The following is a 57,671-nucleotide window of genomic DNA, read 5'->3' as shown; positions in this document are numbered from 1 at the left end:
TGGGATTAATCGTCTGACACGAACCTTCGCTTGGTTCACGCGTGCTACTGATTGCACAAGTCGCAGGGCTCAAGGCGGAAACATCGAGGAATCAGGTGAAGACTCTACTCCACCTGATTGAAATCCCACTAACCCATCTCAAAAGATCATTTAGATATAGATATGGTGATCCTTAAACATCATAGAAATAAAAACAAACGCCAACCGGTTTATATGCAGATCCACTGCCTAAGTAGTAGTCGTTCCCAATAAGTGGATCTTTCCATACATCATATTGATATACGTTGTAGACCGGACGAGCTACTATCTTCACTGTTTCTCCTTCCGGAAGTTCAATCGAATATGAATCGGAAACAGAGTAGGTGCTGGTCACAGTGAATCCCAACTCAGCAGAAATGACTTCTGCGCTTACCCCTACACTAGCTTCCCAAGTTGCAGCAATGGATTCAGAAACCGTGATTGTCGCCTCACCGGGTCCCGTATAATATGAACTTCTCAATTCTTTTGCACCACAGATTTCACTTGTCGTAATATTTTTCAAATAGTATCCATAATCGATTTTCTGAAATGGATGACTTATAGGGTTTGTATTTAGATGATTATTGTATGAGATGGCTACACCCAATAATTTACCAGATTCTAGTTGATCATTCTTGAATTTAGCCCATTCTTTTTCATCTGTAACTTCATATACAGCTTGTCCACTCTTTGATTGAATCCTCGTAGAAGGTTTCAGGTCATTTTTGTCTATCATAGGAATCGCACAATCGATGCTTTCCAAAGCTAGTGCTCTGTCGTTTGTTGGAAATAGTACAGCAGAAAATATCATTACACCCACAGTAAAAACCTTTATAAAATTCAGTGAATTCATTTGTTATTCCCCTTTTCGTTTTTCAAAAAATTTGATTTGCTATCAATGCGCTGTTGTGAACCCACCATATGTACATTGCCACACGTCTGGATCCGAAGACTTAGTTATACAAGGTGGGTTAAACTCAGGTCTCTTTAAATATCCTGACCACCATTGGCCACCTCGATATTCTTGATATGCAATCGTAAGCGGCGTATCTGTAGCTACAGGATAAGCTACCTTGGGCCAACCTCTCAAAAGAAGAAAATACAGGTTCCATATTTTTCAACGAGTTAACCGATGCTGCTGAAACCGTAGAATCGTTATACAAGACCATAGTGAGTGCTACCAATAAAAACAGCATAGTTTTCTTAAACTTAATCACCTCTAACTTTTATTTTATAATATTTGTTTTTTTGTGACAATATTTTGTATTGATTTTGGTTCATTATCAGCGAAGTTTCATTCCACTGGTATTTACACTTTTGATGTTCTGTCTATAATCTAATTCACAAAATTGTATTCGCGTGAAAATTATCTCTAATGCTCAATTCACCTTTACTAAGTAGAACAGAGACATCGAGAAGTGGACACTGAAAGTCAGCCCCCTTAATATAAGGAGGCTGACTTTTATTTTACCATCTGTAAATCAATCTTCGTAATATCAGTACCATCACTATTCATCTGCATGAGTTGATATTTGGAAGGGCTCTGCGGCCAATTGAGATCTTCTACAAAGAGCAATTTATCTTGTTGATGAAAGAAAACTGGGTATCCCAGATTCGAATGCAAGTTGGTCAGTTGCTTTTCTTTTTTATGATCCATATTCATCTGAAATAAGTCATATGTGAATGTAGCCGCCTCATTTCGATTACTAACCGAAGCATAAATGATATCTTTATCATTAGGTGCAAGTACCGGACTAACAATATCTACCACTTGGCCAAAATTATCTTGTAAGTGAAAGGTTTCCTCTTTTTGGGGATTTTTGATGGGTAGGACATTAAATTGCGTTCCACCACTTGTAAAATCGGTATAAATCAACTTTTCTCCATCTCCGGTCATGATCAAGTCTGAGACAGAACCTCTTTCCCGCTTTGTAATTGGTATTGCTGGTACAGAGCCATCACTTGGCACCCTATATATATCAAACTTCACATAGCTACTTAATTCATAGTCAAATTGATTCGACTGAAAAAAGTAAATTTGCTTTCCATCTGGTGAGAAAACAGGATTCATCCTTTGCTCCGACCCTGTAGTTAAAGGCTTCGAATTCGAACCATTCATATCCATGATATATAAGTGCGAATCACGCTTCCTGGTTCCCTTCTCTTCAGTTAGGTACACGATTTTTCGACCATCTGGTGAAAAACGAGGTGACAGATGTGATTCGTCTTGAGGAGAGGTCACTTTCTTCACCTCTGTCCCATCTGACTTCGCTATGTAGATCGACGCAATCCCTTTGTCATAGTAAGAAAAAACGATATGCCGATCATCAGGTGATAGATCCACTTTACCTTCTAGTCCGGTATAATCCTCCCTAGGATCCTCTAATGATCCTAGAAAATTCATCGTGACACCAAACATATAAAAGAAAACAGGGGGTAACAAGAAGAAAATGAGCAAAATACTGCTAATAATAATTAATAATTTCTTATCTCCCATGAAATTCCCTCCTCCACTTATTAAGACATAAAATTCTACTATATCATAGTATTAGCTATTCTGCTTATTACAGCTAAAGTCCTGTTCTAAGATCTATTTGCTCAATACCATTCAATTGACACTCGACTTACTCCATTCATACCGTGCATGTAACGTCCCGTAGTAAATAGTGTAGGTGGTAGCAGCTCAGCAACATCGAAACGGGTACTGGTAGGTAAAGGACGCCTAGATGCCGAAGCTTCTAAACCCCCATCCTGGGAAGCGTTTGAGCTGATTAATCATACAGACCTAAGCGGATGTTTAGCAACTGGAAATCAAATCTCTCTAAAAAGTGTCAATGGAAAATATCTAGTAGCTAAAAACTATGGGAGTGTCCATGCCAATCGTTCTTCAATGGGTTCATGGGAAAAATTGACCTTGGAATTACACTAAGCCGGATACCGTGCAGCCCACACTTCCACTTCAACCTGTATATGGGGTTGTGCAAGGGCACTTACGTATGCCAAGGTAGTCGCTGGCGGAGATCCTTGATGAAACTGACGCCATATCTTTTGAAATAATGCACGATCAATTGGAGATGTAAACCAGAGATTCACCTTGATTACATGCTCTACATCTACATTTTCACTGGCTAAGATGGCTACTTGTCCAGCTAACACCAGCAAATCTGCGCCAGTAGGTACAACGGTAAGGTGCGCGTAATCACCGATAGGAGCTGGTACGGAACGGGGATTTGTACGAGAAATCATGATGAACCTCGTCTCTGTGAACTACTCACCACCTACGCTAACGCTAAGAGGTAGGAGTATACTCAGCTATATTGGATAAAATATCCACAATTAATGCTCTGCGATAATGATTGTCATATAAACGTGGATTAGACCACTCATCTTGCTATAAACTAAGCCCATCTCACGCAGTTTTTCTTGTTCGGAAAAGAAGTACTTTGTATTTTCTCGTACAACGCGGTCAGTTTCGTTTCTAGATAGCGGACTAACTGGTAGTCTACTTGTTGAAATTACATTCTACTCCCTTCTTTCTGCACTATGAATAAATGAGATCAAACCCTCCTTTCCGATTTCAGGCATAAAAAAGACAGCGTTATCGACTGATAAGCGCTGCCTGCTATGTGGCGACCTTTCCTTACTAATAGAATAACACCCTTTTCCATACTTTTGATCTCAAGATAGTCTCAAAATAGTCTCATCCCATTCAGCCTCTATTTACTTTAAGTATATTACCCCCATCATCTAAAGGAATCGCACTGTAACATCAATGGCTTCCCCTTTTTCCGTATATCACTTAACCGCCACTCCAAGTAAGCATAATCCCACGATTAAAACAAATTGAATTGATAACAATCTCTTGATCATACCTTTCCCCTTGTTTCCGTTTTTCCCATTCACATAGATGACCCATTTTACTTTATTATTAATTTTAAATAATATAAATAACAATGATAATATGTTTAGTAAGACCTTTCATGTAAATGTAGATGGCATTAAAGGTGATACGACATGGAAGGTTTTAATGAATCCGCCTTACATCCAATCCCTTAAACTGGGAAATGAAGGTGACCTGCTGAAGTTAGATGAAATCGCGCTAGATAACGTTTATGGGAAGGTACGTTTATTTTTGATAATCAACACTGCTGGTTGTCAAGGTGTCCTGCACATTGCGCTAGTCCAGTTCGTTCCTACTTGGTAAGAGATTAAGTGCGACTGCTAATTTTTCGAATGCTGTTTTCTTGTGTCTGTAGAAGGTTGATCTGGAAATGCCGAGCTGATCATAAACAAGACTATCTGATATCCGTTCGGGTTGTAAGTATTTATGATGTATGATCATTTTTTCGTCTTCCACAAGAACTGCAAGAGCGCGTTCCATTTGATGTACCCGTAATTTCTTACTGGCATTTTTGATGCCGTACTTTTCTGTGCTGGATTGGTACTCGGAGTAGGACCGACTTACTTTCTCTTCGTAGCTTGCAGTCATGGACGGATAATGATTTGATAACCCCGCTTTTTCTAGTTCTGCTTCATTATCTAATGATGTTTGAAATAATGTATATTCATAAAGCATCTTTTCCAGCTGTTTGACTACGTACTTCCAAGATTTTTGTTTTATATTGGAATTTATGGTTGCCAGATGCATATGAACCCTCCATTTTCAGACTATATACCCAAGCGTGCTGATTAGCATGATATTTCTATTTAAAACCTCATTTTGGATAATTAACACGACTCATCTATTTCCTTACTTTGAATCTCTATGATCTTCTCATATATATAACCGGTTAAATATATGCTAACACTTGGGTTCCATGGCCACCTTGCATTTTCTACAGTAAATTTCCATAATTTTCATATATATGGTATAAGTTTGTTCATACTGCATTCATTGATAAGTAACCACCTACTGTCTCCCTCTCTTTCTCATTATTTACAATACCTAGAAACGCATGATATACTTAGATTCGATAACGTTTAAGTTGTCTGCATTTTTATGGTAATATTTACAAAAATCCAAATTTAATTGATTTGCAAATAAGAGATGATGTAATCTTGCACGGTATATCTCAATATGTTAGACTGTTATTAGCGTCTTTATGTATTTATACATACGTCGTAAGACGACAAAAAAGTCTACATATGAACCCCATTCTCTCCCAGATAAACTTTATGAATAGACATCTACTGTCGTCTATATTTATATTATATGACGCTAAATGACGTCTGTCAACAAAAAATATGACGTCTTTTGATATATCATCAAATAATGGAGGTAAAAGCCATGGAATTCTCAGAACGATTGAAGCAACTGCGAGAAGAAAAAAATTGGACACAGGGCGATTTAGCCGAACGACTCAATATTGGACGATCAACAATTGGTGACTATGAATATGGTAGAAAATTACCGCGATATGAAAGATTAAAAGAGATTGCAGATGTATTCAACATTTCTGTTGATTATTTACTAAATCGTACGAATGAAAAAAGATCCATTGAAGACCTCAAAAAAGAAATCGAGTCTACAACCCCTGATCTTGAAACCATTATCTTGCGCACTAAACCTCTCTTTCGTGGAAAAGAGATTACGGAAGAGCAGGCTAGAAGAGCCAATAAAGTGTTAGAAGCCTTATTCGACGAAGAAAATAAGCCATCATGACAATAAAGACTCTCTGAGACTTTGTAGAACCTCCTCCATTTCTGGATATTTGCTAATTAGTACTTGTAGCCATAAGTCTAAATCTTCTTCGGGAGAGATACCAGCAAGCTTCGATATATAGGTAAGGGAATTGATCAACTTTTCTTGTTCAGATTGTGTGTGATTAGACGACTGCATCTTTTTTATATACATGTGATCACCTCAGAGATATATTTTACCATAAAATACAGAACATATGTTCGGATTTACTTAAAATAATTTATTCCTAGTCAATAGCACTGATTAACCAAAATACACGACGTTTATATGGAAGTAACATGTCATTCTCCCTGCTTAATTCCTATTTAAAATCATCGATTTAGTTGGGATAACTTTATCCTTTATCAAATAAAAAAATAAACTTAAGGCAATTATGTCATTTCATTAAGATTTCACTTTCTTTAGTCTAATATATCGCTTTCGATAAAAAAGGTAATATTTTCCTGTATAATAAAAACTATAATACTTGGCATTTCACAGATATGCATAGGTATACGACTCTTTTATTTATTCAGCATGAATCTTTATCAAGAAAATACATGGTATATTTGACATATAAAAAAACGCACTCCCTCTCATAAACGATAGCGAGTGCGTTTTTTCTATGCTTAATGTTTGGCATCTTTTAAGTAATATTTATAACTGGCTAGTGCTCCTACAAAACAGACAACAGCTAAACTGAGTAGTACAATGACGGAAGGGATAATATCACCTAACTGAGCACCTCGAGAGAAAATATCCACGTATCCTTTTTGTGCCCAATACTGGGGCACGAAAACCGCTATTTTTTGTACCGTTTCAGGCATGAGATCGATGGGAAACCATAAACCACCTAAGGCCGCTCCGCCCAATGCGATGACTTGGGTAGCCGCGATGGCAATATTTTCGTTTTTGGATAAAAAAGTAATCAATAAGCCTAATGCATTTACGGCAAATGATAAGGCAATGGATAATACAATGATAGCAGGGATATCCCCTAGCTTTAGGTCATACACCAAATAGCCAAATCCAAACAGAACGGCAATTTGCACTAAGACCATTCCAACGAAAGGAATCCACATCCCAATCAAGTACTGCGTTCGCTTCATCGGTGTACTGAGCAAGCGGGACAGCATACCACTTTCATGTTCCTTTAGAAAAACTTGAGCTAATATGATAATCGAGAAAAAGGAAAACATCACGGTATAGCCTGGTATAATAGTTGTGATCGTATTCACTTTTTTTACTTGTATTTCGTTCATTTGCAGTTCTATCGGTGCCGTTAAGACTTGTTTTGCCAGAGCTTCATCCTGTGGGAATTGTGCTTTGACAAACCCTTCAATTTTTTTATCTTGGTAAGTCGCTACGACCGAGTTTAGTACGGCACGTACAGGCTCCACCACCTGTCCAGCATTTTGGGTTCCGTCATAAAAGAAATCAATCTTTATGCTTTTTTCATCTTTTAGATCGCTTTCAAACCCTTGTGGAATCACAAAATAAGTTCTGATTTTACCTGTTTCGATTCGCTCTTTACTATCCTCAATCTCCGTCTCTGCTTTGAGGTCTATACCTTTAATACCCGATACAGATTGGATAAACTGCTTCGATGCTACGGACTGATCCAAATCGGTATAATGTACTTCAAAGGAATAATCACGATCTTGAAAGATCAAACCAAAGATAAATATGAAGAAAATCGGCAATAAAATCAACCAGAAGACCGTTCCTTTGTCTTTTAATAGTCTGATTAGCTCTTTTTTGATCAGTGTTGCGATCACGATTCCCTCTCCTTTTAGTCGCGTAATGTCTTCCCAGTAAGTAGTAAGAAAATATCTTCCAAGCTCATATGGGCGATTTCTAGTCGTAATACTGGATATGATTCTTGTTTGAGCCAGCTAGCTAGCGCATCTACTAATATAAGGACTTGATCAGACTGAATGAGGAAACCTTCCCCTTTTTTCAACACTCCTCCAAACTGTTGTAGCATGCTTTCTTCGATTCCTGGCGCTTCAACGTATACACCTGGTTTAGAGTGTTTTGCAATTATGTCGGTCACCTTACCACTTTCAATCACTTGTCCATTATCTATTAAGCTAATCTCTTCGCATAGATTTTCTACTTCTTCCATATAGTGACTCGAGTATAAAATCGTTTTATTTTCTGCTTTCAATTTATGAATCATTTCAAATATGTAGTTACGAGATTGCGGGTCTACCCCCACAGTCGGTTCATCCATGATGATATATTTCGGGTTATGCATCAATGCACATCCAATATTAATACGTCGTTTCATGCCGCCAGAAAAAGTTTTCACTGCATCCTTTCCTCTTTTCTCCAGCCCTACCAATACGAGAATCTCTTCCACTCTTTCCTTGAGCGCTTTTCCTCTTAAACCATACATTTCACCAAAAAAAGACAAATTGGAGATGGCAGAAAACTTTTCATATAACACGATATCTTGCGGGACATACCCTATATTTTTTTTGAACCAATTGGGATCCTCTTTCACACTCATTTCATCAAATTTCACTTCACCATCGTATTGATCAATAATGCCACATAAGATTTTCATCATAGTCGATTTGCCGGCACCATTTGGACCGATCAAGCCAAAGCAAACCCCTTCAGGGATGGTTAGACGCGTATCTTTAAGCGCATGAATGTCACCATAGTTTTTTGATAAATTTTCGATTGTAATCACACCGCTACCTCCAGTCAGGTTGACACAACTGATAAAAAATGTATATTTTGATTTTAGCATGATTTTTTTATTTTGAGAATAAAAAAAGAGAGGTCTCCCTCTCTTTCCGCTCTTTATTGTAGTGGTTCTTGACCCATTTGTATCCAGCTTTCACGTGTTGGACCGTATATATCTGGTAATGATAAACCGGCTTGACGCGCTAGAACGGTTAATTGACCGCGATGATGAATTTCGTGACTGATCAGCACGCGCAGCGTTAACCCGTTTAGCCATTCTTCTCCATACATCGAAGAGGATTTAGTTAAATCTGCATCAGTCCATTGACTAGAGAGCGCTTCAACTAAGGACTTAGCATTTTGTAGATAGGCATCTCTGATGTCCACTGCCGAAGTGGGCATTTCATCAGTGTCACCATAGCCATCGAAAGTAAGACCTGTATGTGACAAGAGCTCGTGTAGCGTCACGGTCATATGCCAAGCAATTCTGCCCAGTGTACGATGATCATCTGTCACTTGCTGAGTTAATGACGCATCCGTTAGATTCTCAAATAATTGTGCGGTCTTTTGCGTTTCAAATTTCCACTCTTGTAAAAAATCCTCAATTCTGAGAAACATATGTACGCTCCCCCAATGTCACAAATTGATATGATTATTTCTAATCATGTGCTAAGTGTAACATATATTTTAATGGAATCGAACATATATTTGTATTTGCTATCTTGTTTTTTTACAGGTAGGAAAGCCTACACATACTGGCGACAGACCTCTTACAACTACTCCAGAACAAGCAAAAGGACATCGCTTGAGTGCGCAAGCACACCAACACCCGAGCTTAAGGATCTCCCCACCAGTGTTCTCATTCCTTTTTTCAAGCACTAATCGATTTACACAGTAGGAGTTTCTTTTGCCACTCAACATTTAAAGGAACAAATTCTACTATAAGTTGAATGACATTGCTTACTCATTTATATGATCAAAAATAGTTACTCTAAGCATTCTCATTAGGAGATACCGAGCAATCTCGCTTTTATCCGCCTAAAAAAGTGGGGCTTTCCTGTTCGCAAAATCTGGTAATCTTCATCACACCCTAGGAATTTCCGAGTACTCATGAACTTCAAGTTGCTGTTCAAAAGTTTAGTGGTATCATAGGAGAGAAGAAATACGATTCCACTGAATAATCAATCGGAGGCCGATCAGTTTGATTTTAGAGGAGAAACCGACCATGTCTATGGAGACTGAAACTTATATGTTAGAAGCGATCTATGAAGGACGGAAAGCACAAGGGAAAACCGGAACCAACCCACCGGTAGGAGCCATCATTGTAAAAGAAGGAAAAATCATCGGTCGAGGACACACCGCACACTTAGGTGGTCCACATGCCGAAATTAGAGCATTGGAGATGGCAGGTAACGAGGCACGAGGTGCTACATTATACTGCACCTTAGAACCATGTGCACATTATGGTCGTACAGGCCCTTGTTGTGTAGCAGTGGCGAATGCCGGTATAAAGAAAGTGGTAATTGGAATACGTGATCCTTTCCCAAAAGTTGATGGAAAAGGAATTGAATACTTAGAAGAACAGGGTGTAGAAACTGAGGTTGGTTTCTACGAAGAAATGATTAAAGAAGATTTAGCTACATTTCTTAGTCAAGCGAATCAGTGAAAAGAGAAGCCGTTTGCCTAAATGGCTTCTCTTTTCACTTTAACCAAACTTCCTCACTATGCTACTCTTCATTTAAGTCTTTCAAATGCTCCGTATAACTTTGAATTGGAGTCGTTCCACGATCACCAGCGTTTGGACCAATGATATAAGTCTGTTCACCAGCTAGCCCAAAGTCTCGATATGCTTTAATATCTGTAGTTGCATTTCCATAGGCATAATGAATATTTGCTCCATGAGCTGCAATCTCATGTAGATACGCCTCTTTATAATCTGCTGTCTTATCTCCGACTAAAAGTCCTCTATCATCATAAGTATGGATCACACCTCTAGGAAAGCCTAGATCTTTTAGCCATTGTTGACTTTTATGCGTTAACCAATATGGACGAGCGGTTAAATAGACAATGGTATATCCTCTGTCCGCATAATACTGCGCCACTCGGTTGGCATCTTTATGCATTTTAGGTACATAGTCCCCATCACACAGTTCTTCCAAATAAGATCGTACATTTTCAAAATTATCTGTAGTTAATGTGCCATCTATATCAAAAACAACCGTTTTTGCCTCTTCAGCTAGGTTATACACATACATATTGGCACTCGTTCCATCCCCTTCGACCCACAGCTTCACCAAGTGAATACCTGTAGATAATTGTTGATTCTCAGGGATTTCAAAGCGGATACGTCCGTCTAAGTTCGTTTTTGCCCGGCCAATTTTTTGCCAGGAAGCATCAGAATCAAATAATGCGTAGGTATAAATCGATACCCACTCTCTTTCTAGATCCTTACGAAAGTCACCATATTGAAACTTCCCTTTAATCACCTGTGATTGACCTTCTTCTGTGATGAAGTCATAACCATTATGGTGTGGTGTATGATTGCTCAAAAGTTCATTATACCAGTATTTAAAGCCTTTCTTGCTTGGTGCATCAAACTCAGACTCCTTAAAATCGAATGTCGGTCCTGAAGATGCATCTACAAGCGGAACATTTCCCATCATCCCAACTACAAAAGAAATGATTAATATTATCGTACTCCAGCGAAACCATTTGGTTTTCAAACATACCCCTCCTCAAATTCAATAGGATGAACCTGATTTCATACTTTTTTGAATATATAATTATTTAATTGACAGATCATCCCTCATACAACTTTTACCATTCATTTTTCCATACATCTTACCTTACAGGATAAATTTGATCTCCACATGAAATAACGGTTAGCAAACGATTAATAACTCATTAGAAATTTTTTAACGATAGTGCTAAATTGAAAGCGTTTTCATTTCGATCTATAGGTAATACCTAATAATTGAAAATGCATCTCTTAACCAAATTGTATCATAATGGCCTAATTTTTGGGAATCTAGCAAAAAAAGAAAATGCACCCCTTAGGGTGCACATCCGATTCAATTAATAAGTACTTACGTAAAAAGCAACCCACTCGTCGCCGAGGTCTAGTGTAAAGTTTAAGTATAGTACGTGTGGAATTCCAATTGTTCCAGGAGGACGTGTATCAATCTGATTCGGAATAGAACTCATAGTTGGATATTCACTTTTTGCATAAGTATATACTGTATATTCTCCAATTTGCTCTACGTTGCTTTGACTAGCAGCCTCTACAGGTGTTGCAAGTGTTGTCGAGAACAACATGCCAAACGCTAAAGTCGTTACCACTAATAGTTTTTTCATCATGATTATTCCCTCCTTAATTGCTTACAGGGATAGTATAACATGATTTTTTGAATATAAAAGCAACTTCATAAAAAATTAACAATTTTACTATTTCATTAAAGAGTGAATAGTTTAATGTACAACTGCGGAAAAGGCTATAAACAGAGCCTTTTTGTTTGCATTCCAAACTTGAATACCTGAAACTGACAATACATACATTTTTAATTTTTGTATAATTACTCATAAAATTTAATATTTATTTCACTGTATCAGTTTGCATGATTTTTCTATATTAGGGTCGTGTATTTCTATGCTAATTAACACCTCTATTTACAGAATTGGTGTTCGAAATTATTATATTATAAAATTAGTATAGTGTTTGAATCGATTCACAAATGGAGGAATCCTCTATGTTAGGAAATAAAATTAAAGAAATGAGAAAATCGCTCGGCATGTCTCAGTCACAGCTAGGGGGCACTGATATGACAAGAGCTTACATTAGTATGATTGAAAAAGGAAACGCTACCCCATCCCACAAGGCATTAGCCATCATTGCCGAACGTCTTGGAAAGCCGATTCAATATTTTTTAGAAGATAAGCATGATCACCAGATGGAGCGAGCGCTTATCACTCTGAATTCCGCACGCCAAAAAATAGAAAATAACCATATAGACGAAGGCGTTCATTTAGCTAAACAAGCTATTCAGCTCACCACTGATCCCTATCTGATCGGTGAATCTGCACTGTTGATTGGGTATGCTTATTTTGGTACCGATCTTTTTAAAGATGCGCTCCAATATTATAAGCTTGCCTTACCCGAATTCATGAAGTTAGCACATAGCGAAAAAATCGTAAGCGCTTTGGTAGGGTGCGGTTCATCTTCTTTTAAAATGCAAGATTTTAAAGCCGCACGCCATTTTTACGAGAAAGCTTTAACTTATATCAGCCAAAATAAAAAACAAGTACAAAATCGCGTTCAAGTTTTAACTTATTTAGGGACAACCTGTACGCGCTTAGGTGAAGCCGATCAAGCTATTCAAATTTACAAAGAAGCACTTGACGAAGCGCAATACTTAGATGAGCCTCGTACCGTAGGGATGTTACAGAGAGGACTTGGCGGTACATTTTTAAAGATGGGGAAAATGGAAGAAGCAATGAAATATACGCGTGATGCACTTCATACTTTCGAACATATCCATGAGGAAGAATTTTATATGTCCCTACATAACCTGGCGATCATTGAGTCTTCCACTGGTTTTTATCGCCAATCCTATGAAAATCTAGCCAAGTGTTTGCAATACTACCAAAAAACAAAAAATGTTGAACTACAAGCTTATATCATGGAAGAGATGGCTATATATTGGTTTAAGAGAGGAAATGATCAGGAAGCGAAGCAGATGTGTAATAAAACCTTACTACTTTTAGAAAATGATGATAACTATATGATGCGAGCCAATTTATACCGATTAATGGGGAAGATACACCATGCAGAAGGAGAGTATGATACCGCCCATTTCTTTTTACGCATGAGCTATGATTCATACCAAAATCTCCATTTAGCAAACGAAGCAGATAAGACCTATAAACTATTATCAGAAGTAAAAGAACACTTAAAATCAAAAACAAAAAAAATCAAGTAAGCATCTATAGGGGATGCTCACTTGATTTTAATACTTGAAAGCTAGAACTCAGTATGCGTTGGTCCAGGCAATGTAACTTCTTTGTCTGGATCCACTACAGCAAACTCCATGTGATCTGCTTTCATTTGGGCTATAAATGCGAAGGCGCACACTGATAGTACTGCAAATATACCCGTAACGGTGATCATTTTTTTCATATTTATCTTACCTTTCATGGCTATTTTCAACTTATTCATACTGTACATAAAAATGTCTTCTTCTAAATGTTAACTAGTGTTAAATAAAATCTTTTTACTCTTCTTTATCAAGCTTTATCCTATGAATCGCAGTGTATTTCGGATCTGTTTCCATATATCACATGCTTCCATTTTTGATTGAGACTGTAACTTGTAGATCAATCATATACTTGTACTTTTGCATAAGTCGATGTGTTGTGATCTTTTTTTAGATAGAATTCAGCCGTATTGTTTGATCTATCTACAAAGCGATTAATATCTTTAACGTTGTATATTTCACCTTGTTTTAAATCGGTACCGTTCCACCTTTTGCAATATCCATGGCCGGATGAGCACTCCCATTGAAATACTGGGTGATATTACTCGTATTGCAATCACAAGGCCAAGTGAAGTCAGCCGCTGCAGAGACTGTATTTGTACCCATTGTTGCAACAGATGCTGTGAAAAGTAGTGCTGTCGCCATTGACATTCTCATAAATTTAATTATTTTGTATGTTTTTAATTTTTTAATCATATGTAAACTCTCCTTTCGCTTATCTATTATGAGTATAAAAAAAGACAGTTCCGTAAAAATGTGAACAGGTGTTAAAATCGATTAATATATAAAAAAGTGAACAGCACCATCTTGCATGCTGTTCACTTTAAATCAGTTAACCGTGGATGACCATCCCCACTTGTTTATCACCGAGTGAGACCACTTCCATATTTTCACTTGATTTATATGAGACTTGGAGAAGAAGAACATTCTCCCGTAGTACTTGTTCAAACCTTTGTAAGGCTGTTTTCAACTCATCGTCAACATCTAATACAAGATTTATGCGTTTTTCAATCGGCAGATCTAACTTTTTACGATAATCTTGCACCACACGGACTACTTCACGCACCCATCCTTCTTGCTTCAGATCTTCCGTAATTTCTGTGTGAAGGGCTACGGTCATCTGGTTGGCTGTGGTGGCGGCAAAACCTGCCTTAGCCTGTTTTTCAATGAGCAGCTCATCCGTGGTTACTATTAAAGTATCCCCAGCCGGCGTTGTAAAGGTGAACTGACCTTCGTCAATAATCTGCTTCGTTTCGGCAGGTCCCATCTGCCGTAGGGCATTCTGCAACACACCGACATTTTTTCCAAACTTAGGTCCAGCCAATCTGAGATTTAACTTTAATGTAAAATCGATAAAACCACTGTCGCTAGTCTCTACCCGAATCGTTTTTACATTAATTTCATCTTTAATGATGGCTTCGTATGCTTCAAGATCAAACGCTTGATCGAGTGAAACAATCAGTTCAGATAGTGGTTGCCTGGTTTTAATTCCAGTTTCATTCCGTACATTTCGTGCAAGCTCTACAATTTGGCGAGCAGTTTGCATCTCTTGTTCCAATCGTTCATCGATTAAACGCTCATTCACTTCTGGGTAATCCGCTAAGTGAACACTTCCTTTACCCTCCAGATTGCTGTAAATTTCTTCTGCGATGAAAGGCGTGAAAGGCGCCACAATTTTACTTAAGCTAACTAATACCTCATGCAAGGTCTGATAAGCATAAATCTTATCTTGTGACATCCCACTTCCCCAGAAGCGATCACGCGAACGGCGAATATACCAATTACTCATATCATCGATAAACCCTTCAATCGCACGTGCAGGATTTAAGAAGTCATTGTTTCCAAGACCCTTTCTCACATCTGTTAACATACTATTTAGACGTGATAAAATCCAGCGGTCTAGTTGGTTAACGGAGTTCTCTCTCGGATGTTGTTCGGGATCAAATCCATCAATTTTGGCATATAACGTGTAGAAAGCATGTGTATTTTGAAGGGTATCCACTACTTTTGATTTGGCTTCAATGACGATTTGTTTGGAGAAGCGTTTACTATTCCATGGTGCACTATCTGATAACAAAGCCCATCTAAAAGCATCGGCACCAAATTCATCAATAATATCCCACGGCTCAAACACATTCCCTTTACTCTTCGACATTTTTTGGCCATTTTCATCTAAAATATGCCCCGTAGAAATGACTGCTTTATAGGGAGCCTTACCCGTAAATAAAGTAGATACGGTCAGCAAGCTGAAGAACCACCCACGGGTTTGATCAACCCCTTCACAAATCATATCGGCAGGGTATTGCTCAGCGAAAGGTTCCTGATTTTCAAAAGGATAGTGTTGCTGTGCAAACGGCATCGATCCACTATCAAACCATACATCAATAACTTCCGGTGTTCGTTCCATTGTTCCCGAACAACTAGGGCAAGCTAGTTTTACTTCATCTACATATGGTTTGTGTAACTCGAGATCTTCAGCAACAGGATGAATCGCTTTCTCTCTTAAATCAGCATGACTATGCGGTGCATACGCCGCCTCACAGCTGGTACATTCCCACACATTAAGTGGTGTTCCCCAGTAGCGGTTACGGCTGATATTCCAATCGACAAGATCTTCAAGGAATTTACCGAAGCGCCCTTCTCGGATGTGATCTGGATACCAGTTAACGGTGTTATTATTGGAGATCAATTGTTCTTTTACAGCCGTGGTATTAATAAACCAACTCTCCATCGCATAGTAGAGTAGGGGTGATTTACAGCGCCAGCAAAATGGATAGCTGTGTTCATATTTCTCTTTATGGAATAAGAGATTGCGTTGTGCCAAGCTTTTTACGATATCTACATCACACTCTTTTACGAATCGTCCTGCAAACGGCTCCACTTCATCGGTATAATGTCCTGACTTATCCACCACTTGAATCATACTGATATCGTTTTGTCTGGCAGCACGATAATCATCTTCCCCATGCGCAGGAGCCATATGCACAATCCCGGTACCACTGGTATCGCTAACAAAGTCAGCAGCGACGATAAAGTGACCCTTCTCGGGCACGACATAGGCAAATGGCGCTTCATAGCGTACACCTATAAACGCAGATCCTGGATGTGTAGAGATGATTTCATATTCACCTTTCATCACTTTATTCACCAAGCTATGCGCGATGATATAGGTTTCATTCCCTTGCTGAACACGAGCATACGTAAGACTGGGGTTTATAGCCAGCGCTGCATTTGCTGGTAGTGTCCATGGTGTAGTCGTCCATGCCAAGAATGCATCCCCTGATTCTTTACTACGAAACTTCACCGTAGCACTCAGATCTTTTACATCTTCGTAGCCTTGAGCAACCTCATGTGAGCTAAGTGTCGTCTGACAACACGGACAATACGGACTTACACGGTGCCCTTTATAAAGTAGACCCTTTTGATGAATCGTCGATAAGATGTGCCATACACTTTCGATATAGCTGTTCTTTAGTGTGATATAGGGATTATCCATATCCGTCCAGTAACCAATCGCTTCGGTTAACTTACGCCATTCTTTTTCATAGACAAAGACACTATCTTTACATTTTTGTACAAAAGCTTCTACTCCATAGTTTTCAATCTCTTGTTTTCCAGAGATGCCAAGCTGTTTTTCCACGCCAAGCTCTACTGGTAATCCATGGGTATCCCATCCGGCTTTACGAATCACTTTGTGCCCCACCATCGTTTGATAGCGACCGATAAAATCTTTAATCACACGCCCTAGTACATGTCCAATATGAGGTTTACCATTTGCTGTCGGTGGTCCTTCATAAAATACAAAAGGCTTCTGACCTTCACGATTATCAATTGATTTTTGAAATGTATTTTCTGCTTGCCAACGCTTTAAAATACGGAGTTCACGTTCACGCGCTTTTTCTTTTACATCTACACGTTGCAACTTTCATCATCCTTTCAATATAAATAGAAAAAAGCCCCATCCCTAAAGGGACGAGACTTGACTCGCGGTACCACCCTGTTTCCATGATCCTCTCATCACATCGAAAATCATGACTCTCATCAACCCATTAACGCAAGGGGGGACGTCAAAGCTTACTCATAGGTTCAGCTTTGCTTCTCAGAGATGATCTTCTGTTATAACCTGAACATTGGCTTTCAGCATCTACCAACTCTCTGGAGAACAAGGTTATCACATACTCTTCTCTTCATAGAATGTAACCGAAGCATTTAATTCATCTATTTATATCTTAATTGATGAAAAAAGTCAAGGGTCGTAAAAGAAGCATTACCTTTCAATCATTAAAAAGATTTTACCTTGATCTAATCGCTCTTCCAACGATTCTGCTTCTGCCTGTGAAAAGCCCAGCTCATTCAAATTATTGCGTATTTCATCTCCCTTTTTATGAAAGAGATTTTCTGTAGCCGTACTAATCCCAACCTCGCTAAATCCGATTGTACTTACCCCAGCACGCTTCGCTACTCGCTTTGAGCGATCGTCATCATGAGAAAGTACATACATCGCTTCTCCTTCATGCCCCATATTCAACAATTTTTCAGCTTCCACAACAAGTTGATCCTCATTTGTAAATTCTTGTAGTTTCGGCTTTATCATGAATATTCATCTCCTTATTCGTTTTATCGTGGTATGTCCGCCTTTTGATTGTGATACTGCACTGCGTATTGTGCACCTTCACTAATCATTTCGTTTTCTTTAATTTCATCGTGAAGCGGCTTCTCCTCATTACGCCATTTAGATCGAAGTTTTGCATAAAAAGGTTTCACTTTATCCCGATAACGGTATAGAGAGAAGGCGATTGTCGATACACCCACTATTGAAGCTGTCCATTTCACCTTTTGTGTACGCATTTCTATACAACCCCTTTAATTGTTTTTTCGAAATATTTGTATATAAAATGATGTTAACGAACCCTATTCTCATTCAGATAAGATGTACATTCAAGTTCCTAACTTCGGTGTAAGACACATGTACAAGATTCTGTATGCAAATGGTGCGTGCGGACACGTGCCAAGTGAGAAAGTACACTCCGATTAGAATTGTAACGCACTACTGTCCTTCTCCAAATATCATGACCAATTCCACGAGCATGGAGCCGGTCCTTTTCCTGATTCACAACCTTTCGTTCTGATAGATCATAAGACTCAGATTGCGTATGCATGATTAAGATCCCCTCCATGCCGTTTGGAATGATTGATGTTTCATTCTTGTTGCTACATTACTTTCCCAGCCTCAAAAACCCCTAAACACGTTTTTTAGAAAATCTCTTTTAATTTAGCGAATAAAGCAACCGGATTGATTTGTACGATTTCCCCATATTAGTCGGCGTGTGTGGGGAGTTAGCCGACACGATTATTAAGATTTAATTGAATGAAGAGAAGGATGTTTATATGTTTTTGTATAAGGTTATGTAATACCCATACATCTCTTGTTCTTCAAAGGAGCTTTCGGAACATGCAAAAGAGAATTTTAATCCAATCGTCCAAAAAATTGTACAAGGAAATGAACGAAGAAAATGTACGTGATGTAGCTGCTGCTCTTGCATTCTATTTCTTATTTTCTCTGTTTCCTCTCCTCATTTTTACAGTTTCGTTGTTACCCTATCTTTCCATAGAGGTGCATGAAATTCTAGATCTCCTACAGCGATTTGCACCGGATAAAATATACCAAACCCTAAAAGATCCATTAATGGATGTTTTCATGACTTCTAATCAAGGCATTCTGTCACTGGGAATTATTATTACAATCTGGTCCGCTTCTAATGGGATGAATGCTTTGATTCGTGCACTTAATATCGTATATGGTGTTGATGAAGATCGTTCATTCTTTAAACTACGTCTTCTCTCTATACTACTCACCTTTGGTCTGGTACTCGTTATATTTGTCACATTAGCGCTTCCTGTATTTGGCCAGTTGCTCATCGATCTGCTAACGACGCTATTCTTTTTCCCTACTCATGTCTTACAAATTTTTGCATGGATCCGTTGGTTAGTAAGCCCCATTATTATGACGATTGTCATTACTGGTATTTATTATTTCGGTCCCAATATCCAACTCACCATGCGACAAGTTTTGTGGGGGAGTGTAGCTGCATCCCTTAGCTGGCAGATGATTACACTCGGTTTCTCCTATTATATCAAGCACTTTGGGAATTACACCGCAACTTACGGAAGTCTAGGAGGAATTATCATCTTGTTGTTGTGGTTTTATATGATGGGATTCATCTTACTTTTTTGGGGGAAAGTAAATGCACTTAAAAACCGAAAACGATACAGGGCATAAGGAGAGTTATCCTTATGCCCTGTATCGATGTTTCTGATCCTTAATACTTATTCCATGAGGTAACTTCATCTACAGAAAGTCTCACTTTACCAAACCCTGCTTGTGTAGCTTTCCCTATTGCGATAAGCATCACAGGTTCATACTGAGCGGGTACATGAAACAGCTTAACAAATTGTACCGGATCAAAACCCCCCATTGGAACTGTATCATATCCTTTTGCTTTAGCGGCTAGCATCAACTGCATTGAAACTAAACCACCATCTATCATAGCAACTCGTGTCGCTTCTGCAGGGGAAAGGTTCCCATAATGTTGATGGATTTGATTGACATAAAAATCTTTGATTTCCTCAGTCATACGACCTGCTTTTACAATTCCCCCGTAAATATCTTCAGCTTTTTTATATCCTTCTACATCACTTAAAACGGCAATAATCGCTGATGCATCAACAATTTGTTGTTGGTTATTGGCAATAGGCAGTAATTGCTCTTTTAAGCTTTGGTCTTGAATCACAAGAAACCGCCAAGGTTGAATGTTGGATGAGGAAGGTGCTAAAATGGCCGTTTCCAAGATCTCACGAAGTTCACTTTCTGTCATTTTATGTTCTGGATCGTAGTGGCGAATCGAACTGCGTTCCTTTGCCACAGTGAAAAAGTTTTGATCTGTAAGCGGCTCTGGCTTTTCATCACTCACTTTAATTTCTTTTATTTTATCAAAATAGTCTTGTTTACTATCATTTTTGGTAGTCAATTTGACCTCTCCTTTAAACTGTGTTTCCGACAAATACAGTATACAAATAAACTGAGCTAAAGTCAATTACAGTTTTTTTTAAAAAAAAAGCAAATCCCACAGGATTCGCTACGCGGAAGGTATAAGATCGGCAATTGTCTTGCGATTAAGTTCTGTACAAATCACCGTATCAATCTCTCTTCCCAATTGTTCAAAGTTTTGTTTGGTTATCTCTGCTGTCTGGCACTCATCTGAAGTCGACTCCATTAGCCCTTTTGTAAAAGGGTCTTCCACCTTCATCGCATGATACACATCTGCTAATGTGATCTCATCCGCTGGTCGAGCCAGTGAATAGCCCCCTTCCCGTCCTTCTTTTGCCTGAATCAACTCTGCTTTCACAAGGAAGGAGAGAATTTTACGCAAATAAGTGGAGCGAGAGTCTAGCATTCCTGCCATTTCATTGCTTGCACATACTCCTCCGTGACGCGCAAGCAAAACAAGCGCTTGAATAGCGTAACCAAACCAGCGGGTGTTTGTTAATTTCTCCGACATATTTATCACCTCTATTCCGCTTTACATAAGCTCATTTACTGTCTCGATGTCATTTATATACATTTGATTATACCAGAAAACAGTTCTATGAACGAAAGGGTCACATTTAAGATATTCATACTAAATCTACCTGAATTTAGGTATTGACAGTATTCAAATATACGTTTAATCTATAGATCGTTATCTAAAATTGAAAATGATCTTTTCTTCTTATCTAGAGAGGTGTAGGGACTGGCCCGATGAAGCCTCGGCAGCGGACTCGTATTATGGAGTGCTGTGCCAAATCCAGCAAGCATTTTTGCTTGAAAGATAAGAAGAGGCGCTTATAATACCGTGACCTCTTCTTATCTATAGAAGAGGTCATTTTCCTTGATAGCCAATTTATATGAAGAGGTGTTATCTATGGAAAATGGAAAAGGAAGTTTAAGCGCACTTTTCCCATTCGTTGTTTTTTTAATTTTATTTGTAGGATCGGGGATCATCACAGATGATTTTTATCACTTGCCCGTCCTAAGTGCTGTACTTGTAGCGTCGGCAGTCGCACTCCTGATGAATCGCAAGTCCCCCTTCGCCGATAAAGTAGAACGTTTTGCGCAAGGTGCCGGGCAGCGTAGTATCATCATCATGGTATTCATCTTTCTTTTAGCAGGAGCCTTTGGTGCAACGGCTAAAGGAATGGGGGCAGTTGACTCGACTGTCAATCTCGCTTTATCCGTACTTCCTGAACATTTGCTTGTTGTCGGTCTTTTTATCATTGCTGCTTTTATATCATTAGCGATGGGGACTTCAGTTGGAACAATCGCCACCCTAGCGCCGATCGCCGTGGGTATCAGTACGCAAACCGGTATTTCTCCAGCTCTCACACTCGCGACAGTCGTTGGTGGCGCGATGTTTGGAGATAACTTATCAATCATTTCCGATACAACAATTGCCGCGGTACGAACACAACATACAAATATGAAAGATAAATTTAGGACCAATTTTTTCATTGTTTTACCCGCAGCTATCGCTACCCTGATTTTATTATTTTTTCTAACACCATCCGTAGCTACAACGGTAGAAGCAGCAGATTTTAATATTGTTAAAATCTTACCTTATATCGGCGTATTGATCGCAGCGTTATGGGGCGTACATGTGATCACTGTCCTCGCAGGTGGCATCTTCTTTGCCGGAGTGATTGGTTTATGGGAAGGAAATTATACAATTAGTAGTTTAGCTAAAACCATCTCTGAAGGGATCAGCGGTATGTCAGAGCTTATTCTGCTCACCCTTTTAATTGGCGGTCTTGTTGAGATTATAAGAGCAAATGGCGGACTTCAGTATCTTCTCTATATCACCACCAAAAAAATCAAATCTAAAATAGGTGCTGCTTGGAGTATTGCTGGACTCGTTAGTTTAACGAACCTGGCAACAGCCAATAATACCATCGCAATCCTAACAGCAGGTCCACTGGCCAAAGATATAGCAGATCATTATAATATCAATCCCAAACAATCTGCTAGTTTATTAGATATTTTTTCTTGTGCTGTCCAAGGTTTGATCCCTTATGGTGCACAGATTTTAATCGCATCTCAAGCAGGGAATCTAACACCTGTTGCCCTTTTATCCTATTCTTTTTATCCGCTTCTGATTGCACTATGTGGTGTTATCGCCATCTATGTTCGACAAGCTCGCATTCGACCATAACCACATACGCCTCCTGCATCAAGGAGGCGTATTACTCATTGACATTCAGAATTAGCTTCAGTTTGGCAGTTTCTTCTACATTTAATCTACCCCATCCAGCGGAAGGAAATCTTTTAAAATCAGCCTTTCCTCCTTGGTTATACCAGATATAATATACCGCTTGATCTTTTTGCTTCATCTCTTTGCCGCGCATTTCAATACTCACACTCTCAGGTACTGCATAATCAACGATAACACCTTCTTCCCACTCTACTTCGTTCACAATGGATACCACTTGCTTAATCTGGTCTTCATTGGCAATTATATGCTCTTTCTCATTGGCGTCCTGCACAACAATCTCCTCCACTTGACTAGCAAAATGGGCATTTACATGTTCTTGTGAAATGGCATTACAGCCCAATAAACTGATCAAGAGAGAAATAGATAAACCAAATACTACTTTTTTTATCAAGATTCATCCCCTCACTCTCTTAATACCGATTAAGTTAATGATTGTGACAGGTGACTATAATATAACTTGCGTACCTGCTCGGCTCTTTCCTCAATGCTGTCTGGAACTTGTACCAGGGAGAATCCCACATATATGGGAGACATCACATATCGGGGGACGATTTTTACAGCAATCTTACCTTCGCAGTGATAAAAAAATAGATTATAGCTATCGCTCATATGATGCCGTACATAATGTACAATATTTTGGAGATGGTCCGCTAATCGATGAGTGGCAGCCAAATCCGATATGATCACATTAAATTCAATAAAGCCCGCTCGTGGTTTTGTAGAGAGATTAAGTTCTACTTGTGTATCTATATGAATCGGTATTCCTTCAAATTGCGCTATATCTATATTTTCCTGATAGTCTACATCGTAAAGCCCAATGATCTGCATGTGCGGATGGCGCATGGAACCTCCGGAAAGCGGACCATGATTTTTGAAGAAAAGAACAGATTGATATCGTCCACTCTGTTCAAATGATAACCATTGGTTGATTCCAAATCGTACTAAGCGATATAAGTGGTCTTTAGAATAAGTAGATAAATCACCCTCACAGTGATCCGACTCCACTAGTACCGTTTGATCAGCATTCTCGATTACTGGATATTTGTTTTTGAGCAATAAAATAGAATCTTCTTCTGCAATAATGCCTTCTAAACTTTCTCGATCACAAAAAGGACACGCATTCTCAACATTAACAATATTTTCTGGTTTTCGCCTTCCGATTTGTGATCGAAATTTGAGATGTGTCTGTTTTTTGATGTGAATCACCCCCATACGCAGCATTTTTCTCCTCTGCCGAAAGCTTGTATTCACAGTTAAGTATAGAATGTATTCCTTATATTTACAACTTCTAGGACTCCTTTCGCGCAAGAGTAGGGACCAATCGACAGAATATGCAACATAATATTTTTGAAAGTTGTGCAATTCGTTGAAATATGTTGTATAATTTAATTAATCGTCATAATTTATATAATTATAGGAGATTCGACTATGATGAATACTAGCGCAATCAGGAATAGTCTATTTATAAAAAAAGAAATTCTATTTATTCTCATTTCTAGTCTTTTTTCAGGACTAGCTATTTCTATTTATTTGTTTACCGAGCAGTGGTATGTCATTAATTACTTAGGCTTAAAAGCCTCCCTTGGGATCGTCATGATGGCAACTACCATTCCGCGCGTATTTTTTATGGCTATAGGAGGCGTACTTGCTGACCGATTTAAACCCTCTAAAATCATGGCTATATCGGTCTTAACTCGTTCTCTCCTCATTTTGATCATTTTACTTCTGTTGATCCAAGACAAGTTCAATATTTCGATTGTTACGATTACGGCGCTTTTATTTGGTACGCTCGATGCTTTCTTCTGGCCATCTCGGGATACCATATTAGCTCGTATTGTGCCAAAGGAGTCTCTCACTCAAGCAATTTCGATGATGCAATCTGTCACACAATTCACCGTAATCATCGGTCCTTTGGTCGGTGCATTATTACTGAAAGTAGGAGACTACACCTTCGCTTTTGGCATAATCGGCCTCTTATTGATCGCTAGTAGTTTCTTATTGTTCCTTGTGCGAGAATCTTACCAGTCTAATCACGAGAAGGTGAACATCCTCTCCGATTTAAAAGAAGGTATTCAATATGTATGGCAATCTCGGTTTTTAAAACTCATTTTAAGTATATTTTTTGTGGTCAATCTGCTATTTTTTGGCCCTTTCATGATTGGGATGCCACTAATTGCTCATGAAGTATTAAAAGGAGATTCTACCACTTTAGGCTATATCATGAGTTCATACTCTTTAGGTATGGTTTTAAGTGCTCTAACACTCGGCTTTGTAAAAATACGTAAAAAAAGAGCTGTGTTGTCTATCTCTTTTATTATCCTAGAAGGGATCTTACTCATTCTGCTCAGTCAAACGACCAGCTTATGGGAAAGTATGATTTACGTCTTTCTAGTGGGTGTTTCCATGTCAATGGTAAATATTCCACTCTTTAGTTTAATTCAAGAAACGACCGACCCTGCATATGTGGGTAGAGTGATTAGTCTGGATACTACAATTTCACTTGGCCTTGTTCCCGTCTCATACGGACTTGTATCACAGCTCATCTCCAGCGGTATAAGCATTTCTATGATCCAATTGGTGTTTGGTTCTCTGCTGACCGTATGCAGTATATTTACTTTAGTATTTGCACGAACACTTTATACCGTCGATTAAAAATACCAACCAAAAATCATAGAGATCCTTGGTTGGTATTTCCTGCTCTCTAACACCATCATCGCAACCTACGCTTCTTTCTACGTAAATATTCATCCAGCACCCAAAAAATGATAGAAAATGGGAGCGCGAAATAGAGATAAAAATAATAGTCTACAAAGACGACAGCAACAAGAGAACCTGTTGTATGGATCAAAAATGCCATGGACATTCTCCATGTATTAGAAAGTTTAAATGTAAGTAAGTCTGAAATGAAAGAAACCGGAAAACCAATCATAAAAATAAAAATATAACTAAACAGAGGCACACCAAGTAACATAAACTTCACATCTGTGATCCAAGGGTCATAACCCTCAATGAAAATGGCTTTAACCACTTCAAGGCCATAGGTAACAATGGCCAAATACAACGCCCCAAACACCGGAGTCAATAAAGATACGAAGAATTTTCGCAAAAGAGCAGAAGTGATCATACCTTTCATAGATAGCCTCCTTATAATAAATGTGAAATATTTCACATTTATTATACATTCTTTAGCGAAGATCTTCAATGAGCTGAGGTACTCGTTGACTTAATCTTGCCCCTAACGATTCAATCGACCCTCCCAGTATAGAAGCATCCATAAAGAGAAGCAATTGGAAATTAAAAGCCTAATACTTAGTGGACTCATGCATATTTTTTTATTATTTGGCAAGTTTTATTTTTGAATGAATATGAATATTATATATAAGTATAGGGTCAATCATTTACCTCTCCCAAAACCTGAAAAGAAGGTTTAACCGATATAGCGCGTAAGAACGATCTTTTCTTTTACAAGATGAAATTTTATCGAGAGTCTTTCTCTAGACCTAATTAGGGGGATTACAATGTTTGAATGTATCAATCAAAAATGCCAGTCTACTATACATCATCTAAACAAAAGCAAAAACATACCTGTTATATTGATCATATTCAATAATCTTACTTATCTAAAAAATATGTTAGGACAATTGCGCGATTTAAAGGTAAAGAGTGAAGATATATGGATCTGGGATAATCATTCCACCTATCCTCCTCTACTCAAGTTTTATAAAGAAATATCAACCGAGTATAATCTAGTGAAAAACAATAAAAACTATGGTCCACGTTTTTTTGTCAACCCACATGTTTTCAATTTTCTTCCTAATTATTTCGCTGTAAGTGATCCTGACTTGTCTTTTAATAAGAAAATGCCTCGAAATTTCCTGCAATATTTGAAAAAAATTACAAATGAGCTCTCCTTATTTAAAGCTGGTCTCGCTTTGGATATATCGCCTAATCCTCATTTTAACAAGAACTTACGTATAAAATCTGGTTCAATGACCATAAGACAACGGCAAAAACCGTATTGGTCCAAACCCTTGGCAAAATACAATAATCCTAAGATATATAACGCACCAATTGACACAACTTTCGCAGTTTATAATAAAAAACATTTTAAAAAGGGTTTTTTTAACGCCGTAAGAGTGGCGGATCATTTTACATGTAAACATTTACCCTGGTATAAAAACACCCATATTCCAAAAGAAGAGAAAGAACTATTTAATACTTCGTGGTCTCATTGGACCAATTAAATGTATAATATAAATCTTCCGCTAATATGGCATGATTACACGTTATAACGGGAGGATGGTTAATGAGACATATTCTTATGCCGGAATTTGTTAAAGTTATCAATGAACAAGGAATTGAACCGGAAGTCATTATGGATTTAGGATGTCTCGATGCACGCGATGCTTTGTTTTTAAAAAACACTTATCCTCAAGCCGTAACCTATGCGATTGAAGGATCTCCCGCAAGTTATAGCAAGTTTAAAGATAATAAAAATATTGTTCCGATTCATGCAGTTGTAGGATCTTATGATGGACTTTCCAAATATCATATAAAACATCCTAGTGGGATAAATGGTATATATGATAGAGGTAAATCATTTGGCAATACCGTTTTAGAGTTACCGTGCTATAAATTAAAAACGATTATGAACAAATTTGGGATAGCGCACATCGATGTTTTAAAAATAGATGTGGAAGGGGCCACTTTTGACATTTTATTAGGTTTAGAAGATTACATTCATAAAATTAAGATTATGCATATAGAGACGGAAACAAAAGAGTTTTTCAAAGGTCAAAAATTAGAGCCTATGGTATTCGATCATTTAAAGAAGTCAGGCTATGAAATGATTTTAAAAAGATGGGCCTATGGAAATAAGAATGAACAAAACGATAGCATCTGGATTAATAGGCACTACAACAAGGAAACTATCTGTGAAACATCCTCATAAATCTTTGAATACGATCAGTCATGCTCCTCATTTTATGAGAAGTAGTAACTTTAATGGTGTTCGCTCATGTTATAGGTTTGCACCCTATTTGTACCAATTATCTTTTGAATATAATACTTCCTTGGGAAAGAAATAACAAAAAACCCCCGATATCTCGAGGGTTTGATTGGTGGAACATAGCGGGATCGAACCGCTGACCTCTACACTGCCAGTGTAGCGCTCTCCCAGCTGAGCTAATGCCCCGTATATGAAGTTCACACTACAAACTCATTATGCAAAAAAATAACGCTATTGTCAAGCTAAAAAACTCCCCCGTGAGGGGAGTTTTTTAGGGTTGAGTGGTGTAATAAGCGACTTGATCAATGTTGTAACCGTACCCGTTTATGGATTGATCTGTAACAAGATTGGATATAATCGTATCCCCATCTACTTCAACCCAAAAGGCATCTTTTGTACCATGATAGGTCGCTTTTGTTGCACCATTTTTATCTTTAATGTATACCTTATCGTAATCCGCCTCAGTTTCGAATCGACTAAAGTGTAAAGCTACCTTTGTCGCACCTGGCTTTGTGTACTTATGATTGGTACCATTATTATAATCATTTCCATATGGATGTGGGGTAGAAAATGTTTTATCTTCGTAATACCATTTAGCCGTATTTGAATCAGCTCCATAGCTCGCTGTCAGATGATAAGATTGCGATGTACTCATCGCTCCGCCATATCCGTTTACTTTGATATAAAGTGTACCGCTAGCACCTGAATAGGTAATCTTTTCAGAGTTGGTATTCTCGTTTTCAGAACTAGCGAGCTGGTTACCCGATTGATTGTAGAGATATAGATCATAATCCCCTGGCAAGTTAGCCAAGTTCACTGTTAGGTTACTGGTTGTAGACAAACTAATTTTGTACCAGTCTGTATCTGTCTTACTTGAAATCTGACTCTTATAGGTTTCACCTGAGGTTAAAGGCCCGTATGCACTAGACATCACATCATTGTTCTCATATGTATCTCCATTTCCTCCGATCCCTTCTGAGTCAACAGGTACATATGATCCAGCTTTAAATGTTGAAGGATCATACCACTTATAGCCGCTACTCGGCTCAGCCCATGGTTCGGATTTTGGTTCTGTTGATGACGCCGGTGTTTCAAAAGAGAGAAGTGGTGTTGCTTGATCTAATTGAAAGTTGTTAACTTGTTCAAAACTCGTGTAATTTTCTTGATCAGCAAGCCAGTTCACCATATTTACAAGTAGCACAGCATCATCTTGCTCTTTGAAGCCGTCATATGTCTTTTTTGTTCCGCCGGTCTCTTCACGCTTATATTTCGGTGTTGCATCTTCAACAGGAGAGGAATCGCCAATAAAGGCCGCCTTACCTTTTCCACGCTTAGCAATTGCAGCATATGGCCCTTCCTCAACTCCGCCACCTTTGTATACACCTTGATCTACCGCATGTCTCCATTTTTCATTGGTACTAGGTAAGTATACGATTCCTTTTGCTTTCCTAGGATCTGTAATCGCTAAAGTCGAACCTGCATGCATGGCTACTGTAGATACGCCCGTCGTAATGCCAAAGGTTTGACTTGGAGATACAATGTGATTGGCTGTTACATTACCTAAAGCATTATAACGAAAACGAATGCCAAAATTTTGGCCTAACCAATCAGAACTGATTACACCTTGCATTGCCACAGAATTCCGTTCTTCTGAACTCATTCCCTTGGCTGGATCATTGTAAGCACCACGACGATAGCCATTAAAAACTTCTGAAGCGTCCCAACGGTTTTTATTACGGTCCGCATTGTAATGATCTCCAATGAAGAATATACTTCCACCGTTTTCAACATATTGAATCATGGCATTTTGTTCGGATTGTTTATAGGGCACGTTCGCTTCACCGATGACAAACACCTCGTAACTTTGTAAGTCTGCATAAGTGATGGGCGTTGTCTTACGTAATTCACGTACATAGAAGCCATCGCTCGCTAAGCCATTGGCAAAATCTGAAAACCCACCATCTATCACCCAATCAGCCGCTCCAGCAGTTTGACCGTGTGTATTATCAAATAAAACTTTTTTACCTGCGTTATCATTAACAACTGTAGGTCTAATTTCAGGAGTTGAATCTGCCGCTGCTTGTACGACTGATATTCCATCCATATAAACCGTCTGCAATGTAAAGACAAACATCATGCATAACATACCCAAACTTGAAAACCTACTCATCCTTTTCATCATAATCCTCCAAATATAGTGAAATTATTTCAAAAACAGCTAAATCGTGTAAACAAATAATATGTGCTATCTTATATCAATATAATGATATACTAATTGGATTAAATTGCTACTAGAAATATATTACATATACATAATCATTGCAATCGTATCTCACATTTATTAATTCTATTTATAAAGTGTGTCTTATCTATTCACACCACAAAATGAACATTGCGCAATCATAGATAACCCGGTAATATGGTGAAGACATTTTAAACTTCTATTATAAGCAGGTGAAGGATATGAAAAGGATCATTTTGTTTGGATTAGTTTTGGTTTTATTGGCGGGCTGTAGTATGATTGCGGATGGTGTGAACACAGTAGAAATCATGTCTGATATGCAAGTGGAAATAGATCGTGCGAATAAAGGCATTGATACTTACGATAAAATGATTGCACAGTATGAAGAAGTTTTAAATTTAGAAAGTAAGTTGGTTGATCCTACGACTCCCGAAGGAAAAGAATTGGTTGAACAAGTAGCGTCTAAGTTGACAGAAGCACAAAACGAAGCGAATTCTTATGAAGATCAAGTGAAGCAAGTAAAAGCAAGTATACCCCAGCTCGAAGAAGCGGCCAACAAATTTAATGATGAAGAATTAAAGAAACAGGCCAATCAATTTGTAAGTGATTTTAAAGCAAGTGTAGAGACTGAATTGAAATATACGGCTAAATATAAAGAATTATTGGAGCTACATCAAATGCTCAATAAAGAATATAGCACAGGTAAAATCCCAGATGACACGGAATACCAAACACTATTTGCTGAAATTCAGAAATTAGACGAAGAATTGGCTAAGCAAGTGAATCAATACAATGATTCATGGGGAACATTCCACAAAAATGTGACAGAAAACAAATTGAAATAATGCTTTATTTTTTTAATCAAATATGCTAAAGTATGATCAAATCATTTAAAATGAAAAGAGGAATCTGTTCCCATGAAAACTGCCCAGTAATGTTGTAAAGAATAGACTGTTTCTTACCTAGGATACGTCTGTTCTTTTACATCGCTACTGGGGGGGATACAGATTCTTTTTTCTGTCTAAAGCCTCCTACTATTCTATGTAGGGGGCTTTTTCTATTTAAAGAGAGGTGAAATAAATGACTCCACAATTCTTGAAAGACTTAAAGCAAATGGATCGTAATATTTGGATACGTTTTGCAGGCGAATCGCTTAATAGTATTGCGATGATGATGATGTTTCCCTTTTTTGCTCTGTACTTGAAAGACCGGCTTGATTCCTTAACACAAGTTGGGATTGTCATTGCAATCGGGCCAGCAGTAGCAGTAGTCGGATCGATCATCGGGGGACGATGGGCTGATACATATGGTCGTAAGCCCATTATGATTATATCCATGATCGGTAATGGACTCATATTACTCGGATTTATCTATACAGACGGTTTTTTGGCTTATAGCCTTTTGTCAGCAGGTATGGGTTTTTTTAATTCCTTATTTCATCCTGCAGCAACTGCTATGGTAGCCGATGTAACGCCTCCTGAAAAGAGAACTGAAGCTTATGGTCTCTTACGAATGGGTCATAACATCGGAGCCGCATTTGGTCCTTTAATCGGCGCCTCTATTATCCATTTACCAAAAAGTATTATTTTCTTTACGGCCTCCTTTTCTCTTATTCTATACGCAGTCGTAGTATGGATATGGATTAAAGAAACATTACCCGATAAGCATAACCAAGTAAATGAAGTAAACGCTGGATTTAGACAATCCATCTCCGCCTATAAAGCTGTGTTTAAAGATCGACTGCTCATCCTATTCATCCTTACTGGTATTGTCATATCCATGAGCTTTTCCCAGACAGAAGGGATGCTACCGATTCATTTCGATCTTGAAATGAAACACATTTTCGGGCTTCAAAACCCTTTTTTCTATTTACTAGCTTTGAACGGATTTCTAGTCGTTTTATTTCAATTTCCAATCTCTCGGTGGGCAACCCATAAATCGATCGGTTTTATGATGTTCTGGGGAGCTAGTTTATTCGGGTTTGGTATGGTATTTATCGGCTGGCTACCTGTGCTATTTGGGGAGTGGCATACGCAAGCGGTCTATGTCCTAATTGCCTTAGGCATTGCGTTTACCATTTATACCATAGGAGAAATGATGATGTCTCCGGTACAAATGACATTTGTAGCCAATATTGCACCAGAGGATTTACGCGGCACCTATATGGGAGCTGCTTCATGGCAATGGATTGCTGGTGAGACCTTAGGCCCGATCATTGGAGGATATATGTTTGATCTATCGCTTGGAAATCTATTATTCACTTCACTCGGTGTAGGATGTATGATTGCAGGTATCGTTTACGTATTCTTAGATCGATTTGCTTTGCAAAAAAAGCGGATTCAACCCGTTACAGAAGTGAAAGTGTCTGGATAACTTCAGTAATTCAAAAACAGGTCTCAATTATCCTTGATACACATATATATAAGTATCAACAGGAGGCCTTCAAATGAAAAATGTGAAAATCATCTGCGATTGGTGTAACGGTACAAAGAAAATAGATGAAATCAAAGATACAGGCAGAGGTTGGATCAAAATCCCCAAAACGTGTGATGCCTGTAAGGGAAAAGGCTATAAAGTCAGTTAATCGGTGACAGCGTCCTTATCACACAAGGACGCTGTTTTTCGTTTTGCTCCTATTTGTTGGATATTGACATTTGTATCAAACTGACATAACATTTTATAGTAATGACCAACTGGTTTTCATTTTGACCGTATAGTTTTTAGGAGGATCGAAGTGGACACGAAAGAACTTAAAATTATTCATGCTGCGATACAATCTTTTGCTACCCACGGCTATCATGCCACATCCATTCAAGATATTGCCGATGCATGTGGTATTGCCAAGGGTACAATTTATAAATATTTTCCATCAAAAGAAGCTTTATTTGAAAGTGTCTTTATTTATCATAGTGAGTCGATTGTGAAGCAAATACAAGAATTAACAGCTGACCCTCATCTATCACCGAAACAAAAACTGATTACGCAAATTCATTTTCAGATCAAAGGTTATTTGGAACGCAAAGATTTCAATTTTATTTTCTTCAAAGAAATCCCTATAAAAGATAAACGAAAAATCAAGAAAGTCATGCGAAAAACCAAAGCACAGATCATGCTAAGAGAACAAGAGCTCTTATGTGCTCATTATGGAGATCAGATTAAACCTTATGTGTGGGATATGGTAATCGCATTGCAAGGCATGGTCAAGGAACATCTTATGATTGCAACTGAAGCGAAAGCACCCATCCATCCCGAAGTGATCGCAGATATTATCGTGAAGCGTATGGATATCATCATCTTTGCTTTGAAAGATCATACGGATACGCCACTCATGGCAGAAAGTGCCATTCAAGACTTTTTAGGCATTGTATCCGCCACCCAAGCACGCGATGATCAAATTAAACAAATACTAAAAGAAATAGAAGTAAAGTTGTGTGAGATCTCTCAACCCAAATTATATCAATCTTACACGTTACTTTTAGAAGAAATCGCATTAGAAGAACCACGTCTTTTTTTAATAGATGCCTTACTTAGCTACTTAGAAAAAGAGCCCGCATTACAAGCCCTTATTCCTAAAATCAAAAAACTACTTTTATAACCTACTTCTAAAAGGAGGACCTTCATTTGGAACATTTAGAACAAAAGCAGAAAATCACGATTATGATCGCCATTATGTCTGCTATGTTTTTTGCCGCAATTAATATGACAATCGTCGGAACGGCACTTCCCAAGATTATCGCGCAAATTGGCGGCATGGATTACTTTGATTGGGTATTCACCATATATATGTTAACGGCTACGATAACGGCTATGCTGGTCGGAAAATTATCCGACATATACGGTAGAAAAATATTTATTTTAATCGGAATTAGTATTTTTATGGTGGGGGCTTTTTTAAGTGGTACCTCTTCTACCATCTATCAATTGATTCTCTTTCGAGGCATTCAAGGTTTTGGATCCGGTATGATTATGTCTTCTGCACTCACTACTGTAGGCGATCTCTTTTCCCCACGTGAGCGTGGACGCTGGCAAGGATTAATGGGCGGTGTATTTGGTCTGTCTAGCTTGTTCGGCCCCACATTGGGTGGTTACTTAGTTGACAACTACGACTGGCATTGGATTTTTTGGATTTTCTTACCAATTGGTTTTATTGCGTTTGCTTTGATCTGGAAGCTTTATCCTAACCATGTTCGTACAGGTGAAAAAGAGCCGATCGACTACTTAGGTTCATTGGTCCTCAGCATCATGATTATTTCACTCTTACTTGGGTTTACATGGGCTGGCAATCGTTATGAATGGCTATCCGTCGAGATTATCGGACTGTTCTCAATTACGGTGCTATCATTCATTACCTTTATATGGATCGAGTCTAAGGTGAAAAGCCCTGTACTTCCACTCCATTTGTTTCGCAACAGCATATTTACAGTAGCCAATATTGCTGGCGCGCTTATGAGTGTAGGTATGTTTGGAACCATTATGTATATGCCCTTTTATGTCCAGGGTGTATTAGGGCAATCTGCTACAACTTCTGGCCTCGTGGAGATGGTAATGACCATTTCGATGGTCGCTGCCAGCGTGACAGTTGGTACCCTCATTTCGAAAACAGGCAAGTATAAAATATTTGCTTTGATCGGCTTTACCCTTATGGGTACTGGTATTTTCCTAAACTCCATGCTAGAAGTAAATTCTTCCTTAACGCAAGCGATTTCCCAATTGGTCTTAACTGGAATTGGTCTTGGGATGACCATGCCTGTGTTTAATGTAGCCATTCAAAATGCTGTCGATCATAAATATTTAGGCGTGGCTACTTCTACCATGCAAACTTTCCGTCAAATTGGCGGTACAATTGGCGTAGCCATTCTAGGGACGATAATGGGCATTTTAATGGAGGATCAACTTATGGAAGAGCGTGCTGCTACAACAGCTCCCACTCCTTCGTCTGAAATGAGTCAAACCTTAGGTCAGTTACAAGATCCGCAAGCACTTATGAATCCAGACCAACTAGAAAGCATTCGCGCTACATTACCAGCAGAATTTACACCCCTGTTTGATCAGATACTACTCACATTACGAGAAGCACTTAATTACGCTATTAATGGGGTTTTTCTAGTGGGGGCTAGTGCGATTCTACTTGCATTAATTGTGGCATTTTTTATTAAAGAGATCCCACTACGTACATCGAACCAAGACGAAGAAAAAACCGCACCTCCTATGAAACCGGTAGAAAGTAAATCTTGATCTGCTATATACGAATCACACCTTACAAGGTGTGATTCGTCCTATTTTAATGAGCTTACGCCAATATTATAATATTTTATAGTAGAAAATCGATTCATGTAGCTCCCCATTAGCTGAACGTGCATAAATTGGAATACGACCCGCCTCACAGTATTGTAGCGATTGATACAGGCGATTAGATGGATCTCCAGCACGCGTATCCAGCACCAACAATTTTAAATTTTCAGCTCGAGCTCGCATCTCTACAACCTCCATCAATCGCCGTGCAATTCCTTTTCTTCTGATATTTGGATGAACCATCAATTTTGCAATTTCAGCTCGGTGAATCCCATTTTCTTTTTGGCATCTGATCAGTTGAACGGTTCCGACCACTTGATCATCTATCATCGCCATCCATAGGGTAGTAGACGGCTCAAGGACTTGTTGCCAATACTTCATTGCTACTGCCTCACTTAGGGGTGGTAAGAAGCCAATTGATGCTCCGTCCTGTACCACAATTTGTAACAGATGTGAAAGCGTTACGATGTCTGCATCATCTAACTGTCTGATCTCTTTTATTTGCACGAGATGCTTTACCCCCCTGTTCACAAACGATGTGAATTATTTTCCCACTTCATCATGATACCACCTCATCCCTTCACGGATCATCTCTTCTTGATCATAATCTTGTAGCCGTTTCCGCAATTCAATTAATATCTTTCGATTTAATTCAAAGTCATCCATATCTTGGTTATCACGGTTTGGATCTAGCTTAATCTCGATGCAAATCTTTTCAAACTCTACGATCATATGTTCAATGAGGAAAGCACGAACTGAGTTATAGTAAGCCATGTCACACATCACGCTCCGTTCAAAAGCAGTCATGTCGATTGCGCTATTTTTCCAACTAATTGAGAAATACCCCTTTATTATATCAAATATTACTAAAATTTATAATTTTTGATGATAAGTTTGTTTCATTGCATCCCCTTATCTTATGTTAAGATAAGATTTGTAAAAAATATACATAAGGAGACCGTAATGTGAAAAAATTAGTTATGCTATTATCTCTACTTCTATTCTTACCAGCTTGCTCACTTATTGATGAAGCTGTACAGCGTAATGTGGCATCTGAACCCTCTTATCGCTCATTATCTGCTAACTATTTAAAGGAGGATGTTGCGAAAGTAGATTTACCTTACTGTTGGCTTGCACAATGTTTACAACAAGGTGAGCGTACGCTTAAAAACATCCGTAAAAGTCATGGAAACTTGAGTGAGCACGTTACGATATATCGCACGAATGAAAAACATGAAGAGCTTGCTTATTTTATGACAGAGGAAGGGAAATTAAATAACATTGCCATTGAGTCCGAGCATTGGAACTACAATTCCAAACATGAGCGTACAGCTACTGCAATTTGGGATTTATGGAATGATATTATTCCTGCTCCTTATCATCAAGTCGATAAGTTGTACTTATTTCAAGGCGGCGACTTTGCGGCATATGTCAATATGTACAATATGAGAGTGGAATTAGGTGTCAACATTAAGCATAATCAAGACCAAAAACAACTGACTACCACTTTAGTTCATGAATTTGGACATATTCTAACCTTAAATCAAGAGCAATTTACAGAAGACCGCTATACATCTGATCAACAAGAACTAGAATGTCCCGCTTATTTTGATGAGTGGAGTGATTGTCCAAACCAAGAGAGTTATCTTTATTCGTTTTACAACAAATTCTGGAAGAAAATAGAGACTGAGTGGAAGAAAAAGAAGATAGAGACGAGTGAAGCACGACAAACTGCGTTTTACAACAAATATCGCTCGCAATTTGTAAGTGAATATGCTACAACCTCCCCTGTTGAGGATATTGCCGAGTCTTTTCAATATTTTATTTTTAGTCCCAAACCGACTAATCTAAGTTCGATCAAAAGCCAGAAAATCGCATTTTTCTATGAATATCCCGAACTCGTCGCCATTCGAGCTGATGTCTTAGCACGTGTTGAAAAACGTTTTTAAATCAAGCGTGTTGATTTGCATTATGTTTCCATTTTAGCGTCGTGTATTTTGCTCTTCATGCATTTTCGCCTTGCAAAGCAGCTGAAAAGACCGCTCCGCCAAGACATTTCCGCTCAAAATACACTTCCTAAATTTGGATAATCAACACTACTGGTTTTAAATGATTTTTAAAAGCATTTTTACATTTATAGACAATTATATTCTGAGATAATTGTTATATGCCTCTTTATACTAAAATCCAGTATAAATAATATATTACTTTTTAGTATAAGGAGGATATTTATATTTCTCTTTATCCCTTATCCATTATCTATTCTTATATGAATCGGTATTCTTTCTATTGTGCCTATGATTGATGAATTTGTAATCGATACAGTGCCCCCGCTACCCCTTCAAGTTGAACGATCTATCGCTTAAATTTATCTGTAAATGCACGTTTTTTTGAATCAGGATAGATTCCTCGTTTCATATAAAGCATCAAGTATAGCCTATCCATAACCAAGAGATGTGACCCAGCGGATACCTACACATCATGAAGCCACCTTTTTACGTGAGAAGGTGGCTGAAAAGTCAAGGATCGTATGCGTAACATGAGATGAAAGATTGGACTGCAATCCTATCGTTGATATAAGCTACGAAAATCTGAATCTAACGAATCAGCTGTTAGCGTCACGTCATCACCTTTGATAAACTTATTTTTTTTGAAGCTGATACAACTCAAACGACTCCACGGTATCTCCAGATGATGCTCTCCACTTTTTAACGTCTTTAGATTCCATGTGAGCTTCCCATAAAGGCTTTGTTTCCCAATTTTCATAAAAAATAAAGATGGTTGGATCTTCGATAGATTGGTGTAAATCGTATTGAATACACCCTTTTTCAGATCTAGTCGGTTCGATTAACTTCTTTAATTCATCGTAAACGTGTTGCTCCATTCCTTTTTTTGCATGTATTTTGGCTACTATTGTTAACATTTTATTATTCCCTCCAATTATGTAACTTTCTGCAGAAGTGTTATTCCTTTTATGGGATTTTTTTGGCCTCCTACTAGGTATAAAGTATTTGCAAAAAAAAATATAATATGCACAAGATGAATATAATGGTGGCTTTAAAGCATCACAAATACCCTTTCTCTAAATGTATAAAGGTCGGTTTACTACTTATCGGAAAGTGGATAGTTGTACGGGTCACGTCAGTTCCCTTAAATTATAAATTGACATAATAATGCGTTTTTAGACACATCCTAGATAAGTTCCATCCAGCGAACTTGTTTCAGTCAAGACTGAAACATATGGGAATCAGGTGGAGCAGCGTCTTGCCACTGATAGAATTGGGGGGTCTGATGTATGCCACTTAGAATATTACCTATTGTTAAGATGTGGACACGATAAAAACTGGAAGTGCTTCAACCAGCACCTTTGAAGATACCCTGTATGTTTTGGTGTCAAACACGGTTACGAATGCTGGACTTGTATTATTTGCCACATAAACAGATTGATCATTTGGCGTGATTGCAAGCGCAATCGGAAATGCTCCAACAGAAACCGTTGCAATCACTTTTTGCATGTTTACATTAATCACAGATACAGTTCCTAACACTGTTCGATTTGCCACATAAACCAAGCGACCATCTGATGCAATTTCAATAAATCTCGGAGCGCTTCCGACAGATATTGTTGCAGTGATTTTTTGCGTTTTTGTATCAATCACTGTAACTGATCCTAGCATGACGGTATTTGCAATATAGACCCACTGACTATTGGGTGTAATGGCAAGATACGTCGGTAAGCCTCGAACTATAATACTGCTCAAAACGATATGTTTCTTTGTATCAATGACTACAACAGTTCCGATATCTGAACATAGCGCATAGACCCAATGACCATTGGGTGTTACCAACATATCAGTGATTTCATCACCAATTTGAATGGTAGCTACTACACGATGCAAATTCGTATCCATGACAGAAATTGTAGCGGGGGCACGAGCATTTGCGACGTAAACCAAGTGTTGCCCAGGAATCGCTGTAACAGAACGCGCTCCATCCCCCACCTGAATATGCCCTATAACGGCATGTGTCTTCACATCAATCACAGTCAAAGTACCACTAGCCTCATTGGCTACATAAGCAAATTGACCATCACGCGTGAAAGCAAGCGGTCTAGTTGTTGGAAAACGTACACGATCAACTTGAATAATGGCAATGATTGCATGTGTTTTTATGTCAATCACCGTTACATTGCCAGCACTAGCACCATTATCTAGTTGGTTCACTACATAAGCAAATTGACCATTTGGGGTTATGGCAATATAGATCGGTTCGCCGATCATCTCTAACTTAGCTGTGACTGTTTCTGTCTTACTATCTATTACATCAATCGGTGCATTGCCTCCTCCTCCTCCAGCATTGATACGTCCCACATATATAACAGACATTCATCTCTCTCCATTCCAAAAGAACTCTACAAAAAGAGTTTATGTGAATCTATCCTTGTCTTATGAATCATCTTAAATTGATTAAAAGGAAGAGCGGATGATAAATGGAATGGCTCTAACGAAACATATTGTAGATACTCAAGATAAGTAGGTAAAGAAACTTGTAGCTTAGATAATCGATTAGTGGGGGAAGACATGCTGGAAGAGCTACAATAAATACAGTAAAGAAATTTCTCATTGGAGCTGATATATGGGTTACACATCCTAATGTATGAAGCTGTGATTTGATGTTTGATGAGGATTAATATAGTGAGGCCGTCCTTATAGTGTGGACGGCTTCTTATTTCAAAATAACTCTCCCTGCTCTTACATCCGATTGAACACCTGTTCACGTCTACCACATGATCATAGGACAACATCACGTAGCAAATGACCACGTGGTCTATGATAGCGTTCAAGCCTCTGTAGTCGGTACTAGAGCGTCTGTGTCATGTTTGATAGATTGTTTCTTTGGGGTTCAGAATGGGTTACTTGCTACCTTTTTTGCTTCTTGTATTCATTCAATACCATTTCCACTTTTTCGCCATAAAACACTTCAAGATACAGCTGCACAGCATCATTGGTCATTTCTTGCAAATGATTGTTGTACTTCTTTTTGATTTTATCCAAACTCTCAATCAGGTTAGTATTCCTGCAGAAAATGGTCTAACAATTGAAGTCTAACCTTGGATTACATGGATTCTGTTAACCACATATGACTTAGCCTATTTTAACTACGGCAAATTTTCACAAGCGATGCCATCCTGATCACCATCCATGCCCTGGATATCATAGCGCTTCATATAGGCGGTTGCTTCCGCACTGGTTGTAAAATCAGAACATCGCACTTTACGGTTTGACTTGCCAGCAAACTCAGGTTTAAAGCCGTCACGCTGAACGTAGTTTTCCCACTGCCAGATGTCTATTCGCTTTTTTTGGGCTTCTTTTTCAAGGGTACGATATTCGTCTACATATTTTGTATTGGGTTCATATACGTATGCCACCCGAGCTAGGCCATGACGGAGTAACTCTTCTTGCAAGCTTTTCTCGTCAACGTAGACATATGCAAGTAAGCGATCATATTTATCCGTTTCGTCTGGTCAAATTCTAGCTTGATTTCATCTGCATTTTCTACCATTTTCGTGGTAAAAGCTTTCGCTTCATCCCCTAAAGGCTGCTTACCCAGCTTGGGGTGCGATGTTTCAGGTGTATCGACGAGTAGTAAACGAACAGATTCTTCTTGATTATTTATGTTCACTTTTATCGTATCTCCATCCACGATTTGGATAACCTTAACCGATACCATTTTTGCGTTTGGATCAAATTCCCATTCTGAAAGTGAGCTACATCCCCATAGAAACAACAAAAGCGTTATCCATACCCATTTAAATATTTTCACAAGTAAACACCTCCCGATTTGTCTGTTTCACTATGTATGCGAATTTCATAATCACAATAAAAAATACATATAGAGACCCCAGGAAGATACTAAGCTTTCCAGGGTCTCCCTTAGTGATTTATCCAATTCTTGTCCATGTTGTGGTTCCGTAATTTTCACTTGCAGCGTCTGCAAATATAATATCTTCTCCTGGATTATAACTGAGTTCTAATGTACCTTGATTCCCCAACCCATTAGGAGGGGCATCCACCCAATTTCCTTGTATACTAGAAACATCCGTTAAGAATGTTCCTACAAATATATTTGAAAAAACACTATCTTTAATAGAGTACCACTGCAACATTTTAGCTGATGAACCCATAGCTATTTGTTGTATATATGTTGTCGAATCATCATCGCCCTTCCAGGTTCCTGTCAAATCTACCATCCTACTCTCTCCTTCCCTGGCCTTTCTATATATACTATGCATGACGATTCACATAAGCTTGTACCTCTAACTATTTTTAATCTCTTAATCTATTATATCTTTAATTCTCGATGTGTTTGATCGGATGTCTCAATCTGAATGGTGGCATGTTCGATATGAAACGAAGTGCGCAATTTTTCAAGTGACGCTTCTAAAATCATTTGATGATCCGTATTCTTTTCGATTAAAATATGACAGCTGAGCGCATGTAATCCCGATGTAATAGTCCAAATATGCAAATCATGTACGTTAATCACGCGCTCTAACTTTTCTAGTTCTCTTCTTATATCATCAGGATCTATTGATGCAGGTGTGCCTTCCATCAAAATATGAACCGTGTGATTAATAATTCCCCACGCGCTCTTTAAAATGAGTATTGCGACAACGACCGAAATGATGGGATCTGCAACGTACCAGTCAAATAGCAGAATGGTTGCTCCAGCTATGATCGCACCAACTGAACCTAGTGCATCTCCAATCACATGGAGATATGCACTTCTTAAATTGACATTATTTTTCACATCACCTTTTCGCATCAAAATCCATGCACTCACTAGATTGGCCATTAAACCAATCAGTGCAATCAGCATCATCATACCACTTTTCACAACTGGTGGATCAAAAAAACGCTGGTATGCTTCCCACATGATAAAGCCAGCTATGATAAATAGGGTGATGCCATTAAATAAGGCAGCCAAAATTTCAAATCGATAGTATCCATATGTTTTCTGTGATGATGGCGGTTTGGATGCAAACCAAATGGCCATCAGGCTAAGAAAAAGTGAACTGGCGTCGCTAAGCATGTGTCCCGAATCGGATAGGAGTGCTAAGCTATTTGTAATCAGTCCACCAAAAAATTCGAGAAACATAATCCCACTGGTGATACATAGCGCGATGAATAGCCCTTGTTTATTTCCGGAACGAGCATCTTCAAAATGTTGGTGGTCATGATCATGTCCATGATGGTGCCCCATATTAATAACCTCCCTACTCACATGCTACATGTTCAATAACTTGATTTAATATCGTAATGACGTGATCATCATTATAAGTATAGTAATAAGTATTGCCATCGCGATTGTATTTCACCAGCTTTAAATTGCGCAACAGGCTTAGTTGGTGTGATACAGCTGATTGTGTCATCCCTAACATTTCAGCAATATGATTGACTGAACAAGTCTCTTGTGATAGCAGATATAAGATTTTGATTCGCGAAGGATCAGCTAATGCTTTGAAGATCCTAGCTGTATTTTCAACCGTTTCTGGTTTTAAGAAGTGATGCTCATTTCGCTTCATCATTGATCACCCTCATCATCTATATATGAACATATGTTCATATATAGTATATAATATTCGATTAGATATGTCTATCACCATATTGCTACTGGTTTTGCTATAATATTGTCATGTTAGCCCACTAGGAGCGTGCACGATGAAAATAAACCATTACATTCAAGCTAATCGCGAAAGTTGGAATCAAGTCGCATCTTTACATGCTAAGGCAAAGGAAGAGCAAAAAAAACGCTTTATGAATGCGGGTTACTCTTGTTTAGATCAAACTGTAACGTCTAAACTTAAATCTATAAACATTACAGGTAGGCGTGTGGCTCACTTGTGTTGTAATGATGGTATGGAAACCTTATCTTTGAAAAATTTAGGCGCTAGTGCTTGTACTGGCTTTGACTTTAGCGATAAAGCCATTCAATATGCTCTGCAATTAGCTACTCAATCCGGAATCTCATGCCGTTTTGTACAAGCTAATATCTATGAAATAGACGAATGTTATGATAACCAGTTTGATCTGGTTTATATTTCATCCGTTAGTCTCATGTGGTTTCCTGATTTATCCTTATTCTTTCAGACTGTACACCGGCTACTTGCTCCTGATGGAATCGTAATGATTTATGACATCCATCCTCTACTACTCCTGTTAGATGAAAAAGATAAAGTAAACCCACTAACCCTTAAATATGATTATTTTCTTGATGAACCACGTGTCTTTCAAGATGGACTTGATTATGTTTCTCAGACAACCTATACAAGTACATCTTATTACAATTTTGACCCCACCTTATCGCAGATTATGTCTGCCATCATACAGAATCAACTATCCATCCATATGTTTGAAGAATACCCGCACGATATTTCTGCTCTCTTTGCCCATCTGGCGAATCAAAATGTACAAATTCCTGCTTCTTACCTCTTAACTGCACAAAAGACTGGTCTCTCATGATGAGACCAGCCTCCTTTATGTCTATCACCCAACCCCCGTTTAATTAGGAACCAGTTCTGACTCAATTAAGGCAGCAGAGACCCCTCGTCCTCCGAACGGAAAAGTGGTGAGAGACCCTCCTGAGTTTCAGATGATATATCTTTGAAAGTTTCACCGATTACTTGTGTGATAATAGCCTTCGAATAGGAAAGATCATTGGTTTCATTAAAGTATGTCGCATCTAATGTAGGGGTCTGACCATTAATACTAATTCCATAACGCGAGTCAAATTGAGAATTGGCATCTACTACCGGGTTAACTGACACGATAAAACGAATGGATACGGTTCTAAACAAGCTCATTTGGAGGACTAAATGTAAGACCATTGCTTGAAATTAATGTGTCAAATCAGTAATTTAGGAGGTGTATTTTGAGCGGAAATGCCTTTGAGCCGTACCTAGCGAAGCCAAAACCTGAAGGAAGAAGCGGACAACCTGTTTGACCGATAGGGAGTTTTGGGAGCGCCGTAAGGTTTTGGCGGAGCGGTCTTTTCAGCTTCTTTGCAAGGCGAAAGTGCATGGAGAGCAAAATCTACGACGCTAAAATGGAAAAATAATGCAAATCAACACGCTTGGTGTCAAATGATACCATGTCACCAGGCGCGAGTGTCTGATTGCTTGTCGACACGAATGATCCCTTCTCTCGTTTAATCTATTCATCTCTAATCAACTGCGTTAGGATGTTATCGAAATTTATGCCGAAGTTTACCCGCAGAGATGTCCTAAGGTTGTTATAATAAGTAAATCTACTTTTTTGGAGGATATATATGGTTGTGATTTTAGCAGAAAAACCGGATCAGGCTCGTAAGCTAGCGAGTCCTTTTCCCCATCGTAGACAGAAGAACCACATCGAAATTCAGCATTGCTCCCTGTTTAAACAAGGGGCGACTGTAGTATGGGCCATTGGTCATCTGGTTACGCTAGCAGAACCCGAGCGATACGAATCCAACTGGAAAAAATGGAACCTACACGACTTGCCGCTTATTCCAGAATCGTTTCAGCATCAAATTGTCGCTGAAAAAGCGCATCATTATAAAGAAATAAAAAAGCATCTTTTATCCGCTTCAGAAATCATTATCGCCACAGACCCTGCTCGTGAAGGGGAGTTAATTGCCAGATGGATTATACAAATGGCAGGCGCGACGCGTAAACCCATAAAAAGATTATGGAGTTCTTCATTAACGAGCGATGCCATCATACAAGCTTTTCAAAACTTGCGCACAGGTAAATCTACAGAACCCATTTATCATGAAGCACTTGCACGCTCCTATAGTGATTGGCTTGTGGGGATGAACGCTTCACGTGTTTACACTTTACTGTTACAAGCAAAAGGTGTAGCCGGCGTATTTTCCGCTGGTAGAGTGCAAACTCCACTCCTTACGCTAATTCGCAAGCGTGAAGTAGAAATCGAAAACTTTAAACCTGAGCATTTTTGGGAATTAGTGGGAGAGTTTCATACAGAAAATGAGGATTTGTATACGGGGAAACATCGCAAACGCTTCACAGATCGGGCAGAAGCATATGCACTTTTTGAGCGACTACAAGGTTTACCAGGCGTTATAACAGATGTAACCGCTGACTTAAAACGGATCGCTCCTCCTAAACTTCATTCTTTAAGTACATTACAAACCAAGATGAATCGACGCTTTAAACTTTCTCCTACACAAATACTAAATGTGGTACAAGGATTATATGAAAAAGGGTATGTATCATATCCACGTACAGATTCACAGTACGTGGGTAAAGCAGAAGCAAATACATTCCCTGAGCTATTAGCAAGACTGTCTGCTTCATTTGCTATTCCTGATCCTCCGCAAAAGGTGCTACAAAATAAACGTTACGTAAATGATGCGAAAGTAACCGACCATCATGCGATTTTACCGACTACACAACTGCCCTTTTTAAATAAGTTGAATACAAATGAACGTCAAGTCTATGACGAAATTGCACGCTCCTTCATCGCTATACATGCACCCGATTATCGGTATCGGGAAACCATCATTCAAACCACAGTAGAAAATGTTGATTTTAAGAGTGTGGGACGTGTTCCCATCGATTTTGGATGGAAAAAATATTTAGACGAGGTTAAAAAAGAGGCAAAAAAAGACGAGATGATACTGCCTAGTGTTACAAAAGGAGAAAAAGTTCGTGCCCACATCTCTCCTAAAGAAGGCATGACACAGGCACCTAAACCTTATACAGAAGGGCAACTCATTCAATTAATGAAAACAGCAGGAAAGCATATTGAAGATGAGAATATTGAATCTAAAGCGATTGGATTAGGCACCGAAGCCACACGTGCAGGGATGATTCAAACCTTGAAAGACCGTGATTATATTACCGTGAGCAAAAATACCGTAATGGTAACAGAGAAAGGGAAAACTTTGGTGCAGGCCATCGCTGGCACGCCACTTGCTAAACCTGATTTAACTGCCAAATGGGAGGCCTATCTCATAGAAATTGGACAAGGTAAACGCTCCCACCTGCCTTTTATTGAACGATCTAAAGCTTTAGCTGCTCACTTAGTCAAACATGCCACAGCACAATCTAAAACATGGCACATCGACGTGGCAACAACGTCAGCTATCACGAGCCCAATCGGCCCCTGTCCACAATGCCAACAACCACTAGTCGCGCATCAGAAATTTTATGGCTGTAGTGGTTATCGATCGGGCTGCAAATTTTCATTACCTAAGCAGTATTGTAAGAAAAAGATATCTCCAGCAACGGTTAAGCGTCTCCTTACAAAAGGGAAATCGAATTTATTGAAAGGGTTTGTATCTAAACAAGGTAATAAATTCGATGCTTTTCTCGTATTAAAAGATGGAAAAATCGCTTTTGATTTTGCTAAAGACCATTCCACAAAATCTGTTTGATGACGGTTCAGGATAATCCCACAGCAAATCATAAAATCGTCATGAAACGCCAGATTTAGCCAATGAATGGTTTCCATCACTTATTTTTTAGTCGTGGAAACTTGAGAAACAACTTTCTAGCAGGTGGTGAGAACGTGGACATGATCCTGTTTTCACCCCCTTCAAACCTTTTTTGATGCAATCCTATTTGAAATAGGTTTTTTAAGTGTGATTTAATTTCTCGATCGCGTATATACCTGTCGCTCTTTATCAAAAAATATATTTTGACCTACGCACATCTGCTTATACATGTTTTCGTGAAATGAATAAATTATAAACATATTGAAATTTGTTTTTTATAAGGTGGTGATACAATGAGCTTAACAGGAACATGGGCAGGTAATGATGGTTCTATTACACAAATAACAGAAATACAAACGGATACCGCAAGATTGATTCGGTGGTTTTCTTCTCTTCAAACGGGACAATTTCCTTTTACAAACTTGTTTACAGGTGCCTATCTCCCTTCATCATCTACCGGTCAAGGGGTAGGATATATCGTAGGAACTTGGGATGACTCTCCTAATATAAATAATTCAAATTCTGGTACATTATGGTTACAAGTTAACGCTGCTGAAAACTTTATGCAAAGGAATGATAGTTCAGAAGCTTATGGCACACTCACTTGGACTAAGCAATAAATATATGACAGCATTACGTTATGAAATAAACATAGGAGGTGAAGTGATGTCATTAACAGGGGTTTGGGTGGGAACAGATGGTTCTACTACTCATATTACAGAGATTGTGAATGATACCTCACGTACGATTTATTGGACGTCTTCAAGTAGCATTCAAGGATCACAGTTTGCTAATGAATTCACAGGCTACTATCTTCCAAATGCAGCTAATTTAGGAGGGACTGGAATTTTAATCGGGAATTGGAATGATGTTCCATTACCTAATATTGGTCTAAGTAACTCAGGGACATTATGGATTTCAGTATCGCAAGATGAGAATACGATGGATCAATTTGGTGCTTCTGAGACCTATGGTACAGTAAGATGGATTCGACAATAACGTATATAAGAGATTAAAATGAATTTTATAAATAAGAATAATAGTATTACTTCAAATGACTCCCTCACAAAAACACCTGCTACTGCTTGAACATCAAGACATACGGATTAAATGTCGTGATGTTCAAGCTTTGTTTTTACTTAAGATTTGGTGAGGAGAATACATCTTTTCAAATAATATGCCGAGCCAATAATAAAATAGTAATCCAAACCCGATATGAAGAAGGGTAAACGTCAAACCAAAAGATGTCCATTCATATATCACAACTGGTAATTTAGCTGTTGTCCACACGCCTAGGAAAAATACGATATATCTTATGCTAGCTCCTTTTTCTAGCAATAGAAGTGCGATTGGAAATGCAACATACAGGGGTCCTGCTGCAATCCCCCCTAATAACAAGCATATCAATATGCCCTTTTGACCCCCTTTTTGACCCATGTATTTCATGAGCCGCTCTTTGTGTACCCATTGATCAAGTAATCCGACTAAGACTAAAATAGGGGGAAGTAAAAATAACATGTTTTGGATGCTTGACCAAGTAAGTTCGACTGCCTGCCATCCCACCTTTTGATTAAATCGCGTTAATAGGAGAAGACCGAGCAGTAACATCAGTGTAAATCCATATTTTCTAATCCCATTCATTTCCATACCCCCCAGACCAGAACTGCAAAGAGAAGAGACATCACAATCCCAGCTCCATTTCGTGCATAAGCAAATCGACTTCCAAATATTTTTTTCTCTACTGGCAAGGTAAGTACTCCAACCGACATTAATGTAGACATCAAGACGGCTACTTGTGGTAGCCCTCCACCATTATGTAAGATGGTCTGTCCAAGTGGAAACACGATGAAGCTAGGGATCAATGCAACAGAACCAAGAATGGTTGCCAAGATCACGCCAACAATACCTGAATCATCTCCTATCACAGCCGAGATGAAAGAAGGAGTAAGAATAGACAAAGATAAACCCACCAAAATCATGATAGAGAGAATGTCAGGAAGTAGATTTAGCATCATCTTTCTGGCCTTTACGATCGCTTTTTTCGTTTTACTTCGATTTTTTTGAAAGGATATTCCGAGCAAAAAAATCGCGATTGCATACAGAACCACACCACTAATCATGTTTTAAGTCCTGCCATTTCTTATATTGATCTAAAAAAAACAGCAAATTACTCACTTTTTGCTCCACATCTTTTTCAAATTGAACCAGTTGTTGTTCCCCTTCCTTTGTAATTTGATACATCTTTACCGGTTTCTCTTGACGAGATGTATCGATATAAGTCTGAACTTTACCTTCATATTCAAGTTTTTTGAGTGTACGGTATAAAATAGCACTGTCAATGGGATTAAAAGGGATCTTTTGTTCACATTTTTGAAGAAGTTCTCCGCCATAAAAATCTTGTTCCGTTAAAAATAACAAAATAAACTCAGCAGTATGTCGACCCGTGTGTTTCAATTCTTCCAGCTCCCCACTATATACTGTGATTAACAGTAACTGTTAATAACAGTATATAGTGTAAAAGTAGCTCTGTCAATCAGTTCGATCTAAATTTAGCACATATGCATGCACTTGGAATATATTACGATATATTCACACTTTATAGCTCGACTAGGAAGTGGGTGAGTGATGGACAAAATGAGAGCGATTCTCCCATTTCTCGCTACCATTCAAATTCAAATCAGTAGCGTGGAATTAGAAAATCGTAAGCTTACAGTGCAACTGATACATGCTATGCGCTTTGTTCGATCGAATATGAAATCAATTGGATTAGATAAAAAAAGTGAGATGCAGATGCTGAAGTTAATCAATAATATCATACTCACCTTGCGATTATTTCAGAAAAAAAAATCTTTAAACTTCGTGGCGCATATCAAACAAGACATCATTGACTTGAATATGATGTTGAGAAAATATTTAATTGGTCAAACGAGTAATCAAAGGAGATTTGATTTTAATAGTGTCACCAGGTTTTTAGCCATAATTCATAATCAAATAAGTGAGCGTTCTTTAGCGAATAGAAAAAAGCTTCTCCGTCTCAAAAAGTTATTTCAATATATTTTAGGTCAACTCCGTACAAGTGAAATAAACAAAAATTTAAAAATGAAATTAATAAGTAACACCTTACCCATTATTCATTCATTTGAATTATGGACAGTATCATCTAAACGAACGTTTGCTAGCGAGATCAAGAATGCGATCAAACAATTGATCACCAGTATGCGTGAGCGTATAGAAGTCGCTAATTCTGTTCATTTTTATGTTCTCAATCAAGGATCGCAATCGACATCCGTTATCAATTCTTTTACTGGAAATCAAACAAATACATTTCGAGTACAAGCAACACCAGTCTATGCGGCAATTTCAAGTGATAAAAAATTTGTATACGTAGCTAATCAAGGAACCACTAATCCAGGTAAGCTGACACAGTATCAAGTATCCACCAATCAAACCTTTCAGTTTAATGTCGATAATAAACCGGCTTGGGTTGTGGTATCTGCAAACGGAAATCTTGTATACACAGCAAATTCGGGCACAAATACGATTTCAGTCATTAATGTTACAAACCGCGTCGTAAGAGGTGTTACTGTTGGAAGCTCACCAAGGTCATTAGCTTTTTCGACTAATCAATCCAAACTATATGTTTGCAATTACAATGATCATTCCGTTAGTGTGGTAAATGTTTCTACACTATCCATTCTGGGAACGATTCCAGTTGGAAAAAACCCTAATCAAGTGGTTGCGTCTCCTGATGGGGAAAGAATTTATGTTGCCAATCAAGGAGAAAATTCCATCTCAGTGATAGACGTTGAAGATGATAATCCTGTCTCAGTTCCTAAGATCGGTCTGACAGGACGGCCTGCATTTATCCGATTTAACTTCAGTGCCAACAGTCCTATCGCCTACATCAGTACGACAAGTAATTCAGCTCTACAAGTGATTGACGTTTCGACATCAGAGGTAATTCGAACGATTACGGCTAACAACCCCATTACATCTGCAATCACATCGGATAATGCCACACTCTATCTATGTCAACAAGGGGGAAATCAGCTAAGCGTCATTAATACTGAATCCCTTAAAATCATTAAAAATATTGCTTTACCAGGAAACCCAATAACTGTTGCACTCACACCAGATGAAAGTCAGGCCTATGTGGTATTAAATGATAAAAATCTAGTGGCAGTCATTAATACTTCTCTCAATCTACTTGCTACGACATTACAAGTAATGTCCAACCCGCGTTTTATTGTTACAGAACCATTTGCTTGACCCTAATCAAAGGAGCGAATGTACAATGAGTCGATTTCGGTTGCAAAGTCTAAAGCCACTGATTCGTTGTGTCACAGTCATACAAGGGCAAATCAATGTACGTACATTGCGGAGAGGCTTAAAATCCAAACATTTGATTCAGCTATTCCTCTTTCTAAAAAAACGAGTTCGGTTAAGTGGTATAAATAACAAATCGAAAAAAAAAATCATGAATCAAATCGATCAAATTATTCATTTCATCCAATCATTTAGAAGAAATCCATCTCATCCGATTATAAGACGCATGAGATGCAGGATGGTTCAATTAAAATCACAATTGAAATCAAATCTTGATACGTCTTCGGGAACCAATGCCTATATTCTCAATCAGAATGCAAATGTTGTGTCGGTACTGAATACCGTAACAGATAATCAAATTATTAAGTTTAATTCACAATCACAACCCGTATATGCGGCAATCGCTTCTCCTAATTTAGACAAAGTATACATTGCCAATCAAGGAACTTCTAATCCAGGTAAAGTGACCGAGTATACAGTATCTACCAATACAGCTACGACAATTACTGTCGGTAATAATCCCGTATGGGTTTCCAGTTCCCAAGATGGTAAAAGTATCTATACTGCCAATCGAGGTTCAAATAACATTACCCGTATTCCAATTGGAGGCAGTGATACGCGAAGAAATGTGGCTGTTGGACGCACACCTTCTTCACTAGCGCTTAGCCAGGTCAATCAAATTCCAAAGCTGTATGTCGCCAATAGCGGTGATAGTACAGTAAGTGTACTAAATGCCTCTACTTTAGATCATTTAGGGACGATAACAGTCGGCTCTAATCCGATTCAGGTAGCGTCATCTCCAGATGGAACAAAAGTGTATACAGCTAATCGCAGTGAAAATACAGTCTCAATTATTAGTACAGACAATGATTCTCCTATCTCTGTTCCCAAACTTAATGTAGGTGGGCGACCGCTATTCATACGTTTTGACTCCAACAAAAGCAACCCGCGTGCTTATATCAGCACTTCTAGTAACGATCGCCTCGTAGTCATCAATGTAAATCAGTCAAAAGTGATTAAAACAATAACGTTATCTGGTAATAATCCAACTGTGTCCACGATCTCACCTGATAATCAGACTTTATACGTGGTACAGCAAAATCCCAAACTTGTCTCCGTTATCGATACACAAACGTTAAAAGTAGTAAAACAAATCAAATTTTCCGATCCACCTACTTATGCAGAAATAGTTCCAGATGGATCAAAAGTGTATGTCACGCTCATTAACTCTAATCGTGTAGCCACCATTTTAACGAGCAATAATAGCCTCTCAACAACGACAGATGTATTTTCTAATCCACGCTTTATCGTAACACAGCCTGTATCCGTTCCATCCACTACTTCATCATAGGGGGGAGTCTTGATGGAAGTAGCGTTGACCTCCATATGCAAAAAAATCAATCGCAATATAGATGCAATTCTCAAAGCAAATCATGTAAGTAACCTGACTACAGTCTATGAGATAGCCCTATGTTTAAACAAAAGAATGGAAAAGACTCTTTTGAATCGATTTTCAAAGTTATCTTTGCGACGAAAATTACGCAAGTTCATTTCCACACTAAAAGGTTTTAGAAGCCATCCAAATGAAACCAATCTGAAGATTCTCTTAAAAACAGCGAAAGATTTACAAAAGAGTTTGCTAGATATGATGGTGGCCAGTGAATCGAACATCGCATATATTACCAACACGCTGAGTAATTCAGTATCAATTTTAGATGCAACACAGCCCCTCCAATCTCCTTTACCAACTTTTAAAACACAACAATGCCCCAAATCCCTTACCATATCTCCTGATAATTTAAATTTATTTATTCCCAACACCAATACAAGTAATCCCGGAAAAGTGACGCTTTATAATACAACAACAGCAAAGATTACGACCTTTAATGTAGGGAATAATCCATGCGCAGTAGCCGTCTCAAATGATAATAACACATTTTATACCGTTAATTCTGGAAGTAGAACGGTAACAGTTATCACCAATTTGAATCAAAAAACAATAAAAACCCTTCCTGTTGGGAGTAGCCCACGTAATATCGCTTTAACGCCAGATGGGACAAAAGCATATATAGTGAATGCTGGAAGTCGATCTGTTACGGTCATTGATACGACCAGAAATCAAGTGATCTCAACCATTGCTGTAGGGAACAACCCACAAGCCTTAACCATGTCTCCAGATGGTACCGTAGTATATGTTGCAAATGCAGGTGAAAAAACGGTCTCTATTATCCATACATCAGATGATACACCGATAACAGTGCCTAAGTTAAATCTCATGGGCAATCCGATTAACATTATCTTTGTACAGCCTAATGAAAACCAAAACCTTGCCTATATCACGACAAAATCAAGCAATTCAATTGCAGTGGTTGATGTAGCTACCAAGACGATTGTGGATACGATCATCATTAATAGCCCTACAATCATGGTTGCTACACCCGATCAAACGCGAATCTACGTGGCTAGGTCAACTCAAAATAAAGTATCCGTCATTTCTACACTTACCAATAAAGTCATAAAAGATATTTCTGTAGATGGTAGTCCATCTTGGATTACGATCACAGGAAATGGAGATTTAGTAGTGGTTACGTTATCCAATTCCAATCAAGTACAAGTGATTTCCACTTCCACAAACACCATTATAGATACGCAGTCCGTAGGAAAGCAACCGCGCTATGTCACCACTATGCGCGGTAATCCTAGAAATTAATAGGAACAATAGGCCATTGAAACAGCAGATTTTAAGTCATTCACAAAAGTGATTGATATAAAGCGATCGTTTGTTTCGCGATTTTAACCCAGCTATATTTTTTATCTAAGTCTTGATAAGCCTGGTGGGCCAATTGCTGCGCTTCTTTGGGATGATCTAATACCCACACAACCTTACTGGCCAATTCATCAATTGAATGTTTTTTCATGATCAGTCCATTCTTAAAAGAATGGACAATTTCTTTAAGTCCACCCGTATTAGAAACAACAACAGGGGCACCAAAAGACATGGCTTCGAGTACGACTATTCCAAAAGGTTCATACAGACTTGGGAATACACATACATCTGCTTGTCGATACATTTCGTCACGTAGTTGATTTGAAACAAAACCCAGAAAATCTATTTGATTCATTAAACCTAGATTCATACTTAATTGCTTATAGTGGTCTAATTTTGACCCCTCTCCAATTACAACAAACTTTGCATGTGGATGATGCGCTAAGATCATGGGTGCTGCACGAATGAAAAGATCGACACCTTTTTCCGGAACCAATCTACCCACAAATAAGATGACTTGATTTTTTTTATTCAGCTGTTGATCTAAGCGTTCAGAATGATTGTTTGGAAGCCCAATGCCATTTGGAATGACCGATATTTTATTGTTTGTTTGAGGGGCTATTGACGTTAACTCTTTTTGTGTAGAACAGCTACATACAATCAAGTGGTCTGCTAATACAATCAAATCTTTTTCAATACAGTCGATTTTTTTATTCTGATAGTTGGGGTCAATTTCACCACGTCTCTTATTCAACCCATGTATGGTAACGACAACCGGAATTTCATGTTCATGTTTGAGATAATCTCCACCAAAATATACTAGCCAATCATGTAGATGAACCATATCAAAAGATATACCTGAATCAAGTAATTTTTCGATATAATCCACCATTAATGCATTGAGCTGAATCATTAACTCTAAAAAATTTTGATCCTGATTGGTATCTTCCACATGAATACGATGGATATGTACCCCGTTAACTTGTTCGTAAGCTGGAGATTGAATGGCCATGCTGGTGATCACGTGGACTTCAACATTTAAATGGCTAAGTGCTTCAGCTAAACCAGCAACAGCAGTAGCAAGACCACCTACGATACGAGGCGGATATTCCCAGGATAACATTAAAATTCGTAAAGTGGGCTTATGGCTAGCGCTAGCGGGAATTGCAGGATGAAACAAATAATTAAATACAGCGCTTCGAGAAGTCTTATCCCCTATAGGGTTAGTTGATGCTTTCGATATTAACTCATGCATCTTTTGTTTAATAGCGTGATAGTTCTTCATCCACTTTAACTTATAGGATTTTGCTATATGAGCATTGTTCATAGATAAAGCCCAATCTTTGCTTTGTAGATTTATGAAAGAACCCGTGATTTCTGCTAAGGCGTATTTTTGTTGTTCATCTAGGGGGCGTTTATGTAAGTACCCTATTTTTTCTTCTAATTCATGTGTTAAAGGATATATCCAATCATTTTTTGGGTTCATTAAGTTACTTTCATCATCGATCCACTCAAAGTGATTGGGGTCGACCATCGTATCCGTATGTTGATAGCTAAAAAACGAAAAAAAGCGATCATACACCCTATTCATCCTTAAATGATCGCAACCGGCTTTTACGGCAGTATAGCCCTTTATCCCCGACTGCTCGGTGATTTTCATTTTTTTTCCTTGAACGATATAAAACTTTAACCCAAGTCGACTGAAGTGCGCATCTAATTTTACACTATAACCAGAATCACTTAGCAAAATTCCGAGTGGACGATAGGCTAGAACATTTTCATAAACAGCTAAAGCACACCCAATTTGTAAATCAATACTTTTTTCTGAGTCTACAAAAGGAAAGTGTACATTTGACATAGGCATAGCGACTATATTTATGTCGTGATTTCTTTGTAGTTTTTTTAAGAAAGGCAAAATATTGTACCTGATTTTGTTTGCAAAGGACAAACACTGTATATATTCATCGCTCTGTTTCTCAGAATGACCTAACAGTAAAGCAAAATTTTCTTTAAAAGTGTCGCTAGTGACTGTGATTAACCACTGAGGTGGAATGGCAAGTGTGATTTTCTTAACATGATTTGCTTGAAAAAACATTGCCATTTTCTTCAGTAACAGCCATTGCGGAATAAACATGGCCAGTTCCTTTACTTCACTCAGATCTTGGGTATATGGAAATGTTAGCTGAATAATGCGTGTCGTGCGACTTCCCATGTCAAAACTCCTTTCGTGAATATAACACGTATCGCATTGCCCAATCACATAAAAATATTTGAGCGTATAGTAATATATACTAGCGGGCGATATGGAGGAGAACATGATAACAAACAAAAATAAAAGAGATGCCTATCTCAACAGTATGGGGTGGTTGGATGTCCCCATTAAAAATAAAGGCAAAAAGGTATGGGTGCACATTCCATTTCATCTAAATGAATTAGATGTGGTATTAAAGTATTTGCGTTCTTCGTAATCAATCCGATCTACCCAATTCAATAAAAGGAGTTAATAAAATGAGTTTAGGAAAAAAAAAAGAAGGAGAGACACCTTTACAGCGAGACAAATACAACTCTTATTACGTTTTCAAGGGACTCCTTGGATCGACATTCCAATCAAGCAAAATAACCGCACCGTATGGTTGCATAAGCTTCTGGTAAGAGAACCTGTGCATATCTTACTAAGAAAATTTAATGTATAAATGAATTGAACTGAATGGGTGATAGGTATACTGTCGACTATATGTGTGAGGAGCGTTGTCGTCATGAAAAAAGCGAAGACAAAATCTAACCTGTCGAATTTGCAGCAGGTTACATCATATAAATTAAGACAAGGATGGATCGATATTCCGATAAAAAAAAGAGGCAAAAGATTGTGGTTACATCTTCCAGTTACAACCCCCCACTTACAAGATATTATTGAAGAATTTTCTGATAAGTAGGTGAGTTAAGATGAATAGAAACTTAAATATAAAAATGAAGAGCTTTTTGAAGCTCTTCAAAATTAACGAAACCAAGGCATTTATGTACTGGAATATCACGCCTGCTCGTATGAATGTCGTTCTTAAAAATCAACCTCAATTAAAAAAAACATGTAAAATTTGTGTACGATTATATGATATAACCAATCCTATGGCTAAAACCTATCAACAAATTACGACCGCCCCTACTACAAAATCACAACGGTTTTCTAATTTACTACCCAATCATTGTTACTATGCCCAGTTAGGTTTATACCACAATAACGTTTTCTATCCGCTACTCCTTTCCAATGAAATTGTCACGTCAAATCATAAGCATACACAAATGACTTTACATGCTGCTCAAAAAGAGGCCACCCAAGATATAAATATAGATGATTCAATATTATTATTTAGTTTGTCAAGTTATAATAATAACCCCTGCGGAAAATGTTAATTTTCCTGCATATCGCATTAGATTTGTAATATGGTCGTATTCATAAGTTAACCCCCACTTCATTTGAAGTGGGGGTTAAGATTTGCCTGGCGACGTCCTACTCTCCCATAGATTAATCTATAGTACCATCGGCGCTGGAGGGCTTAACGGTCGTGTTCGGGATGGGAACGAGTGGGTCCCCTCCGCCATCATCACCAGACGTATAAAATTGTGGGTGTTTCACACCCTGAAAATTAGAATGGAAGCAAGTGTATGTGGAGAAGAAAAAATTAAATTGTAGGTTAAGCCCTCGACCGATTCGTACCTGTCAGCTGAACATATTGCTATGCTTACACCTCAGGCCGATCAACCTCGTCATCTACAAGGGGTCTTACCAAGACCAAAGGTCTTGTGGGAAATCTC

The 57,671-nt window shown here is 38.4% G+C and carries 61 protein-coding genes, 1 tRNA gene, 2 rRNA genes, 1 riboswitch and 1 other annotated feature (1 of these 66 running past the window's edge); of the genes, 25 read left to right on the top strand and 39 right to left on the bottom strand.

Translation table 11 applies throughout. From position 1 onward, the window contains the following. Nucleotides 1-9: the end of a DinB family protein gene (locus IC619_RS12445; protein ID WP_191140497.1), read on the top strand. The gene continues 471 nt to the left of window position 1, outside the view; only the last 9 of its 480 coding nucleotides appear in the window; the start codon falls outside the window, past its left edge; it ends in the stop codon at nt 7-9. Between the two features lie 163 nt (nt 10-172). Here the strand turns inward: IC619_RS12445 and IC619_RS12440 are convergent, their stop codons facing one another. The 4 genes from IC619_RS12440 to IC619_RS12425 all read right to left on the bottom strand — a co-directional run bounded on the left by IC619_RS12440 (nt 173) and on the right by IC619_RS12425 (nt 4,666). Continuing rightward, nucleotides 173-871: a hypothetical protein gene (locus IC619_RS12440; RefSeq protein WP_191140498.1), complete on the bottom strand. Its 699-nt coding sequence runs from the start codon at nt 869-871 to the stop codon at nt 173-175. Nucleotides 872-1,480: 609 nt separating this feature from the next. Next, complete coding sequence (locus IC619_RS12435) at nt 1,481-2,515, bottom strand: TolB family protein (RefSeq protein ID WP_191140499.1); 1,035 nt, start codon at nt 2,513-2,515, stop codon at nt 1,481-1,483. Between the two features lie 428 nt (nt 2,516-2,943). Continuing rightward, nucleotides 2,944-3,264 (bottom strand): RidA family protein, encoded by a 321-nt coding sequence (locus tag IC619_RS12430; protein ID WP_249669854.1) that lies wholly within the window; start codon nt 3,262-3,264, stop codon nt 2,944-2,946. A gap of 931 nt (nt 3,265-4,195) precedes the next feature. Then, nucleotides 4,196-4,666: an ArpU family phage packaging/lysis transcriptional regulator gene (locus IC619_RS12425; RefSeq protein ID WP_191140500.1), complete on the bottom strand. Its 471-nt coding sequence runs from the start codon at nt 4,664-4,666 to the stop codon at nt 4,196-4,198. Nucleotides 4,667-5,305: 639 nt separating this feature from the next. Between IC619_RS12425 and IC619_RS12420 the strand changes: the two genes are divergently transcribed. Continuing rightward, nucleotides 5,306-5,680, top strand: a complete 375-nt coding sequence (locus IC619_RS12420) for a helix-turn-helix domain-containing protein (protein WP_191140501.1) — start codon at nt 5,306-5,308, stop codon at nt 5,678-5,680. Here IC619_RS12420 and IC619_RS12415 read toward each other — a convergent pair. The 4 genes from IC619_RS12415 to IC619_RS12400 all read right to left on the bottom strand — a co-directional run bounded on the left by IC619_RS12415 (nt 5,675) and on the right by IC619_RS12400 (nt 9,013). Further along, a complete protein-coding gene (locus IC619_RS12415) occupies nt 5,675-5,872 on the bottom strand; it encodes a hypothetical protein (RefSeq protein ID WP_191140502.1) in 198 nt (65 codons plus the stop codon). The two genes, IC619_RS12420 and IC619_RS12415, sit on opposite strands and share 6 nt — an antisense overlap. Nucleotides 5,873-6,327: 455 nt before the next feature. Next, the gene (locus IC619_RS12410) at nt 6,328-7,476 is read right to left on the bottom strand and encodes an ABC transporter permease (protein WP_191140503.1); all 1,149 of its coding nucleotides are present in this window, start codon (nt 7,474-7,476) and stop codon (nt 6,328-6,330) included. 14 nt (nt 7,477-7,490) lie between these two features. Then, nucleotides 7,491-8,399: an ATP-binding cassette domain-containing protein gene (locus IC619_RS12405; RefSeq protein WP_191140504.1), complete on the bottom strand. Its 909-nt coding sequence runs from the start codon at nt 8,397-8,399 to the stop codon at nt 7,491-7,493. Between the two features lie 113 nt (nt 8,400-8,512). Further along, nucleotides 8,513-9,013, bottom strand: coding sequence for a DinB family protein (locus IC619_RS12400; protein ID WP_191140505.1), 501 nt, complete (start codon nt 9,011-9,013; stop codon nt 8,513-8,515). Nucleotides 9,014-9,620: 607 nt separating this feature from the next. On the opposite strand from IC619_RS12400, the gene ribD reads away from it, so the two are divergent. Beyond that, on the top strand, nt 9,621-10,061 hold the full coding sequence (gene ribD / locus IC619_RS12395; RefSeq protein ID WP_191140506.1) for a bifunctional diaminohydroxyphosphoribosylaminopyrimidine deaminase/5-amino-6-(5-phosphoribosylamino)uracil reductase RibD: 441 nt from the start codon (nt 9,621-9,623) through the stop codon (nt 10,059-10,061). Nucleotides 10,062-10,122: 61 nt separating this feature from the next. Here the strand turns inward: ribD and IC619_RS12390 are convergent, their stop codons facing one another. Both IC619_RS12390 and IC619_RS12385 read right to left on the bottom strand, forming a co-directional pair. Beyond that, nucleotides 10,123-11,118 carry an LNS2 domain-containing protein gene (locus tag IC619_RS12390; protein ID WP_191140507.1) on the bottom strand — a complete coding sequence of 332 codons (996 nt, stop codon included), beginning with the start codon at nt 11,116-11,118 and terminating at the stop codon, nt 10,123-10,125. Between the two features lie 352 nt (nt 11,119-11,470). Then, nucleotides 11,471-11,752 carry a hypothetical protein gene (locus IC619_RS12385; RefSeq protein WP_191140508.1) on the bottom strand — a complete coding sequence of 94 codons (282 nt, stop codon included), beginning with the start codon at nt 11,750-11,752 and terminating at the stop codon, nt 11,471-11,473. A gap of 389 nt (nt 11,753-12,141) precedes the next feature. Between IC619_RS12385 and IC619_RS12380 the strand changes: the two genes are divergently transcribed. Continuing rightward, on the top strand, nt 12,142-13,371 hold the full coding sequence (locus IC619_RS12380; protein ID WP_191140509.1) for a helix-turn-helix domain-containing protein: 1,230 nt from the start codon (nt 12,142-12,144) through the stop codon (nt 13,369-13,371). 41 nt (nt 13,372-13,412) lie between these two features. On the opposite strand, the gene IC619_RS12375 is transcribed toward IC619_RS12380, so the two are convergent. The 7 genes from IC619_RS12375 to IC619_RS12350 all read right to left on the bottom strand — a co-directional run bounded on the left by IC619_RS12375 (nt 13,413) and on the right by IC619_RS12350 (nt 18,584). Further along, nucleotides 13,413-13,568 carry a hypothetical protein gene (locus IC619_RS12375; RefSeq protein WP_191140510.1) on the bottom strand — a complete coding sequence of 52 codons (156 nt, stop codon included), beginning with the start codon at nt 13,566-13,568 and terminating at the stop codon, nt 13,413-13,415. Between the two features lie 197 nt (nt 13,569-13,765). After that, on the bottom strand, nt 13,766-13,864 hold the full coding sequence (locus IC619_RS17470; RefSeq protein WP_488212619.1) for a hypothetical protein: 99 nt from the start codon (nt 13,862-13,864) through the stop codon (nt 13,766-13,768). A gap of 29 nt (nt 13,865-13,893) precedes the next feature. Further along, nucleotides 13,894-14,121 (bottom strand): hypothetical protein, encoded by a 228-nt coding sequence (locus IC619_RS12370; RefSeq protein ID WP_213260914.1) that lies wholly within the window; start codon nt 14,119-14,121, stop codon nt 13,894-13,896. Between the two features lie 136 nt (nt 14,122-14,257). Further along, entirely contained in the window at nt 14,258-17,347 is a 3,090-nt protein-coding gene (gene ileS, locus IC619_RS12365; RefSeq protein ID WP_191140512.1) for an isoleucine--tRNA ligase, read from the bottom strand. A gap of 43 nt (nt 17,348-17,390) precedes the next feature. After that, nucleotides 17,391-17,625, bottom strand: a binding site (T-box leader). A gap of 67 nt (nt 17,626-17,692) precedes the next feature. Further along, the gene (locus IC619_RS12360; RefSeq protein ID WP_191140513.1) at nt 17,693-18,019 is read right to left on the bottom strand and encodes a YflT domain-containing protein; all 327 of its coding nucleotides are present in this window, start codon (nt 18,017-18,019) and stop codon (nt 17,693-17,695) included. Between the two features lie 23 nt (nt 18,020-18,042). After that, complete coding sequence (locus IC619_RS12355) at nt 18,043-18,273, bottom strand: hypothetical protein (protein WP_191140514.1); 231 nt, start codon at nt 18,271-18,273, stop codon at nt 18,043-18,045. A gap of 98 nt (nt 18,274-18,371) precedes the next feature. Beyond that, a complete protein-coding gene (locus IC619_RS12350) occupies nt 18,372-18,584 on the bottom strand; it encodes a hypothetical protein (RefSeq protein WP_191140515.1) in 213 nt (70 codons plus the stop codon). 293 nt (nt 18,585-18,877) lie between these two features. Between IC619_RS12350 and IC619_RS12345 the strand changes: the two genes are divergently transcribed. After that, complete coding sequence (locus IC619_RS12345) at nt 18,878-19,705, top strand: YihY/virulence factor BrkB family protein (RefSeq protein WP_191140516.1); 828 nt, start codon at nt 18,878-18,880, stop codon at nt 19,703-19,705. A 40-nt stretch (nt 19,706-19,745) separates the two neighbouring features. Here the strand turns inward: IC619_RS12345 and IC619_RS12340 are convergent, their stop codons facing one another. After that, a complete protein-coding gene (locus IC619_RS12340) occupies nt 19,746-20,453 on the bottom strand; it encodes a nitroreductase family protein (RefSeq protein WP_191140517.1) in 708 nt (235 codons plus the stop codon). Nucleotides 20,454-20,561: 108 nt separating this feature from the next. Beyond that, nucleotides 20,562-20,984 (bottom strand): RrF2 family transcriptional regulator, encoded by a 423-nt coding sequence (locus IC619_RS12335; RefSeq protein ID WP_191140518.1) that lies wholly within the window; start codon nt 20,982-20,984, stop codon nt 20,562-20,564. Between the two features lie 207 nt (nt 20,985-21,191). Continuing rightward, nucleotides 21,192-21,300: riboswitch (SAM riboswitch) on the top strand. A gap of 86 nt (nt 21,301-21,386) precedes the next feature. Between IC619_RS12335 and IC619_RS12330 the strand changes: the two genes are divergently transcribed. Then, complete coding sequence (locus tag IC619_RS12330) at nt 21,387-22,670, top strand: Na+/H+ antiporter NhaC family protein (RefSeq protein WP_191140519.1); 1,284 nt, start codon at nt 21,387-21,389, stop codon at nt 22,668-22,670. A 31-nt stretch (nt 22,671-22,701) separates the two neighbouring features. On the opposite strand, the gene IC619_RS12325 is transcribed toward IC619_RS12330, so the two are convergent. Both IC619_RS12325 and IC619_RS12320 read right to left on the bottom strand, forming a co-directional pair. Next, on the bottom strand, nt 22,702-23,121 hold the full coding sequence (locus tag IC619_RS12325; RefSeq protein ID WP_191140520.1) for a hypothetical protein: 420 nt from the start codon (nt 23,119-23,121) through the stop codon (nt 22,702-22,704). A 29-nt stretch (nt 23,122-23,150) separates the two neighbouring features. After that, nucleotides 23,151-23,942 carry a DUF4931 domain-containing protein gene (locus tag IC619_RS12320; protein ID WP_191140558.1) on the bottom strand — a complete coding sequence of 264 codons (792 nt, stop codon included), beginning with the start codon at nt 23,940-23,942 and terminating at the stop codon, nt 23,151-23,153. A 216-nt stretch (nt 23,943-24,158) separates the two neighbouring features. Between IC619_RS12320 and IC619_RS12315 the strand changes: the two genes are divergently transcribed. Next, entirely contained in the window at nt 24,159-25,382 is a 1,224-nt protein-coding gene (locus tag IC619_RS12315) for an MFS transporter (protein WP_191140521.1), read from the top strand. 58 nt (nt 25,383-25,440) lie between these two features. On the opposite strand, the gene IC619_RS12310 is transcribed toward IC619_RS12315, so the two are convergent. After that, nucleotides 25,441-25,863, bottom strand: coding sequence for a hypothetical protein (locus tag IC619_RS12310; protein WP_191140522.1), 423 nt, complete (start codon nt 25,861-25,863; stop codon nt 25,441-25,443). Nucleotides 25,864-26,248: 385 nt separating this feature from the next. On the opposite strand from IC619_RS12310, the gene IC619_RS12305 reads away from it, so the two are divergent. Both IC619_RS12305 and IC619_RS12300 read left to right on the top strand, forming a co-directional pair. After that, complete coding sequence (locus IC619_RS12305) at nt 26,249-26,974, top strand: glycosyltransferase family protein (protein WP_191140523.1); 726 nt, start codon at nt 26,249-26,251, stop codon at nt 26,972-26,974. A 62-nt stretch (nt 26,975-27,036) separates the two neighbouring features. Further along, nucleotides 27,037-27,681 (top strand): FkbM family methyltransferase, encoded by a 645-nt coding sequence (locus tag IC619_RS12300; protein WP_191140524.1) that lies wholly within the window; start codon nt 27,037-27,039, stop codon nt 27,679-27,681. Nucleotides 27,682-27,848: 167 nt separating this feature from the next. On the opposite strand, the gene IC619_RS12295 is transcribed toward IC619_RS12300, so the two are convergent. Together IC619_RS12295 and IC619_RS12290 are read right to left on the bottom strand one after the other, a co-directional pair. Then, nucleotides 27,849-27,924, bottom strand: a tRNA-Ala gene (locus tag IC619_RS12295). 85 nt (nt 27,925-28,009) lie between these two features. Continuing rightward, nucleotides 28,010-29,875, bottom strand: coding sequence for a pre-peptidase C-terminal domain-containing protein (locus IC619_RS12290; RefSeq protein WP_347239800.1), 1,866 nt, complete (start codon nt 29,873-29,875; stop codon nt 28,010-28,012). 326 nt (nt 29,876-30,201) lie between these two features. Between IC619_RS12290 and IC619_RS12285 the strand changes: the two genes are divergently transcribed. From IC619_RS12285 to IC619_RS12265, 5 genes are all read left to right on the top strand, one after another. Further along, the gene (locus IC619_RS12285) at nt 30,202-30,825 is read left to right on the top strand and encodes a hypothetical protein (RefSeq protein WP_191140525.1); all 624 of its coding nucleotides are present in this window, start codon (nt 30,202-30,204) and stop codon (nt 30,823-30,825) included. Between the two features lie 235 nt (nt 30,826-31,060). Then, complete coding sequence (locus IC619_RS12280; RefSeq protein ID WP_191140526.1) at nt 31,061-32,353, top strand: MDR family MFS transporter; 1,293 nt, start codon at nt 31,061-31,063, stop codon at nt 32,351-32,353. 73 nt (nt 32,354-32,426) lie between these two features. Continuing rightward, a complete protein-coding gene (locus tag IC619_RS12275; protein ID WP_191140527.1) occupies nt 32,427-32,564 on the top strand; it encodes a hypothetical protein in 138 nt (45 codons plus the stop codon). 150 nt (nt 32,565-32,714) lie between these two features. Then, on the top strand, nt 32,715-33,575 hold the full coding sequence (locus tag IC619_RS12270) for a TetR family transcriptional regulator (RefSeq protein ID WP_191140528.1): 861 nt from the start codon (nt 32,715-32,717) through the stop codon (nt 33,573-33,575). Nucleotides 33,576-33,601: 26 nt separating this feature from the next. Then, nucleotides 33,602-35,215, top strand: coding sequence for an MDR family MFS transporter (locus tag IC619_RS12265; RefSeq protein ID WP_191140529.1), 1,614 nt, complete (start codon nt 33,602-33,604; stop codon nt 35,213-35,215). A gap of 66 nt (nt 35,216-35,281) precedes the next feature. Here the strand turns inward: IC619_RS12265 and IC619_RS12260 are convergent, their stop codons facing one another. Both IC619_RS12260 and IC619_RS12255 read right to left on the bottom strand, forming a co-directional pair. Beyond that, the gene (locus IC619_RS12260) at nt 35,282-35,779 is read right to left on the bottom strand and encodes a GNAT family N-acetyltransferase (RefSeq protein ID WP_347239795.1); all 498 of its coding nucleotides are present in this window, start codon (nt 35,777-35,779) and stop codon (nt 35,282-35,284) included. Between the two features lie 36 nt (nt 35,780-35,815). Then, complete coding sequence (locus tag IC619_RS12255; protein WP_191140531.1) at nt 35,816-36,046, bottom strand: hypothetical protein; 231 nt, start codon at nt 36,044-36,046, stop codon at nt 35,816-35,818. Nucleotides 36,047-36,237: 191 nt separating this feature from the next. On the opposite strand from IC619_RS12255, the gene IC619_RS12250 reads away from it, so the two are divergent. Next, a complete protein-coding gene (locus tag IC619_RS12250; RefSeq protein ID WP_191140532.1) occupies nt 36,238-37,221 on the top strand; it encodes a hypothetical protein in 984 nt (327 codons plus the stop codon). Nucleotides 37,222-37,913: 692 nt separating this feature from the next. Here the strand turns inward: IC619_RS12250 and IC619_RS12245 are convergent. The 7 genes from IC619_RS12245 to IC619_RS12215 form a co-directional block, all read right to left on the bottom strand. Continuing rightward, nucleotides 37,914-38,195, bottom strand: coding sequence for a putative quinol monooxygenase (locus IC619_RS12245; RefSeq protein WP_191140533.1), 282 nt, complete (start codon nt 38,193-38,195; stop codon nt 37,914-37,916). Nucleotides 38,196-38,592: 397 nt separating this feature from the next. Beyond that, entirely contained in the window at nt 38,593-39,657 is a 1,065-nt protein-coding gene (locus tag IC619_RS12240; RefSeq protein WP_191140534.1) for a YncE family protein, read from the bottom strand. A 773-nt stretch (nt 39,658-40,430) separates the two neighbouring features. Further along, on the bottom strand, nt 40,431-40,736 hold the full coding sequence (locus IC619_RS17110) for a thermonuclease family protein (RefSeq protein WP_283770972.1): 306 nt from the start codon (nt 40,734-40,736) through the stop codon (nt 40,431-40,433). After that, nucleotides 40,706-41,095, bottom strand: a complete 390-nt coding sequence (locus IC619_RS12230; protein ID WP_191140536.1) for a thermonuclease family protein — start codon at nt 41,093-41,095, stop codon at nt 40,706-40,708. Before IC619_RS12230 ends, IC619_RS17110 begins: the two co-directional genes overlap by 31 nt. 118 nt (nt 41,096-41,213) lie before the next feature. Further along, complete coding sequence (locus IC619_RS12225; RefSeq protein ID WP_191140537.1) at nt 41,214-41,522, bottom strand: hypothetical protein; 309 nt, start codon at nt 41,520-41,522, stop codon at nt 41,214-41,216. A gap of 92 nt (nt 41,523-41,614) precedes the next feature. Further along, nucleotides 41,615-42,535, bottom strand: coding sequence for a cation diffusion facilitator family transporter (locus IC619_RS12220; protein WP_191140538.1), 921 nt, complete (start codon nt 42,533-42,535; stop codon nt 41,615-41,617). Nucleotides 42,536-42,548: 13 nt separating this feature from the next. Next, entirely contained in the window at nt 42,549-42,857 is a 309-nt protein-coding gene (locus IC619_RS12215) for an ArsR/SmtB family transcription factor (protein ID WP_191140560.1), read from the bottom strand. Between the two features lie 136 nt (nt 42,858-42,993). On the opposite strand from IC619_RS12215, the gene IC619_RS12210 reads away from it, so the two are divergent. The 4 genes from IC619_RS12210 to IC619_RS12195 all read left to right on the top strand — a co-directional run bounded on the left by IC619_RS12210 (nt 42,994) and on the right by IC619_RS12195 (nt 47,767). Then, on the top strand, nt 42,994-43,794 hold the full coding sequence (locus tag IC619_RS12210) for a class I SAM-dependent methyltransferase (protein WP_191140539.1): 801 nt from the start codon (nt 42,994-42,996) through the stop codon (nt 43,792-43,794). Nucleotides 43,795-44,599: 805 nt separating this feature from the next. Next, the gene (locus tag IC619_RS12205; protein ID WP_191140540.1) at nt 44,600-46,708 is read left to right on the top strand and encodes a type IA DNA topoisomerase; all 2,109 of its coding nucleotides are present in this window, start codon (nt 44,600-44,602) and stop codon (nt 46,706-46,708) included. A gap of 353 nt (nt 46,709-47,061) precedes the next feature. Next, nucleotides 47,062-47,388, top strand: a complete 327-nt coding sequence (locus IC619_RS12200; protein WP_191140541.1) for a hypothetical protein — start codon at nt 47,062-47,064, stop codon at nt 47,386-47,388. A gap of 46 nt (nt 47,389-47,434) precedes the next feature. Beyond that, entirely contained in the window at nt 47,435-47,767 is a 333-nt protein-coding gene (locus tag IC619_RS12195; RefSeq protein WP_191140542.1) for a hypothetical protein, read from the top strand. Nucleotides 47,768-47,890: 123 nt separating this feature from the next. Here the strand turns inward: IC619_RS12195 and IC619_RS12190 are convergent, their stop codons facing one another. Genes IC619_RS12190 through IC619_RS12180 form a run of 3 tightly spaced genes read right to left on the bottom strand, consistent with a single transcriptional unit; the run spans nt 47,891 to nt 49,222 of the window. Next, nucleotides 47,891-48,409 (bottom strand): permease, encoded by a 519-nt coding sequence (locus IC619_RS12190; protein WP_191140543.1) that lies wholly within the window; start codon nt 48,407-48,409, stop codon nt 47,891-47,893. Next, nucleotides 48,406-48,888: a hypothetical protein gene (locus IC619_RS12185; protein WP_191140544.1), complete on the bottom strand. Its 483-nt coding sequence runs from the start codon at nt 48,886-48,888 to the stop codon at nt 48,406-48,408. Before IC619_RS12185 ends, IC619_RS12190 begins: the two co-directional genes overlap by 4 nt. After that, complete coding sequence (locus IC619_RS12180) at nt 48,881-49,222, bottom strand: PadR family transcriptional regulator (protein WP_191140545.1); 342 nt, start codon at nt 49,220-49,222, stop codon at nt 48,881-48,883. Before IC619_RS12180 ends, IC619_RS12185 begins: the two co-directional genes overlap by 8 nt. Before the next feature lie 171 nt (nt 49,223-49,393). On the opposite strand from IC619_RS12180, the gene IC619_RS12175 reads away from it, so the two are divergent. From IC619_RS12175 to IC619_RS12165, 3 genes are read left to right on the top strand one after another with little or no spacing between them, the layout of a single operon-like run. Further along, entirely contained in the window at nt 49,394-51,037 is a 1,644-nt protein-coding gene (locus tag IC619_RS12175) for a beta-propeller fold lactonase family protein (RefSeq protein WP_191140546.1), read from the top strand. Nucleotides 51,038-51,062: 25 nt separating this feature from the next. Beyond that, nucleotides 51,063-52,445: a YncE family protein gene (locus IC619_RS12170; protein WP_191140547.1), complete on the top strand. Its 1,383-nt coding sequence runs from the start codon at nt 51,063-51,065 to the stop codon at nt 52,443-52,445. Between the two features lie 12 nt (nt 52,446-52,457). Beyond that, the gene (locus IC619_RS12165; RefSeq protein ID WP_191140548.1) at nt 52,458-53,804 is read left to right on the top strand and encodes a YncE family protein; all 1,347 of its coding nucleotides are present in this window, start codon (nt 52,458-52,460) and stop codon (nt 53,802-53,804) included. 40 nt (nt 53,805-53,844) lie between these two features. Here the strand turns inward: IC619_RS12165 and IC619_RS12160 are convergent, their stop codons facing one another. Continuing rightward, complete coding sequence (locus tag IC619_RS12160; RefSeq protein ID WP_191140549.1) at nt 53,845-56,073, bottom strand: glycosyltransferase; 2,229 nt, start codon at nt 56,071-56,073, stop codon at nt 53,845-53,847. 103 nt (nt 56,074-56,176) lie between these two features. Here IC619_RS12160 and IC619_RS12155 point away from each other — a divergent pair, with 103 nt between their 5' ends. The 3 genes from IC619_RS12155 (at nt 56,177) to IC619_RS12145 (ending at nt 57,269) form a co-directional block, all read left to right on the top strand. Next, a complete protein-coding gene (locus IC619_RS12155) occupies nt 56,177-56,329 on the top strand; it encodes a hypothetical protein (RefSeq protein ID WP_191140550.1) in 153 nt (50 codons plus the stop codon). 288 nt (nt 56,330-56,617) lie between these two features. After that, a complete protein-coding gene (locus IC619_RS12150; protein ID WP_191140561.1) occupies nt 56,618-56,794 on the top strand; it encodes a hypothetical protein in 177 nt (58 codons plus the stop codon). 10 nt (nt 56,795-56,804) lie between these two features. After that, the gene (locus IC619_RS12145; protein WP_191140562.1) at nt 56,805-57,269 is read left to right on the top strand and encodes a DUF4912 domain-containing protein; all 465 of its coding nucleotides are present in this window, start codon (nt 56,805-56,807) and stop codon (nt 57,267-57,269) included. An 84-nt stretch (nt 57,270-57,353) separates the two neighbouring features. On the opposite strand, the gene rrf is transcribed toward IC619_RS12145, so the two are convergent. Next, nucleotides 57,354-57,468 (bottom strand): 5S ribosomal RNA (gene rrf, locus IC619_RS12140). Between the two features lie 78 nt (nt 57,469-57,546). Next, nucleotides 57,547-57,671: ribosomal RNA gene (locus IC619_RS12135) — 23S ribosomal RNA — on the bottom strand; the annotation flags it as partial.

It is taken from the genome of Polycladospora coralii, assembly GCF_014773435.2.
GTDB lineage: Bacteria > Bacillota > Bacilli > Thermoactinomycetales > Thermoactinomycetaceae > Polycladospora > Polycladospora coralii.
The sequence above is the reverse complement of the archived record's forward strand: the minus strand, read 5'-3'. Positions and strand labels throughout refer to the sequence as shown.

Excerpts from the sequence above, each read along its gene's own strand:
- IC619_RS12210 (WP_191140539.1), top strand. The coding sequence starts at position 42,994 with ATGAAAATAAACCATTACATTCAAGCTAATCGCGAAAGTTGGAATCAA.
- IC619_RS12275 (WP_191140527.1), top strand. The coding sequence starts at position 32,427 with ATGAAAAATGTGAAAATCATCTGCGATTGGTGTAACGGTACAAAGAAA.
- IC619_RS12145 (WP_191140562.1), top strand. The coding sequence starts at position 56,805 with ATGAATAGAAACTTAAATATAAAAATGAAGAGCTTTTTGAAGCTCTTC.
- IC619_RS12160 (WP_191140549.1), bottom strand. The coding sequence starts at position 56,073 with ATGGGAAGTCGCACGACACGCATTATTCAGCTAACATTTCCATATACC.
- IC619_RS12375 (WP_191140510.1), bottom strand. The coding sequence starts at position 13,568 with ATGAAAAAAATGATCACCGTTACGGGTATATTTGCAGTACTATCAGTG.
- IC619_RS12150 (WP_191140561.1), top strand. The coding sequence starts at position 56,618 with ATGAAAAAAGCGAAGACAAAATCTAACCTGTCGAATTTGCAGCAGGTT.
- IC619_RS12220 (WP_191140538.1), bottom strand. The coding sequence starts at position 42,535 with ATGGGGCACCATCATGGACATGATCATGACCACCAACATTTTGAAGAT.
- IC619_RS12305 (WP_191140523.1), top strand. The coding sequence starts at position 26,249 with ATGTTTGAATGTATCAATCAAAAATGCCAGTCTACTATACATCATCTA.
- IC619_RS12355 (WP_191140514.1), bottom strand. The coding sequence starts at position 18,273 with ATGCGTACACAAAAGGTGAAATGGACAGCTTCAATAGTGGGTGTATCG.
- IC619_RS12345 (WP_191140516.1), top strand. The coding sequence starts at position 18,878 with ATGCAAAAGAGAATTTTAATCCAATCGTCCAAAAAATTGTACAAGGAA.
- IC619_RS12335 (WP_191140518.1), bottom strand. The coding sequence starts at position 20,984 with ATGTCGGAGAAATTAACAAACACCCGCTGGTTTGGTTACGCTATTCAA.
- IC619_RS12240 (WP_191140534.1), bottom strand. The coding sequence starts at position 39,657 with ATGTCTGTTATATATGTGGGACGTATCAATGCTGGAGGAGGAGGAGGC.
- IC619_RS12190 (WP_191140543.1), bottom strand. The coding sequence starts at position 48,409 with ATGAATGGGATTAGAAAATATGGATTTACACTGATGTTACTGCTCGGT.
- IC619_RS12280 (WP_191140526.1), top strand. The coding sequence starts at position 31,061 with ATGACTCCACAATTCTTGAAAGACTTAAAGCAAATGGATCGTAATATT.
- ribD (WP_191140506.1), top strand. The coding sequence starts at position 9,621 with ATGTCTATGGAGACTGAAACTTATATGTTAGAAGCGATCTATGAAGGA.
- IC619_RS12420 (WP_191140501.1), top strand. The coding sequence starts at position 5,306 with ATGGAATTCTCAGAACGATTGAAGCAACTGCGAGAAGAAAAAAATTGG.
- IC619_RS12155 (WP_191140550.1), top strand. The coding sequence starts at position 56,177 with ATGATAACAAACAAAAATAAAAGAGATGCCTATCTCAACAGTATGGGG.
- IC619_RS12430 (WP_249669854.1), bottom strand. The coding sequence starts at position 3,264 with ATGATTTCTCGTACAAATCCCCGTTCCGTACCAGCTCCTATCGGTGAT.
- IC619_RS12245 (WP_191140533.1), bottom strand. The coding sequence starts at position 38,195 with ATGTTAACAATAGTAGCCAAAATACATGCAAAAAAAGGAATGGAGCAA.
- IC619_RS12440 (WP_191140498.1), bottom strand. The coding sequence starts at position 871 with ATGAATTCACTGAATTTTATAAAGGTTTTTACTGTGGGTGTAATGATA.
- IC619_RS12300 (WP_191140524.1), top strand. The coding sequence starts at position 27,037 with ATGAGACATATTCTTATGCCGGAATTTGTTAAAGTTATCAATGAACAA.
- IC619_RS12165 (WP_191140548.1), top strand. The coding sequence starts at position 52,458 with ATGGAAGTAGCGTTGACCTCCATATGCAAAAAAATCAATCGCAATATA.
- IC619_RS12255 (WP_191140531.1), bottom strand. The coding sequence starts at position 36,046 with ATGGCTTACTATAACTCAGTTCGTGCTTTCCTCATTGAACATATGATC.
- IC619_RS12225 (WP_191140537.1), bottom strand. The coding sequence starts at position 41,522 with ATGGTAGATTTGACAGGAACCTGGAAGGGCGATGATGATTCGACAACA.
- IC619_RS12350 (WP_191140515.1), bottom strand. The coding sequence starts at position 18,584 with ATGCATACGCAATCTGAGTCTTATGATCTATCAGAACGAAAGGTTGTG.
- IC619_RS12425 (WP_191140500.1), bottom strand. The coding sequence starts at position 4,666 with ATGCATCTGGCAACCATAAATTCCAATATAAAACAAAAATCTTGGAAG.
- IC619_RS12215 (WP_191140560.1), bottom strand. The coding sequence starts at position 42,857 with ATGAAGCGAAATGAGCATCACTTCTTAAAACCAGAAACGGTTGAAAAT.
- IC619_RS12185 (WP_191140544.1), bottom strand. The coding sequence starts at position 48,888 with ATGATTAGTGGTGTGGTTCTGTATGCAATCGCGATTTTTTTGCTCGGA.
- IC619_RS12200 (WP_191140541.1), top strand. The coding sequence starts at position 47,062 with ATGAGCTTAACAGGAACATGGGCAGGTAATGATGGTTCTATTACACAA.
- IC619_RS12195 (WP_191140542.1), top strand. The coding sequence starts at position 47,435 with ATGTCATTAACAGGGGTTTGGGTGGGAACAGATGGTTCTACTACTCAT.
- IC619_RS12285 (WP_191140525.1), top strand. The coding sequence starts at position 30,202 with ATGAAAAGGATCATTTTGTTTGGATTAGTTTTGGTTTTATTGGCGGGC.
- IC619_RS12435 (WP_191140499.1), bottom strand. The coding sequence starts at position 2,515 with ATGGGAGATAAGAAATTATTAATTATTATTAGCAGTATTTTGCTCATT.
- IC619_RS12370 (WP_213260914.1), bottom strand. The coding sequence starts at position 14,121 with ATGATTAAAAAATTAAAAACATACAAAATAATTAAATTTATGAGAATG.
- IC619_RS12205 (WP_191140540.1), top strand. The coding sequence starts at position 44,600 with ATGGTTGTGATTTTAGCAGAAAAACCGGATCAGGCTCGTAAGCTAGCG.
- IC619_RS12400 (WP_191140505.1), bottom strand. The coding sequence starts at position 9,013 with ATGTTTCTCAGAATTGAGGATTTTTTACAAGAGTGGAAATTTGAAACG.
- IC619_RS12175 (WP_191140546.1), top strand. The coding sequence starts at position 49,394 with ATGGACAAAATGAGAGCGATTCTCCCATTTCTCGCTACCATTCAAATT.
- IC619_RS12380 (WP_191140509.1), top strand. The coding sequence starts at position 12,142 with ATGTTAGGAAATAAAATTAAAGAAATGAGAAAATCGCTCGGCATGTCT.
- IC619_RS12310 (WP_191140522.1), bottom strand. The coding sequence starts at position 25,863 with ATGAAAGGTATGATCACTTCTGCTCTTTTGCGAAAATTCTTCGTATCT.
- IC619_RS12170 (WP_191140547.1), top strand. The coding sequence starts at position 51,063 with ATGAGTCGATTTCGGTTGCAAAGTCTAAAGCCACTGATTCGTTGTGTC.
- IC619_RS12315 (WP_191140521.1), top strand. The coding sequence starts at position 24,159 with ATGATGAATACTAGCGCAATCAGGAATAGTCTATTTATAAAAAAAGAA.
- IC619_RS12320 (WP_191140558.1), bottom strand. The coding sequence starts at position 23,942 with ATGGGGGTGATTCACATCAAAAAACAGACACATCTCAAATTTCGATCA.
- IC619_RS12360 (WP_191140513.1), bottom strand. The coding sequence starts at position 18,019 with ATGATAAAGCCGAAACTACAAGAATTTACAAATGAGGATCAACTTGTT.
- IC619_RS12290 (WP_347239800.1), bottom strand. The coding sequence starts at position 29,875 with ATGATGTTTGTCTTTACATTGCAGACGGTTTATATGGATGGAATATCA.
- IC619_RS12385 (WP_191140508.1), bottom strand. The coding sequence starts at position 11,752 with ATGATGAAAAAACTATTAGTGGTAACGACTTTAGCGTTTGGCATGTTG.
- IC619_RS12330 (WP_191140519.1), top strand. The coding sequence starts at position 21,387 with ATGGAAAATGGAAAAGGAAGTTTAAGCGCACTTTTCCCATTCGTTGTT.
- IC619_RS12415 (WP_191140502.1), bottom strand. The coding sequence starts at position 5,872 with ATGTATATAAAAAAGATGCAGTCGTCTAATCACACACAATCTGAACAA.